The organism is Pseudomonas sp. 2FG (genome assembly GCF_005502935.1).
In the GTDB taxonomy this organism is placed as follows: Bacteria; Pseudomonadota; Gammaproteobacteria; order Pseudomonadales; family Pseudomonadaceae; genus Aquipseudomonas.
Genome location: NZ_SCMP01000002.1, coordinates 1 through 56447, shown reverse-complemented (window position 1 = coordinate 56447; position 56447 = coordinate 1). Strand labels below are relative to the sequence as shown.

Here is a 56447-nt window from a genome sequence, read left to right as displayed (position 1 = left end):
CCCGGTTATCGCGCCGCCGGGCAGGCCTTCGCGCTGGCCGGCGCGCGGCTGCACGGGATCGCGGTCGATCGGGACGGCCTGGACTGCGCGCAACTGGCGGCGCTCGAGGATTGCCGGCTGGCCTATGTGACGCCTTCGCATCAGTACCCGACCGGCGTCACCCTGTCCCTGGCGCGGCGTCTGGAGTTGCTGGAATGGGCCGAGCGCGAGCAGGCCTGGATAGTCGAAGACGATTACGACGGCGAATACCGTTATCGCGGTACGCCGTTGTCGCCCTTGGCCGCGCTCGATCGGCAGGGCCGGGTGCTCTATGTCGGGACCTTCTCGAAGATCGCTTTTCCCGGGCTGCGCCTGGGCTATCTGGTGGTGCCGCCAGCCTTGGCCGATGCCTTCGCGCAGCTGCGCGCGCTAGGCGTGCGGCATTCGGAAATCGGCACCCAGGCGGTGATGGCCGAGTTCATCGCCGCCGGGCATTTCCAGCGGCATATCCGCCGCATGCGCCGGGCTGCGCGCGCGCGCCGCGATGCGCTGTTGCGCGGTTGGCCGGAACCCATCGCCGGTTGTCAGCCGCTGCCGGCGGTGGATGCCGGCCTGCATCTGAGCGTGCGGGTGGCGAGCCGGGCGCGCGAGCGCGAGCTGATCGCGCGGGCGGCGGCGGTCGGGGTCGAGCTGAATGGCTTGAGCGATTACTGGCTGGCGGATTCGCCGGGCACTGAGGACCAGCGGGCCGGGCTGGTGCTGGGTTTCGCCGGGGTCGCCGAGCCGCAGATCGCCCAGGCCCTGCGCGCGTTGCGCAAGGCCTGGGCGGATTGACTGCCGGCTCTTAGCAGAGTTCGGGGTTCTTGGTGCAGCTGCCGTAGCCCTCGGCTTTCATCTGGTCCAGGGCTCTTTGCAGGCGCTCGACCACCTCGTCCGGGGTGTCCTTGTTCAGCGCCAGGTAGAGTTTGGAGGAGTCGAAGCTCAGCACGGTTTCCAGCCCGCTCACGCCTTCCTGCTTGGCGTAATAACGCCAGACCGGGTCCGAGGTGGCCCACAGGTCGATCTTGCCGCCGAGCAGTTTGCGGATGTTTTCCTGGTCGCGCAGGGCGTTTTGCGGTTTGAAGCCCAGGCGTTCGAGGTGCTGGCTGACCGCCGCGCTCTGGTAGGCGCCGATGCGATAGGCCTTGGCCTGCTCCAGGTTGTCCAGCTGCGGGCCGCCGTCCTTGAGGCCGACCAGCACGCTTTGATACTGGGCGATGGGCCCGACCCACTTGAACAAGGGCTTGCGCGCCTCGCTCAGGGAGGTGGAGAACAGGCCGTGATTGGGGCTGTGCATCGCCTGCTGGTAGATGCGGTCCCAGGGGAAGCGCAGGGTCAGGCTGTAGTCGATGGCGGCGCGCTTGAACATCTCACGCACTATGTCGGCGCTGACGCCCTGAATATTCGGGTCGCGGGCGAAGTTCTTGCCGTTGTTCGCCATATTGAAGGGCGGGAAGTTCTCGGTGAGCAGCACCATCCGGTAACCCGGCGGCAACTCGGCCTGGCTGAAGGGGCTGAACAGCCAGCAACACAACAATGCAGCTGAAAGATAATGGCGCATGGTCTGGCACTCCTGTGAAACGGAGAGTCCCGCGCTTGCCAGTTGGCCGCGCGGGGCCTATGACACAACGAACGCCGCCCGGGCCAAGGCCCAGGCGGCGATAAGTCAACGCTGTTGCAGGGCGTTGACCGGCGGCTGGCTGGCCGCGCTTGGCCAGGCTGCCAGCGGCGCCAGGGGTGCCTCCGGCCAGGCGGCCGGGTCCAGGTCCAGATCGGCGAACTGGCGGGCGTCGAACACCGGGGTCTCCACGCCGGCCTTGCGCTGCTGGTCGTAGTCGCGCATCAGGCGCAGGCCAACCTTGAGCAGCAGGGCCAGGGCGATCAGGTTGACGAAGGCCAGCAATGTCATGGTGATGTCGGCGAAGGCGAACACGGTGCCGAGGTTCTGCATCGAACCCCAGCAGATCAGCGCCAGCACCAGGCCGCGGTAGCTCAGCAGGGCGACACGGCTGCGGCCGATGAGGAACTGCAGGGCGTTCTCGCCGAGGTAGTAGTTGTAGAGGATGCAGGTGAAGACGAACAGGCTCAGCGCCACGCTGACGAAGATCCGCCCCCAGTCACCGACCACCGCGGCCAGGGAGTTCTGCGTGAGGGTGATGCCGTCACCTTCGAAGCCCGGGGTGTAGAAGCCCGACAGCAGGATCAGCAGGGCGGTGCAGGTGCAGATCACGAAGGTGTCGAGGAACACGCTGAAGGCCTGGACCACGCCCTGGGCCACCGGATGCTTGACCGCGGCGACGGCGGCCACATTCGGTGCGCTACCCAGGCCGGCTTCGTTGGCGAACACACCGCGCTTCACGCCCATCACGATGGCGCTGCCGAGCAGGCCGGCGAAGGCCGGTTCCAGGCCGAAGGCGCTCTTCACTATGGTCACCAGCATGCCCGGCACCAGCTCGATCTGAGTGGCGATCACGTACAGGGTCACGCCGATATAGACCAGGGTCTTGACCGGCACCAGCAGGTCGGAGACCGAAGCGATGCGCTTGATCCCGCCGATAAACACCAGGCCCAGCAGCACGGCCAGGCCGATGCCGGTGTACTCGACCGGGAAGCCGAAGGCGTTCTCCAGCGAGTGGGTCACGGTGAAGGATTGCAGGCCGTTGAAGGCGAAGCCGTAGGTCACCAGCAGCAGCACGGCGAAGGTCATCGCCATCCAGCGCAGCTTGAGGCCGTGCTGGATGTAGTAGGCCGGGCCGCCGCGGTACAGGCCGTCGCCGTCGGCGCGCTTGTACAGCTGGGCCAGGGAGCATTCGAAGAAGCTGCTGGACATGCCGACCAGGGCGGTCACCCACATCCAGAACACCGCGCCCGGGCCGCCCAGGGTCACGGCGATGCCGACCCCGGCGATATTGCCGGCACCGACGCGGCCGGCCAGGCTGAGCATCAGCGCCTGGAACGAGCTGAGCTGGCCGGCGCTGCCGCGCAGGGAATCCTTGAACACGCTGAACATATGGCCGAAGTGGCGGAACTGGACGAAGCGCGAGCGGATGGTGAAGTAGCTGCCCAGGCCGACGATCAGCACGATCAGCAGCTTGCCGGACAGGAAGTCGTTCAGAACCTCAAGCATGATGTATCCCTCTTTATTGTTATTGCGGGTGCGCCTAGAGCGGGAGCCGGGTTTCTGCGCCAGCAGGCATAAAAAAGGAGATGAGGGTTCGCCTCATCTCCTGAAAGGCGAGGGGAGAGTGATCCCCTTAGCCTGGTGAGCGTGCTCTGCGGTAGAGCCTGTATCTGTAGCTGGACTTAGGCCTTCAACGGCACCAGACGCGGCGCGATCATATTTTCCGGGCGCAGGATGTCGGCCAGGGTGGCCTCGTCCAGCAGCTGCTCCTCGCGCACCAGTTCCAGCACGCCGCGGCCGCTTTCCAGGGCGACTTTGGCGATGCGGGTGGCGTTCTCGTAGCCGATATAGGGGTTCAGCGCGGTGACCAGGCCGATCGAGCTTTCCACCAGTTCACGGCAGCGGGCTTCGTTGGCGCTGATGCCGTCGATGCAGTGCTCGCGCAGCATGTCCATGGCGCGGGTCAGCAGGCGGATCGAGTCGAGGATCTTGTAGGCGATCAGCGGCTCCATCACGTTCAGCTGCAGCTGGCCGCCTTCGGCCGCCATGGTCAGCGCCAGGTCGTTGCCGATCACCTCGAAGGCCACCTGGTTGACCGCTTCCGGGATCACCGGGTTGACCTTGCCGGGCATGATCGAGCTGCCCGGCTGACGCGCCGGCAGGTTGATCTCGTTGATCCCGGTGCGCGGGCCGCTGGACAGCAGGCGCAGGTCGTTGCAGATCTTCGACAGTTTGACCGCGGTGCGCTTGAGCATGCCGGAGAACAGCACGAAGGCACCCATGTCCGAGGTGGCTTCGATCAGGTCGGCCGCCGCCACCACCGGGTGGTTGCTGATGATGGCCAGACGCTCGACCGCCAGCTTCTGATAGCCCGGGTCGGCGTTGATCCCGGTGCCGATCGCCGTGCCGCCCAGGTTGACTTCGGTGAGCAGCAGGGGCGCCAGGCGCTTGAGGTGTTGCAGGTCTTCGCCGAGGGTCACGGCGAAGGCGCGGAATTCCTGACCCAGGGTCATGGGCACGGCGTCCTGCAGCTGGGTGCGGCCCATCTTCAGCACGTGGCCGAACTCCAGGCCCTTGGCGGCGAACGACTGGATCAGCCTGTCCAGGGCGCCCAGCAGGCTGTCATGGCCGAGCAGCAGGCCGACGCGGATGGCGGTCGGGTAGGCGTCGTTGGTCGACTGCGCCATGTTCACGTCGTTGTTCGGGTGCAGGTGCTGGTACTCGCCTTTCTCAAAACCCATGGCTTCCAGGGCGATATTGGCGATCACCTCGTTGGCGTTCATATTGGTCGAGGTGCCGGCGCCGCCCTGGATCATGTCGACCACGAACTGCTCGTGGAACTCGCCCTGGATGATGCGGGCGCAGGCGGTGCTGATCGCGGTGTGCTTGGCGGCGGACAGGTGGCCCAGCTCGCGGTTGGCGTCGGCGGCGGCCTGTTTGACCATCGCCAGGGCGATCACCAGTTTCGGGTAATGCGACAGCGTCACGCCGGACAGGCGGAAGTTATGCACGGCACGCAGGGTCTGAATGCCGTAATAGGCTTCAGCCGGAACTTCGAGGGTGCCAAGCAGGTCTTTTTCGACGCGGAAGGATGCAGCAGCAGACATGATGTAAGTCATCTCAGGGTAGGCACGGACTAGGCCGCGATGCCGATTAGACTAGGCTTGAGCTTTTCATTCGGCCAATGCTGTTAAGCGCTGGCCCATACCGAATCGGCATAATGTCGGTGTGACGCTGCTTTGGTGGCGAGCGTATAGAACTTGAGTCTGTTCACGAGCCAAGCGAGCGAAGGTCAGGCAAGGCAAAAACAGGCAAAGAAGCGCAGTTTACGAGTTGTAAATGAGCATGACTCGCTTCGCTCGCCCCTTCGGGGCCGCGCTAAAGCGCGTTAGCAGCAAGCTGCTTGCTGAGCCTGTTTTGCAGCATCACGCGCGAAGCCCGCAGCGGATCGTGAGCTGACTCTCAGTGATAACGGCCGGGGAGGCCCAAGGTGAACCTCGACATGAAATGGCTGGAGGACTTCAGTGCCCTGGCCGCGACCCATAGTTTTTCCCAGGCGGCCGAGAAGCGCTTCGTCACGCAGCCGGCCTTCAGCCGACGGATTCGCAGCCTGGAAGAAGCCTTGGGGCTGACCCTGGTCAATCGCGCGTGCACGCCGGTGGAGCTGACCGAGGCCGGGCAATTGTTCCTGGTCACCGCGCGCAGCGTGATCGAGCAGCTCGGCGATGTGGTGCGCCACCTGCATCACCTGGAAGGGCAGCAGGGCGAGGTGTTGCAGTTCGCCGCCGCGCATTCGCTGGCGCTGGGCTTCTTCCCGCCGTGGATCGCGCGCTTGCGCAGCGAGGGTCTGAATCTCGCCAGCCGCCTGGTGGCGACCAACGTCGGCGAGGCGGTACACGCGCTGCGCGAAGGTGCCTGTGACCTGATTCTGGCCTTCTACGACCCGGACGCGTCCCTGCAGATGGACCCGGAAATCTTCCCCTCCCTGCACCTCGGGCGCACCGAGATGCTGCCGGTCTGCGCGGTGGCCGCCGATGGCCAGGCCCTGTTCGATCTGGAGAGTGGCCAGAGCGTGCCGCTGCTGGCTTACAGCGCGGGCGCCTTCCTTGGCCGGTCGGTGAATCTGCTGTTGCGCCAGCGGGGGCTGCGTTCGACCACGGTGTACGAGACGGCGATGGCCGATAGCCTGAAGAGCATGGCGTTGCAGGGTTTGGGGGTGGCCTGGGTGCCGCGCCTGAGCATCACCGCCGAGCTGGCCCGCGGCGAACTGGTGGAGTGCGGCGGCCCCCAGTGGCATGTGCCACTGGAGATTCGCCTGTACCGCTGCGCGCTGGTGCGCAAGGCAGCGGTGCGCCTGCTCTGGCGCAAGCTCGAGGGCGGGGCGGGGAGTGCCGAGCCAGTTTAGGCTGGGCTTTACCGACCAGTACCCTTGGCAGACGCCGGAGGCTGCGATCTTCAGCAGAATCTATCCGGGATTGGGCAGCGGAATTGTCCGCCGCTGCGGGCGCCGAACCTTGTGCCATGACAATCTTTTAGCGGTTTGTCGGGTGTCGCGCGGGGTGCTGGACGGACGGTCACAGTGGATACTCGCCAGCCCAGGCTTTGCGGTATACTGCGCGGCCTTTGGCCGGCCTCACACCGGCCCTGGCCTTTCACACAGAAAGCATTCGCACACAAGCCACGCCTGGTCTCCAGCGTGGCTTGTTAGTTTTTGCCGCGCCTGCGGGCGCCCAATGAAGAAGAGGCACGACGATGAGCGCACTGGTTGGCGTGATCATGGGCTCCAAGTCCGATTGGTCCACCCTTAGCCACACCGCCGAAATGCTGGACAAGCTGGGCATTCCCTACGAGGTCAAGGTGGTTTCTGCCCACCGCACCCCGGACCTGCTCTTCCAGTACGCTGAACAGGCGGACGTGCGCGGCATCCAGGTGATCATCGCCGGTGCCGGTGGCGCCGCCCACTTGCCGGGCATGTGCGCCGCCAAGACGCACCTGCCGGTGCTCGGCGTGCCGGTGCAGTCGTCGATGCTCTCGGGTGTCGATTCGCTGCTGTCGATCGTGCAGATGCCCGCGGGCATCCCGGTCGCCACCCTGGCCATAGGCCGAGCCGGCGCGGTCAATGCCGCACTGCTGGCGGCGAGCATCCTCGGCCACCAGCACCCGCAGTTCCATGCCGCGCTGAAGCAGTTCCGCACCGAGCAGACGGACAGCGTGCTGGATAATCCAGACCCGCGTGAGGCCTGAGCAAGATGAAAATTGGTGTAATCGGTGGCGGCCAGCTGGGTCGCATGTTGGCTCTGGCGGGCACTCCGCTGGGGATGAGTTTCGCCTTCCTCGACCCGGCGCCGGATGCCTGCGCGGCGGCCCTCGGCGAACATATCCGCGCCGACTACGGCGACCAGGATCACCTGCGTCAGTTGGCCGACGAAGTGGATCTGGTGACCTTCGAATTCGAGAGCGTACCGGCGGAAACCGTGGCCTTCCTCTCGCAGTTCGTACCGGTCTATCCGAGCGCCGAAGCGCTGCGCATCGCCCGTGACCGCTGGTTCGAAAAGAGCCTGTTCAAGGAGCTCGGCATCCCCACGCCGGAGTTTGCCGACATCCAGTCGCAAGCGGATCTCGACGCCGCCGTCGCCCGCATCGGCCTGCCGGCGGTGCTGAAAACCCGCACCCTCGGCTACGACGGCAAGGGCCAGAAAGTCCTGCGCAAAGCGGCCGATCTGACCGGCGCCTTCGCCGAACTGGGCAGCGTGCCGTGCCTGCTCGAAGGCTTCGTGCCCTTTAGCGGCGAAGTCTCGCTGGTCGCCGTGCGCGCCCGCGATGGCGAAACGCGCTTCTACCCGCTGGTGCACAACACCCACGAGAACGGCATCCTCTGCCTGTCCATCGCCAGCAGTGCGCATCCGTTGCAGGCGCTGGCGGAAGACTATGTCGGCCGGGTGCTGAGCAAGCTCGACTATGTCGGCGTGCTGGCGTTCGAATTCTTCGAAGTCGAGGGTGGCCTCAAGGCCAACGAAATCGCCCCGCGCGTGCACAACTCCGGGCACTGGACCATCGAAGGCGCCGAGTGCAGCCAGTTCGAAAACCATCTGCGCGCCGTCGCCGGCCTGCCGCTGGGCTCGACCGAAAAAGTCGGGGAAAGCGCCATGCTCAACTTCATCGGCGCAGTGCCGGACGTGGCCAAGGTGATCAGCATCGAGGATTGCCACCTGCACCACTACGGCAAGGCCTTCAAGGTCGGGCGCAAAGTCGGGCACGCCACCCTGCGCAGCGCCGACCGCGCCACGCTGGACCGGCAGATCACCGCCGTCGAAACGCTGATCGGCAAGGCCTGAGCCTGAATACACCCTCTCCCGCCAGGGGGAGGGTGCTGGAACGGCGCAGCGCCTGCGCGCTAGTCTTACCCGGTCTTCATCTCGAGCCTTGTCATGCGCCGTTTGATCCTGATGACCCTGTTGCTGCTCGGCGGCCTTGCCCACGCCGAACTGCCGGAAACCGACTGGCTCGAGCTGCTGCCCGAGGCCGACCAGCAAGCCCTCGAGGCCATGCCGGAGATCAGCCACGACACGCCCGAGGCGAATGGCAGCTTCAACGGCAAGGGCGGGCTAAAGCAGGAAAAGGGCTTGCCGGCAGTCATGTACTCGGCCAAGACCGTGCCCGCCCTGAACGGCAAACAGATCCGCCTCGGCGGCTACCCCGTGCCACTGGAAACCGACGGCCAAGGCCGCAGCACCCTGTTCTTCCTCGTCCCTTACCCCGGCGCCTGCATCCACGTCCCGCCACCGCCACCCAACCAACTGGTGCTGGTGCGCTACCCCAAAGGCTTGCAGCTGGACGACCTCTACACCCCGCTCTGGGTGAGCGGCACGCTGAAAGTCGAGCCGGTCAGCAATGACCTGGCCGATGCGGCCTATGCCCTGGACGCGAGCAAGGTGCGGGTGGTGGTGGACGCCGATCTGTAGCCAGCCGCCGACTCGGTTGCGCCGAGGGTCGTAGCTCTGTGTAAAACCCCATCGGCAAAAATCAACTCAGTCGGGGGGCCAAAAACCAACAGGCCCAGCGGCGGACAAGGGTTGGTCCTGTCCGGAGGCGCCTACCAACGCAACGCGAAGGCATTGTCCGCCCCCAACTGGATGCTGCTGCCCAGGCGCGCGCACTCGCGCGCAAGGCTGTCGTGCAGCCATTGACGGTCATCCCCTTCGGCGCGGCAGATGCGCAAGCGCCGCAGGCGGGTAGGGACCAGGTCGAGCGACTGCAGGCGCCCGCCCGGGTCCAACGCGGCAAAGTACATAAGCCCCAGGTCGCCGCGAAAGGCGTTGTGGCCTTCGATGCCTTCGTAATCGTTCAGCAGATCACCGCAGCCATAGAGAATCAGGTGTTCGCGATACACCTCTATGCCCTTGATGTGGTGCGAGGAATGCCCGTGCACCAGATCGACTCCGGCCTCGTCGATCAAGGCATGGGCGAACCGGGTCTGCTCCTGCGGGATATCGAACCCCCAGTTGCCGCCCCAGTGAATGGAGGCGACCACCAGATCCCCCGGGCTTTTGCCCTCGAGAATTCGTTTGGCCACGGGGCGCAAGCTGTGCATCGACAGATCCGCCAGCCACGCGACGCCCGCGCGCCTAGCCGTGGCGGCCCAGTCCGGCGGAATACCGCAGTCGGGCGTGCCGAGACCGAACACCAGCAAACGCCGCCCGCCGGGCAGCGGCAGCACGGCGGGCGCCTCGGCGGCTTGCCGGTCGCGCCCGGCGCCGGCGCTGCACATGCCGTTGCGCGCTAGGGTCTCCAGGGTCTCGGCCAGGCCGGCTGCCCCCCAGTCCAGCACATGGTTGTTGGCCAGCACGCAGCAATCGATGCCGGCTGCACCGATGGCCGGGAAGTTCTCCGGGCTCATGCGGTAATTGATGCCCTTTGGCTCCGGTCGGCCGTGGCGGGACACCGCCGTTTCCAGATTGATGATGCGTGCGTGGGGCTGACGCAGTTCCAGCTCATCCAGCGCAGCGCCCCAGACATAGCCGAAATCGACCGGACGGGGAATCGGGCCATTGAGTCTTTCTGCCAGCCGGACGTAAACGCCGGCATCCTTGACGTAAGCCTCGTAAAGCCGCGGATCGCCAGGGTGCGGCAGTACCGCGTCGATGCCGCGGGCGGTCATGACGTCGCCGGCGAGAAACAGCCTCAGCGTCTCGGTAGCAGCTGGCATGGGCAGCCCTCCCGGATAGCCTGAATAACGCAAACCGCGTAGAGCGGGGCAGCCCCCGATTAGCCCACTTGCGGGCCCCGTCACAAGGATCATCACGCCACAACTATAGCTAGCGCGCCAGCAGCAGCTTCAGTGCATCCAGGGGCAGACTAAAGGGCGGCGAGTGCCGATGCCGGGTTCAGGGGCCGTGGTTCAAGCTTTCGGTGGAAGCTGGAAAGCCGCTGTTCGCCATCGGCGCAGTCTTGTCGAGCGACCTGGCCGGTGGCGCCGTGACGCAGAATTCGTCGGGGTGCGCCAGGCCTTAAGGCTGATTGTCCGATCTTGGCGTTGAATGCCAGTCGTCGCGAGGGGGCTATACTTGTTTCGCATTGCCGGAAGTGTGCAACCTGCTCCACGGCTGCAGATACCGACGGCAAATCTCAGTTAACGGCTGTAAGAGGGGGGTCTACAGCAAACACGAGGTGGGAGGTGTGGCATGAATCGACACTATTACATCAGTGACAATCTCGATGATCTTGAAACCGTTGAAACTGAATTGGAAGCCAACGGCATCAGTACCGAACGTATCCATGTGCTTAGCGAAAAGGATGCGGATGTAGAACAGCATCACCTCCACGACGTGAACTCGTTGATGAAACAAGATGTTGTCCACTCTGGCGAGATTGGTGCGGTGGTCGGCGTGCCACTCGCGGCGCTGGTCCTTGGCGGCGCCTATTGGCTGGGCTGGACCGAATCCGCCGCGGGCTGGGTGCCGTTTATCTTCCTTGCCGTGGTGATACTGGGCTTTTGCATCTGGGAAGGCGGCTTCTTTGGTATCCAGGTGCCAAACGCCCACTTCCGCGCTTTTAAACAGAAGTTAGCGGAAGGCAAGCATCTCTTTTTCGTGGATGTTGAGCCGGACCAGGAAGCGCTATTGGACCGGGTAATCGAACATCATCCAAGACTGACGATCGCCGGCACGGGAGCGGCAGCCCCGCACTGGACAGTGGCCTGGCTGCAGAGATGGCATCAGTTCAAGCGAACGATATAGCGCTATTGCTGAAGGGTTAGCCGGCGGATGCCTAAGGCTGTCCGGAAGTAGCTTGTTGCCCGAAGAAAATTACCCGGCTGAGGAACACGTAGTCCGCCTCGGTGGCCATGAGTCCGACGAGCACCAGTAAACACAAGGGCGGTACCAGTATGGCGTAGACCATGGCCAACCGTTCCCAGGCCATGTGCATGAAGATGGCGACAATTAGACCCGCCTTCAACAACATGAAAGTGACGATCAGGGACCACCGCAGGTAGCCTTGGAAGTGAAAATAGTCGACCAGATACGACATGGTGCTGAGGACGAATAACAGCCCCCAAATCTTAAGATACAAGCTGATGGGATGTTGTTGACCCTGAGCGTGCGCCATCGTCAGTGCTCCTCTTCAGAACCTGCTCACGATCTACTGCGCGCGGCCATGCTGCGTTAAAAATGGCTGACCTTCGCTCGCGACGACCATGAACAGGCTCTTAGACCTACCATAAATAGAAGAAAGCAAAAATAAACACCCACACCAAGTCCACGAAGTGCCAGTAAAGCCCGGCTATCTCGACGATCTGATAGTTTCCGGAGCGCTCATAATCGCCCCGCAATACTTTCAGCGCCACGATGCTGAGGTAAATGACGCCGATCGACACGTGCAGGCCGTGGAAGCCGGTAATCATGAAGAAGCTGGCACCAAATTGCGCCGCCCCCATGGGGTTCGACCAAGGACGCACCCCTTCTGCGATGAGCTTGCTCCATTCAAATGCCTGCATGCCGACGAAGGTCGCGCCAAAGGCTGCGGTCGCCAGCATCAGGGCAGTGGTTTTGGCGCGATCACGGCGGTAGGCGAAATTGACCGCCATGGCCATGGTGCCGCTGCTACTGATCAGCACAAAGGTCATGATGGCGATCAGAATCAGTGGAATTTCGCTGCCGCCGATCGTCAAGGCGAACACTTCACTGGGGTTCGGCCAGGGGGCGGTGGTGGTCATGCGCACCGACATATAGCCGGTTAAAAAGCAGGTGAAGATAAAGGTATCGCTGAGCAGGAATATCCACATCATCGCCTTGCCCCAGGGGACCTGTTTGAAGGCGTCTCTATCCGAGGCCCAGTCGCGGGCGATGCCCTGCCATCCCGGGGCAAGCGTGTCGGCTGAGGTGGGTGTGGAGGATGAACCGGGCTCGCCCGGGGCTGGTGGCTGCGCTGCCATGGCTTCACCTCAGGCCGCAGAATGCCGCGATGGCGGCATAGGTTTCCGGTGTGCTGGTCAGCAGGGCGAAGAGCACCAACCAAAGACCCAGTAGGTAATGCCAATAGATGGCACAGAGCTCTACGCTGGCGCTGAGTTGCGGCAACGGCACGCGGTGCAGGAATTTAGCGACGGTTCTGCTCCAGGCTATCAGGCCGCCCAGCAGGTGTAGCCCATGCAGGCCGGTCAACAGGTAGAAGAAGCTGTTGGCCGGATTGCTGGAGACAAAATAGCCCCAGGCGACAAACTGCTGCCAGACCCAGAGTTGTCCCGCCAGAAAGGCAAGCGCAAATACGCCCCCCAATCCAAAGCCAATGACAGTTGCGCCAAGGTGACCCTGTCGGGCGGCCATCCGTGCCCACTGCAGGGCGAGGCTGCCGAATACCAGCAAGGCCGAATTCAGCCAGAGTTGCCAGGGGTTGGCCAACGGACCCAGAGGCTCTGTCAGGGGTAGCCAGTCGGCCACTTGTGAGCGGGCGATAAAGGCCATCAGGAAGAGAAAGAATAACGAGCTCACTACGACCAGAAACAGGCGCAGGCCTACTTTTGCGGTTTGCGTTCTATTGGCACCCTCGGGGGTCTGGATGCCTTCAGGGTCGAGACTCCAACTGCCCCCGGGGTCGGCGCTGTCGGTGTTTCTCAATAGCTGCCGGTTCATGGTTTTTCGCCCGCTATCTTGGCTTCGGCACTGAGTTGCCGCAGCTGCTCCAACTCCTGGGCGGAGACCGTTTGCGGGACGAAGTCCTGTTCTATTCCCGGCACACTGTAGTCATAGGCCCAGCGATGCACGACCGGCAGCTTCGCTCCCCAGTTGCCGTGTATCGGCGGGGTGTTCGGCGTTTGCCATTCCAGGCTGGCCGCGCCCCAGGGGTTACTGCCGGCGGGCTTGCCTTTAAATAGGCTCCAGAACAGGTTGACCAGGAACAGCAGTTGGGAAACGCCGACACTCAATGCGATCACCGTAATGAAGGCATTCAACTCTTGCGCCGACTGCGGAATGAACTCGTAGCCTTGATAGGCGTAATAGCGGCGGGGCATGCCCAGGAAACCCAGGTAATGCATGGGGAAGTAGATGAGGTAAGTGCCCAGGAAGGTAATCCAGAAATGCAGCTTGCCGAGGGTGTCGTTCAGCATGCGTCCGGTTATTTTCGGGAACCAATGATAAATGGCGCCGAATACCACCAGAATCGGCGCAACGCCCATGACCATATGAAAATGGGCGACGACGAAATAGGTGTCCGATAGCGGAATATCGACTATCACATTGCCGAGAAACAACCCGGTCAGACCGCCGACTAAAAAGGTGACGATAAAGGCCAGCGCAAACAGCATCGGCACGGTCAGGTGGATGTCGCCGCGCCACAGGGTCAGCACCCAGTTGTAGACTTTCAGCGCGGTCGGCACCGCGATGATCAAGGTGGTGGTGGCGAAGAAAAAGCCAAAGTACGGGTTCATGCCGCTGACATACATATGGTGCGCCCAGACCACAAAGCTGAGTACGCCAATCGCAACGATGGCCCACACCATCATGCGGTAACCGAAGATATTCTTGCGTGCATGGGTGCTGATCAAGTCGGAGACCAGACCAAATGCGGGAAGGGCGACGATGTAGACTTCCGGGTGGCCGAAGAACCAGAACAGATGCTGGAACAATATCGGGCTGCCACCCTGGTGATCGAGCTGCTGCCCCAGCGAGATGATCGCCGGCATAAAGAAGCTGGTGCCCAGCAGTTTGTCGAACAGCATCATGACCGCGCTGACGAACAAGGCAGGGAAGGCCAGCAAGGCCAGAATCGAGGCCATGAAGATGCCCCAGACGGAGAGCGGCATGCGAAACAAGGTCATGCCGTGCGTGCGCGCCTGCAATACCGTGGTCACGTAGTTCAGCCCGCCCATGGTGGCGGCGACAATAAAGATCGCCAGTGAGACGAGCATCAGGACGATGCCCCACTCGGCCCCCGGTGTCCCCTGGGTAATGGCCTGTGGCGGATAGAGCGTCCAGCCCGCACCGGAGGGGCCGCCAGGGACAAAGAAGCTGGCGAGCAACACCAGTACCGAGAGCAGATAGAACCAGTAGCTCAGCATGTTGACATAGGGGAAGACCATGTCGCGGGCGCCCACCATCAGTGGGATCAGATAGTTGCCGAAGCCACCCAGAAACAGGGCCGTCAGCAAATAAATGACCATGATCATGCCGTGCATGGTCATCGCCTGATAGTAAGTACTGGCGTCCATGAACTCCAGACTGCCGGGGAAGCCTATCTGCATGCGCATCAGGCCGGACAACACCAGGGCGATAAGACCCACAAATATAGCCGTCAAGGAATATTGAATGGCTATGACCTTGTGGTCCTGACTCCAGATATATTTGGTCAGGAAACTTTTCGGTTCGTGCAGTAATTCTGTTTCGGCTTGCTCCGCATAGGCCATCACGTCATCCTCCTGGTGAAGTTTCGGTGTATTTCTGGCTCCTTACGGCAACTCTCCTGGCCCCACCCTATTCGCATCAACTTTGGCATTCGCTTTGGACTTGATAAAAGCGATCAGCGCATTCAACTCCTCATCGCTCGGGGCAAAGGCCGGCATGGTAGGGGCATAGCCTTTGACTATTGAGGCGCTAGGATTAAGAACGGAATCTTTTATATAGCCCTCATCGACCTCTACCCTCGTACCGTCGGCGAGGGTTTCTGTCTTGCCATACAGGCCCTGCCAACCGGGGCCGACTCCCTGACTGCCATCGATACTGTGGCAGGCCAGACAGCCGAGCGACTCGGCCAATTGCTGTCCCTGTGCCACCGAATCCTCGCTCCCACCCGTCGCTGCGCTGGCAGAAGGTTCATTCTCTTGCGGCGCAGCACTCAGTGATTTAATCAGGGCGACCAGAGCGCCCAGTTCATCTTCATTGAGAGTATAGGGCACCATGACCGGCGGATAACCCCGGACCTGTCTGGCCTTGGGATCGAGGATCGACTCTTTCAGGTAGGCCTCATCGACCAGGACACTGCTGCCATCGGCAAGCGGTTCCATGCGGCCGTACAGCCCCTTCCAGCCCGGACCGAGACTGGCGCCGCCATCCAGGCTATGGCAGGCACGGCAGCCGTAGTTTTCGGCCAACTGCTGGCCTTTTTCCAGCACACTTTCCCGGCTGGGCTTGGCCGCTGTGGTTAAGGTCTGCGCGAAAGTCGGTTGGCTGTTCAGCCATTGAGCAAAAGCGTCCTGCTCCGCAACTATCATATGGCCGCGCATGCTGTAATGCCCTAGGCCACAATACTCAGCGCAGAGGATTTCAAACTTCCCGGTCTTAGTCGGCGTAAACCAAAAGTGGGACACCATACCTGGCACCATATCCATCTTGCTGCGGATTTGCGGTACATAGAAGTTGTGCAACACATCTTTAGAACGCAGTAAAACTTTCACCGGTTGATCGAGCGGCAGGCGAACCTCATTGTTCCTTATAAGCACATCGTCCTGCCCAGCGGGGTCGCTGGGATCAAGGCCAAGGGGATTGGCGGAATCGACAAATTTAACATCCGACCTGCCCAACTTCCCATCCTGGCCGGGAAAACGAAAGGCCCACTGCCACTGCTGGGCAATCACTTCGAGTTCAGAAGCATTTTTCGGAACCCGGACGAAATCACTGTAAACAACCAGGCCAGGCGCCAACATGCCGGCAATACCCAGCGAGGTGATAACCATTAACCACCATTCCAACTTTTTATTTTCCGGCTGGTAGTGCGCCCGGCTGCCTTCCTTGTGACGGTAACGCATCACGGCTACCGCCATAAATACCGTGATGGCGATGAAAAATATTCCGGTAATGATCAGGGTGATGAACAGGGTGGTGTCTATTGACCCCCAATTGGAAGCAGCCGGCGTCACCTGCCAAGGCGCTAGTATGTGGAACAGCACTGATGCAATAACGATTAGAATTAAGATAATTGCTATTGCCATTTTCTCTTCATCCTGTTCCTGTTGCCAACGGACTATGCAAAAGCATCACCGCTAAATCGCGGCGTTAAATTAACTATTAATCCGACTCCAAAGCAGATCAAACAAGTACCACCAATCTTGGTGGCAAGTTCAGTGAAAAGTATAGTGCATAGAAAGAATAAGTGCTTTTTTATGAAAAGCCTGACGGTCTGAGACTACCCAGCCAAAGCCGGATATACGAATGCAACCGCACTGACGCCAGGGTTGGAAGAGTATTACTCAGCGCCGGCAGGGAGAGTCCATATACATTGTTAGCGGCCAACACTATTCATAGTGTGTCCATAAGCGCAGGACTTTTACCAAATGCTCTTTCTCCAGTACCTGGTATACAAGGCGGTGCTGAATGTTGATCCGGCGAGAGTATGCCCCCGCGAGATCGCCAACGAGTTTTTCGTAAGGTGGGGGATTTTGAAAAGGATTAGTCTTTATGAGTTTCAGTAGTTCTTTTGCTTTTTCTTTGAGGCCAGAGGATGCGAGTTTCTGAGCATCCTTCTGTGCCTGCTTGGTGTAGATAATTTGCCAAGTCACCAATCCAGTTCCTTCGAGCAAGCCTCGGCAGGCTCTTCCATACCTTGCTTGATTGATTCACGCATGCCTGGAACAGAGAGGAGATAGAGAGTTTCTTGGATCGCATCCCAATCTTCAGACGAAATCAGCACCGCATTGCCCCTTTTCCCAGAAATAACAATGGGTTGGTGCGATTCAGTGGTTTGATCGATAAGCCGATAGAGATTGGCGCGAGCCTCGCTGGCAGTGAGGGTTTGCATGATGGGAGAACCGTGTCGGATGTAGAGTAGTTAACGTACTATTTTCCGTACGCTACGGCAAGGTCGGCTTTGGCCGCTAACGTTCAGGTTAGGGGGCGGGCTTTAGCCCGTTCCGAGTGAGCGAAGCGAGCGGCTTGAACCGCTAGTGTGCTGTCTCAGAATTATTGTTTCGATGACACCGGCTCGTAGGGTGCGCCGTGCGCACCAGGCACCCGGTGTCAGTGGTGCGCACGGCGCACCCTACACAGGCCAGCCGCAGCCGCTTGAGCAATGATTATTGCGAGACAGCACACTAGTTAGGTGCTTTGCACTCGGTCTTCGTAGTGGTGCCATATACGAAGAATAACGACAGCCTCGGTATGGGCCGCATATCTGATTACGTATTTCCCGAAGATGGCGTCACGAATAGCTTTTGGGTCTGGAGCTAATTCAACAGTGCAGCCCATTGTTGGGAATAGGCGAAGATTTTCGATGCGTGCAATGAGCTCTGTTGCTACACGTGCAGCAGCAAGCGGATCTTTCTCAGCAATGAATGCTCGTAGGCGAACCAAATCCGCCACGGCTTCTTCTGAATAGACCAACCTCATTGGCCCGCCTTCGGTGGCGACAGTTCATTGGAGCCGCCCCAGCTTTGAAGCCAGGTATTTACTGCTTCACCGGACACGACCCTGCCTTGTGCAACTGACTCCATAGCCTGCAGCGTTTCCTGCCACCGGCTCTGCTCCAGCTCCTGGCGTTCAAAAAACTCTCTAAGTGCTTGATTAATAAGCCAGCTCTTGCTTCGGTGGAGCTTCTCGGCCATGGCTCCAAGATTTTCTTCGAGCTCGGGCTGTAGCCGGACGGTTGTGACGCTCATTAGGGTGCCCTCCATACAGTAGAATGCAATGTAATACATGGTATTCGAAGGGGCAAGCGGGCGTTGACGGACGGTGGGCCAAAGCATCTAACGTTTAGATTAAGGGGCGGCGGCACGCCGTCCCAGAGAGCGGAGCGAACGACTTGAACCGCTTGTTAGGTGTGGCCATCTCGATCACGTAATCACTTCTTGCGCACGTAAGGCGAACTTAACTGCTAAGGAATACTCCTTGTTCGAAGCAGCCTCTTGAGCGAGACTCCTGAGAGCAGCTTCTTTTAAGCTCTGATTCTGAGTCCTAAAGCAAGCGTTAATCGCTCGTAGAAGTCCTTCTATACGATCCTTCCGTTGCTCAATAAGCTCAGCTCTGTTTAAGGCGACATCTGTAATTGTCAGTTCCCCTCGCTCAGAACCATTGCGAGGGAATACAATCCAGCCATGAAAAGTTAAATGCTCTTCGGGGTCATCAGAATACGGATCGATATAAGGGGTCTTTTCATCATATTTGTCATGTTTCTTCCCATTGCATATGGCGCACGAATAGCCGAGGTTGGTCCACGTGTATTCTAAATGCGGATACTTGCCGTGTGCCTTTGGCTTAATGTGCTCGACATGCGCATGATCAATATGCGAAATCTTGCTTTCGCAATACATACACTTTTCGTGCGCAGACACTTTGAGCGCCTTTTTGTTCTCGGGAACTTTATAGTTCCCAGCTGCAAGTTCTTTGGGCTTTGGGCACGCGGGGCGAAATAATCTAATCATTTCCAGTCCCTTGAAAGTTTCACAATGGCATCAGGAAAGTAATCGCCTAGCCCGCAAGCAGAGAGCTCTGACCGAATATTTGCAAATTGCGTTTCAGGATTCTGGATGTGCTTGTGTTTAACAAGAACCCTATCGAGTTCAGCTTCAGCCCATATCGGCATTGTCACAGGAACGCCAAGTACATCATTTAGTACTTGCGATGCAGTCTTTGCTTTGTTGATTAAATCAAGCTCTTGGCTAATAACGCGCTTATTATCGTCATATGTAAATGCATAGACCTTTGACTCGCGAGCAGAGCCAACAACAAGTGGGCTATGTGTAGAAACAATAAATTGAACATTTGGAAACGCACTTGCAAGATCTGGAAGAATCCGCCTCTGCATTGATGGGTGCAGGTGATTCTCAATTTCATCAATTAGCACAACCAAGGAGCCAGACTCATCTCGTTGACAGTTATAGATCTGCCACGCCAGATCTATAACTGCGCTAACACCGCCAGACACCGCATCCAGCATGAAATCGCCGGAGTCTGTTTCCAGAATTACCTCATATGATCTAATTGCAATTTTTCTGAAGCCTATAGTGTCTGGAAGAACTTTCTTTAAAACAGACTCGAAGCCAATGAAGTGTTCATGTAGTTCTTTGTCTGCGGCAATAAACTCGTTTCCAGACCCACCAATAGCCCAGCTAAGCAAGGTTTCTTTTATGAAGAAATTTGATGATTGAGAATGACCATTGTTGTGCCTTTGTAGTGAGCTTTGCATCACCAAGCTGTAGGCATCATGCTTAGTCCGCTTTTGAGTTGATATATGAGGGACCTGCTGGTATGAATATATAGGGCGATGCGAAGGAATATTTATTCCGGGAAAACTGATTTGGTTTGTGATCTGAACATGATATTGGGGGCCGTCTTGCTGTGGGATTAGGAGGTCAGACTTTCCTTTGTCGTGCGTGATTTCACCAATCTTTAAATCGGTTACATCTTTCCTGCCAAATAGCCTACTTAGCCATTGAAATTTTCCAGTTTCCTTGTTTTTGGTCGGAGTCGCCAACTCAACCTTTGCCCAACCAAAGTGACGCCCAAGCAAACTTAGAACTGTCGTTTTGCCCGAGCCGTTCGCTCCAGTCAAAATTGTAACTGATGGATGAAAATGGATGCTTACCTCTTCAAACTGCTTCCATGAGTCAATAGTAAGTGATTTGAACTTCATTTTTTCTCCAAAAAATCCAGAAGACTTGCGAGTCGCACCTAACAAGCTTCGAGGTGAGCGACAGTGCTGCGCAGCAGCAGTGTTCGCTCTAGTGAGTAGTTAGCCGACGATTTGCACATGCCCGCGCAGCGGGCAGGTAAATGTTCAAAGCGCTCAAGGCGGAGAAAAACCGAGAAATGGCTATCCCTGGCGAAGCGCAACAGCGATGTTCGCCTTAACGCAGTTAAGCGACAACGAAGTTGTGCTTCGCTAACTAGCATATTTTTCGCTTTTTGGTCACCTTGATTCCGCGACATTTACGTGTCCTTACGCCGATGTTCCATATCGTTGGCTAACTACTATTAGGCGACATGCCATGTCGCGTTTTTTGTCGCGACGGCATGTCGTATAACGTTCCTTGTCGTCCTGTAAGTCCTTGTCTAGCTTAGCGGTGGTCGCGGCAAGCGCGACATCACTCAGGGAGAAACGCGACATGGATGACGGCAAGCCCAGATTGCTGGATCAATTGCGCCAGCAGACTCGACCCAGAAACTATTCCATTCGTATCGAGTATGTCTATGCGCAGTGGGTAAAGGCCGTAATTATCAGTGGCTCAACGGCTCCGCCCACAACGTCACCGCCATGCTCTGTTGTTCGCCGGGGGCGAGTAGCAGGACATCGTCCAGCACATTCGCGGTCTCGATGCAGAGCATGCCTTGCCAGGCGTCAGCGGCGAATTGGCTGAGGCGCTGGGCTTTGTCGCTCCATGGGTTCCACAGCACGGCCGAGCGCGAGCCGCTGGTGTGCAGTTGAATCCGTCGCTGCCAGCCAGGGTCGAGGATGCTGAGTTGGGTCGGGGTATTCAGGTAGATGCGATCCGTCTCGCCGCGAAACTGCAGGGCGCCGCTCTGCTGGCAGGGCAGCCAGCTTTCGAGTGTTTCGATGTAGTGGCTGCCGGCTAAGCCTTCGACGCTGGCTTGGCGGATGTCGCTGACGGCGAAGTAGGTGTGCAGCGCCTGGCACAGGGCGACCGGGGTGTCGCCCAGGTTGTGGCTGGTCAGGCTTAGGCTCAGGCGGTCGTCGAGGCGGATGCTCAGTTGCAGTTCGACCGCATGCGGCCAGCCCGGCAGGCTGTGATGCGCAGGGCTAAAGGTGAAGTCCAGGCGCACGGCGGAATCTTCGGTGTCGATGCCGAGCAACTCCCAGTCCAGCCCGCGCACTGGACCGTGGGCCGGCACGCCGATTCTGCCGCCTTGGTGCATCGCCTGGACGCTGTGCGGGTTGCGCGCCAGGTCGCCAAACCAGGGCCAGCACACCGGCACTCCGCCGCGCACCGATTGGCCCTTCTTGTAGGCCGCTTGTTCGCTGAGCCAGATCAGTGGCGGCTCGCCATGCCGTTGGTAACTCAGCACCTGCGCGCCTTGCTGCGCCACCAGTAGCTCCGCCTGCGCGGTGCGGACCCGCCAGCAGACCAGCTCGTCCAGCTCCACGCGCTCGACTTGTGGGGTGGTTGTTTCACTGTTCATGGCAGGGCTCCGCAGGATGGCTATGGGGAAAGCGTGACACAGTTTCCGGAGATATTCCGACGCCGTAGCGCCGCCGCGACAAGGAATTTTGTTGAGTTGGCAACGCTGAGCGATAGCAGTTGCGAGAGAAAATAAATCTCATTCGTCATTAATCTGACGCTCGTCCGAAAATAGTCAGATAAATGGCGTTTTGCGTTGAGCTTTTGCCCCGCTGACCTAGGCTCAAGCCGTGTGGGGAGGAGGTGCAGTCCATGCGCAAATTACTGATTGGCTCGTCGATACTGGCCTGTCTGGTGGTGTTGGGCGGCTGGTTGACTCGTCCCCAACCCTTGCCGGTCAGGCTGTTGGAGGTAGAGCGTGGGCCGGTGGAAACGCTGGTGGCCAATACCCGCGCGGGTACGCTGAAGTCCTGTCGACGCTCGCACCTGTCCTTCAATGTCGGCGGCCAGGTTGCCGAGTTGCTGATCGGCGAGGGCCAGCGGGTCCAGCCCGGTCAGGTGCTGATGCGCTTGCGCCAGGACGAACAGCAGGCCCGGCTGCAGGAGGCCGAGGCGCGGCTGGAGGCCCAAGGCAACGCCCGCGAACAGCGCTGCCAGCAGGCGCGTCTGGACCAGCGCGACCTCGATCGCCTGCGCCACCTGGCTGACCGCAAGCTGGTTGCCGCCGATCGCCTCGATCAGGCCGAAACCAGGGCTCACTTGGCAAAGTTGATCTGCAGCGCCAGCGCTGTGCTGATCCGCGAGGCCGACGCCAGCTTGCAGTTGCAACGCTCGCTGCTGGATCAGGCGACCCTGCGGGCGCCCTTCGCCGGCATAGTCGCAGAGATCAACGGCGAACTCGGCGAGTTCGTCACCCCTTCGCCGCCGGGTATTCCCACGCCGCCGGCGGTCGATCTGATCGATGACAGCTGCCTGTATGTAGAGGCGCCGATCGATGAGGTGGACGCTGCGCGGGTCCGCCCCGGAACCGCCGTACGGATCAGCCTGGATGCCTTCCGTGGCCAGTATTTCGCCGGTCGTGTCAGCCGCATCGCGCCCTATGTGCGGGACCTGGAGAAGCAGGCGCGCACCGTCGATGTCGAGGTGCGCTTCGACCAGCCGCCGGCCGACCTGGCCCTGCTCACCGGTTATAGCGCCGATGTCGAGATCCTCCTGGAGCAGCGCGCAGATGCTCTGCGCATTCCCACCGAGACGCTGCTGGAGGGGCAGCGCGTGCTGCGCTATGACCCGAGCGCACGGGTGCTGCGCGAGGTGGCAGTGCAAACCGGGCTGAGCAACTGGCGCTGGAGCGAGGTGCTCGCAGGGCTGGACGAGGGCGCGCGGATCGTTGCCAGCCTCGATCAGGAAGGGCTCAAGGATGCCGTGGCAGTGATCCCGGAGGATGCTGCGGAGCCCGAGCAATGATCCGCCTGCGCGGCGGCAGTCGCAGTTTCCAATTGGGCGAGCAGCAGGTGATGGGGCTGGATGGCTTGGATCTGGACGTCGCCGCCGGTGACTATATGGCGGTGATGGGGCCGTCGGGTTCGGGCAAGTCGACCCTGCTGAATATCCTCGGTTTGCTCGATGCGCCGAGTGCCGGCGAGTACTGGCTGCAGGACGAGGCCACGGCGACGCTGAGCGAGGCGCGGCGCGCCCAGTTGCGCAGCCGACTGATCGGCTTCGTGTTCCAGTCCTACCATTTGATCGCGCGGCTGACGGTGCTGGAAAACATCGAGCTGCCGATGGTGCTCGCCGGCATCGACGCGGCGCAGCGGCGCAAGCGCAGCGGCGAATTGGTGGCGCGCCTGGGGCTGGGCGAGCGCATTGCCCACCGCCCGGCCGAACTGTCCGGGGGCCAGCGCCAGCGAGTCGCCATCGCCCGGGCGATGGTCATGCGACCGGCGCTGCTGCTGGCCGACGAGCCTACCGGCAATCTCGACAGCCATGCCGGCGCCGAGGTCTTCAGCCTGCTCGAAGAGCTCAATGCCGAAGGGCTGACCCTGATCGTGGTGACTCACGACGACAGCCTGGGCGCCCGTGCGCAGCGCCAGTTGCACATGCGCGATGGGCAGATCGTCAGTGCTTCGCCGCCGCGGGCGCCGGCCTGATGCGCGCCGCCGATACCCTGGGCTTCTGGCTCGGCGCCTTGCGTGGGCACCGCTCGCGCAGCCTGATGCTGCTCCTGGCCATCGCTATCGGGGTGGTGGCGGTCAATCTGCTTACCGGTCTTGGCGCGGGGGCGCGGGCCTTCGTCCTCAACGAGTTCTCGCTGCTCGGGCGCGACATCCTGATCGTGTTCCCGGGCCGCAAGGAAACCACTGGGCGCATGCCGCCGCTCACCGGCCTGACACCGCACGAGTTGACCCTGCAGGACGTTCAGGCCATCGCCCGGCTGCCGGGCATCCGCCGGGTCGCGCCGCTGCAGGCCGGGCAGATGGAGGTGGTCGTCGGCAACCGCAACCGTGAGGTGCTGACCCTGGGCACCAGCCGGGAGTTCTTCGCCATTCGCCAACTGTGGGTCGTCCAGGGCCAGCCCCTGCCGGTGCTGGACCCGGAGCAGGCCGAGGCCGTCTGCGTGATCGGCGGCAAACTCAGGCGCGAGCTATTCGGTGCGCGACCGGCCCTGGGTGAATGGTTGCGTGCCGGCGACCGGCGCTTCCGGGTGGTCGGTATCCTCGGTGAGCGGGGTGAATCCCTGGGAATGGATTTCGCCGAAATGCTGATCATCCCGGTGGCCAGCGCCCAGGCCTTGTTCAACCGCGAGGGGTTGTTGCGGGTGTTCGTCGAGGTCCATGGGCCGAGCTTTCTGGACCGCAGCAAGCGGCTGATACTCGCCGCGCTCAAGGAGCGCCACGAGGGTAAGGAGGACATCACCCTGATCAGCCAGGACAGCCTGCTCGCCGCCTTCGACGAGATCCTCGCGGTGCTGACCCTGGCGGTGGCCGGGATTGCCGCGATCAGCCTGCTGGTGGCGGGCATCCTGATCATGAACGTGACCTGGATCGCGGTGAGCCAGCGCAGCGCCGAGATCGGCCTGCTCAAGGCCATCGGCGTCACGGCGGCGCAGCTGCGCCTGCTGTTTCTCGGCGAGGCGGCGCTGCTCGCCCTGACGGGGGCGCTGGCGGGGCTGCTGCTGGCCGAAACGGTGCTCTGGCTCGGGCGCCTGGCATTCGAGCTGCCGCTGTATGCACCCTGGTGGGCGCGGGCGAGCGCGCTGTTGCTGGCGCTCGGCACGGCACTGCTGTTCGCCTGGCTGCCGGCCGCGCGGGCCGCGGCGCTGGAGCCGGTGGCGGCGCTACGCCCGCCGGGAGCGCACTGATGCGTTGGCAAGATGGTTTGCGGCTGACCGGCACGGCGCTGACCAGCCGGCCTTTGCGCAGCCTGCTGACCTTGCTTGGGGTGGCGATCGGGATTGCTGCCGTGGCGCTGCTCACGGCCATCGGCGAAGGGGTGCGCGGCTATGTGCTGGAGAATTTCTCGCAGTTCGGTACGCGGATCATCACCGTGCGCCCGGGCAAGACGCAGACCAGCGGCCTCGGTGGCCTGCTCGGCAGCGTGCGGCCGCTGACCATCGGTGATGCCGACGCACTGCGGCGCCTGCCGCATGTCGAGGCGGCGGTGCCGATCATTCAGGGCAGCGGCGATGTCCAGTTCGGTCAACTGAGCCGGCGCAGCGACATTCTCGGTGGCGGTCATCAGCTGCCGCAGGCCTGGCGCATGCAGCTGAGCCTGGGCGAGTTCCTGCCCGCGGCCCGTGACGGTCGTTCGCCGCCCTATGTGGTGCTCGGCCACAAGCTGCGCGTGGAGCTGTTCGGTTCACGCAACCCGCTGGGAGAGCTGATCCGCGTCGGTGGAGTACGTTTCCGGGTGATCGGCGTGATGGAGGAGAAGGGCCAGCTGCTCGGCTTCAACCTCGACGATATCGCCTATATCCCGGTGGATTGGGCCGAAAGCCTGTTCAACCGAACCGGGGTGGTCAAGATCCATCTGGTGTTCGGCGCCGGCACCACGTCGCGGGCGTTGAGCCGGCAGCTTCGCCAGGTGCTCGGCGAACGGCACGGCGAGGAGGACTTCAGCCTGAGCACCCAGGACGACATGCTGCGCAGCTTCAACCGTGTCCTCGGCACTCTGACCCTGGCCATCGGTGCCTTGGGGGGGATTTCCCTGTTGGTCGGCGCCGTCGGCATTCTCACCATCATGACCACCACTGTGGGCGAGCGCACGGCGGAAATCGGTCTGTTGCGGGCGATCGGCGCCAGCCCGCGGCAGGTACTCGGGTTGTTTCTCGCCGAGGCGACGCTGCTGTCCCTGGCCGGTGGTCTGCTTGGTTTGTTGTTGATGGGCCTGCTGCTCGGGCTGCTGCACCTGGCCATGCCGAGCCTGCCCTTGTCGCTGCAGCCGCAGTTCCTGCTGCTGGCGCTGCTGCTGGCGGCGGCGATCGGCATTCTCGCCGGCCTGGCGCCGGCACTCCGGGCAGCGCGCTTGCATCCGGTGGCGGCTCTGCGCAGTGAGTAGCGGCCCGGCCAATAAGCCTGACGGGCTAGCTGCAGGCCGCGCGGTGGATGGGGAATAGCAAAAACACCGACGCTGTGGCCGGTGCTTCTTATTGCGCGCTGATCGGCGCCGGGCGGGGTTTCAGCGGCGCGGTGGCACCGGGCGGGTGCGGCCGCTGCCGTCGATGGCGACGAAGACGAACACCGCTTCGGTGACCTTGCGCCATTCGCTGGACAGTGGATCGTCGCTCCACACCTCGACCAGCATCTGGATCGAGCTGCGGCCGATCTCCAGGGTCTGGCTATAGAAGGACAATTGCGCGCCTACAGCCACGGGTACCAGAAAGGCCATGCGGTCGATGGCGACGGTGGAGACCCGGCCCCCGGCGACCTTGCTGGCCATGGCCGTCCCGGCGAGATCCATCTGCGAGACCAGCCAGCCGCCATAAATGTCGCCGAAGCCGTTGGTTTCGCGCGGTAACGCGGTGATTTGCAGGGCCAGGTCGCCCTGGGGGGTGGGGTCTTCTTGTTCGAGTTCGATCATGCCTAGGGTGCCTCTGACCCATAACTCTTATTTAGTGGCGCGTGGTGGTCGGGCGACTTCGCAACCCGGCCGCTCTGGTTGAGCTTGTGGCCTGGCGAGCGGCTAATAACGGGCAGTATATCGGGCGTTGCGTCGGGCGACGACCGCCCGGTTCTAGAATTGACCGGTCAGATGTCAGAGGCTGTGTCGGTTCGCGGCAATTTGTTATCGTTCCGCACCTGCCGGGCGGGCCTGCCGCATCGCCGGCTGCTGTCTGCCTTTGAGAAGCCTACCGCCATGTCATCTGTGTCCACTAGCGCTGTGCTGCCGCCATCTTCGCTGACCCGCAGCGACTACAAGACCCTGTCGTTGTCCGCCTTGGGCGGCGCGCTGGAGTTCTACGACTTCATCATCTTCGTGTTCTTCGCCGCCGTCGTCGGCAAACTGTTCTTCCCCGCCGAAATGCCTGAGTGGCTGCGGCAGCTGCAGACCTTCGGGATTTTTGCCGCCGGTTACCTGGCGCGCCCGCTCGGCGGCATTGTGATGGCGCATTTCGGCGATCTGCTGGGGCGCAAGAAGATGTTCACCTTGAGCATCTTTATGATGGCGGTGCCGACGCTGCTGATGGGCCTGCTGCCAACCTACGGGCAGATCGGCATCTGGGCGCCGCTCATGCTGTTGCTGCTGCGGGTGATTCAGGGCGCGGCGATTGGCGGTGAAGTGCCCGGCGCCTGGGTGTTCGTCGCCGAGCACGTGCCGGCGCGGCATGTCGGCTACGCCTGCGGCACCCTGACTTCGGGGCTGACCGCCGGTATCTTGCTGGGCTCGCTGGTGGCGACGCTGATCAACAGCCTCTATAGCGCAGAGGAGGTGTTGGCCTATGGCTGGCGGATTCCATTCTTGCTCGGCGGCGTGTTCGGGCTGTTCGCCGTCTATCTGCGCCGCTGGCTGCACGAGACGCCGGTGTTCGCCGAGTTGCAACAGCGCAAGGCGCTGGCCGCGGAAGTGCCGCTGAAGACCGTGGTGCGCGAGCACCGCGGCGCGATCCTGTTGTCGATGCTGCTGACCTGGGTGCTGTCGGCCGGGATCATAGTGGTGATCCTGATGACCCCGACCCTGTTGCAGACCCTGTACGGCTTCGACGCCGCCACCGCACTGCAGGCCAATAGCCTGGCCATCGTCTGCCTCGGCGTGGGTTGCGTCGCGGCGGGCGCCCTGGCCGACCGTTTCGGCGCCGGGCGGGTCTTTATGCTCGGCAGCCTGTTGCTGCTGGCGAGTTCCTGGACCTTCTATACCCGCCTCGGCGCGCATCCGGACTGGCTGCTCCCGCTCTATGGGCTGACCGGTTTGTGTGTCGGCATGATCGGCGCGGTGCCCTATGTGATGGTTAACGCCTTCCCGGCGGTGGTGCGCTTTTCCGGCTTGTCGTTCTCCTACAACCTGGCTTACGCCCTCTTCGGTGGGTTGACGCCGGTGCTGGTGACCCTGCTGCTCAAGGCCGACCCCCTGGCCCCGGCCTATTACGTTGCCGCGCTGTGCGGGCTGGGGTTGTTGATTGGCCTGTATCTCGTGCGCAAGGTGCGCTGAACAGGCTGTCAAACCCAGAATTTACCGACCAAAGGCCCGCCAATTGCGGGTCTTATTTTTATGCCGGCCTTTAATCTAATTGTCACATTCGGTTCATAGAGTGTTCATACGGCCTACAGATACTTGGGCCCGATCCATCACACCCCTATCCTGCTAGGAGTAAGGCATGAAACTGAAGCGTTTGATGGCGGCCCTGACTTTTGTCGCCGCTGGCGTCGCCACCGCAAGCGCGGTTGCCGCTGTTGACCCGGCTATTCCGGCCTACACCAAGACCACCGGCGTTTCCGGCAACCTGTCCAGCGTCGGCTCCGACACCCTGGCTAACCTGATGACTCTGTGGGCCGAGGAGTACAAGCGTCTGTACCCGAACGTCAACATCCAGATCCAGGCTGCTGGCTCCTCCACCGCACCGCCGGCGCTGACCGAGGGCACCGCCAACCTGGGCCCGATGAGCCGCAAGATGAAGGACGTCGAGTTGCAGGCGTTCGAAGAGAAGTACGGCTACAAGCCGACTGCCGTCCCGGTTGCGGTCGACGCCCTGGCCGTGTTCGTGCACAAGGACAACCCGATCAAGAGCCTGGACATGGCCCAGGTGGACGGCATCTTCTCCGCCACCCGCCTGTGTGGCGGCGGCAACGTCAAGACCTGGGGCGACCTGGGTCTGACCGGCGACCTGGCGAAGAAGCCGGTTCAGCTGTTCGGGCGTAACTCGGTATCCGGCACCTATGGCTACTTCAAAGAAGAGGCCCTGTGCAAAGGCGACTTCAAGGGCAACGTCAACGAGCAGCCGGGTTCCGCCTCGGTGGTGCAGTCGATCAGCCAGTCGTTGAACGGCATCGGCTACTCCGGCATCGGCTACAAGACCGCCAGCGTCAAGGCCGTCGCGCTGTCGAAGAAAGGCGGCGAAGCCTATGAGGCCACCGAAGAGAACGCCCTGAACGGCAAGTACCCGTTGTCGCGCTTCCTGTTCGTTTACGTCAACAAGGCACCGAACAAGCCGCTGGCTCCGCTGGAAGCCGAGTTCGTGAAGTTGGTGCTGTCGCAAGCCGGTCAGCAAGTCGTGGTCAAAGACGGCTACATCCCGGTGCCGGCCAAAGTGGTTGAGAAGACGCTGAAAGAACTGGGTCTGTAATATGCCCAGGTGCGGAGGCGGCTTACCGGCTGCCTCGGCATGAATCTCAAGCGAGGTTGGGTGACCCCTGGCCTCGCATTGCGCAGGCCCGCTACTAGTGTTACTGGTCGGCGGGTTTTTTGCGTCACTGCGTTGTCATGTTTCTGTCATACAGAGCCGCTAGGGTGTGCGCATGAACGATTTGGCCAACTCCACCATGACTGCTAATCCCCCTCCGGTGCGGATTGATTTCAATACGCCCGAACTCAAGCGCAAGCGCCGCCTGCGTGCGCTTAAAGATCGCCTGACCCGTTGGTACGTGCTGATCGGCGGCCTCGCCGTGCTCGGCGCGATCACGCTGATTTTCTTCTACCTCGCTTTGGTGGTGCTGCCACTGTTCCAGGGTGCCGAGCTGACGGCCAAGAAAGTGCAGAGCCCAGCCTGGTTGCAGGACGCCGGCAAGCCGCTGCTGCTCACCATCGAAGAGCAAAACCAGGTCGCCATGCGGGTGTCCGCCAAGGGCGAGGTGCTGTTCTTTGCCGCGAAAACCGGTGCAGAACTCAAACGCGTCAGCTTGCCGCTACCGGCCGGTAGCCAAGTGGTCTCGCTGGGCCAGGACCAGCCAGGCACTAACTTGGTCGTGCTGGGCTTGTCGAATGGTCAGGCATTGGCGTTCAAGCACGTTTACAAAGTGACCTACCCGGACAACCAGAAAACCATCAGTCCGCAGATCGATTACCCCTACGGCCAGGCGCCGCTGAGCCTGGACCCGCAGGGCCGGGCGCTGGAGCATGTCAGCCTCGGCGTGAATGACGACACCCTGTTGTTGGTCGGCTCCACCGGTACTGAACTGCACCTGCTGTCGCTGGTGCAGGAAGAGAACATGCTCACCGGCGAGACCACGCTGGCGGAAGAACGCATCGTCCTGCCGCAGATCGCCGAGCCGATCAAGGCGCTGTACATCGACCCGCGTCAGCAGTGGCTGTATGTCCTCAATGGCCGGGCGCAGGCGGATGTCTACAGCCTGCAGCAGCGTTCGTTGAACGGCCGCTACAAGCTGTTGGACGATGCCGACACCGAAGTCACCGCCAGCACTCAGTTGCTCGGTGGCATTTCGTTGATCATCGGTAACTCCAAAGGCGGCATCGCCCAGTGGTTCATGGCCCGTGATCCGGATGGCGAGCCGCGTTTCAAGCACATTCGCGACTTCCAGCAGGGCACTGCGCCGATCATCCAGATCAATGCCGAAGAACGCCGCAAAGGCTTCGTCGCGCTGGACGCCAGCGGCAAGCTGGGGGTGTTCCACAGCACCGCCCAGCGCACCTTGTTGATCGAGCCGGTCGTCGACGGCGCTGGCATGTTGGCCCTGTCGCCACGGGCCAACCGGGTGTTGGTCGAGGCCGGCAACAGCTTGCACCCGCTGACCTTGAGCAACCCGCACCCGGAAGTCTCCTTCAGTGCGCTGTGGGGCAAGGTCTGGTACGAGAGTTACGACGAACCCAAGTACATCTGGCAATCGACGGCCGCCAACACCGAGTTCGAGCCCAAGCTGAGCTTGGCGCCGCTGACCTACGGCACGCTTAAAGCGGCCTTCTACGCCATGCTCCTGGCCGCACCGCTGGCGATTGCCGCGGCGATCTACACCGCCTATTTCATGGCGCCGCGCATGCGCCGTAAGGTCAAGCCGGTGATCGAGCTGATGGAAGCGATGCCGACGGTGATTCTCGGCTTCTTCGCCGGCCTGTTCCTGGCGCCCTATGTCGAAGGCCATCTGCCGGGGATCTTCAGCCTGCTGTTGCTGACCCCCATCGGCATATTGCTGGCCGGTTGGCTGTGGAGTCGGCTGCCGGAGTCGATCCGCCTGCGAGTCCCTGAAGGTTGGGAAGCCTTGACCCTGATTCCGGTGGTGCTGCTGGTCGGCGCGCTGGCGCTGGGCATGAGCCCGCACATGGAAAACTGGTTCTTCGCCGGCGACATGCGCCTGTGGATTTCCAATGACCTGGGCATCACCTATGACCAGCGCAACGCCCTGATCGTCGGCCTGGCGATGGGTTTTGCGGTGATCCCGAACATCTATTCGATTGCCGAAGACGCCGTGTTCAGTGTGCCGCGCAGCCTGACCCTGGGCTCCCTGGCGCTCGGTGCGACGCCGTGGCAGACCATGACGCGAGTGGTGATCCTGACCGCCAGCCCGGGGATCTTCTCGGCCTTGATGATCGGCATGGGCCGCGCCGTCGGCGAGACCATGATAGTGCTGATGGCCACCGGCAACACCCCGGTCATGGAGATGAACCTGTTCGAAGGCATGCGCACCCTGGCCGCGAACGTGGCGGTGGAAATGCCCGAGTCCGAAGTAGGCGGCAGCCATTACCGCGTGCTGTTCCTCTCCGCGCTGGTGTTGCTGATGTTCACCTTCGTGATGAACACCCTGGCCGAACTGATCCGTCAGCGCCTGCGCAAGAAATACGCAGCGCTCTAAGAAGGTAGAACTCCGTGAAACAGAATTCTCTAAAAAACTGGATCAAGAGCGGTTCACCGGGTGTCTGGCTGAGCGGTGGTGCGGTATCGATCGCGGTGATCATGACCCTGGGCTTGTTGCTGGTGATCGCCGTGCGCGGCCTCGGCCATTTCTGGCCGGCGGACCTGCTGCAGGCGCGTTATGAAGTGCCGGGGCAGGCGGTGCATAGCCTGATCGGCGAGCTGGTGCAGGCCGAAGAAGTACCGCGCGCCCGCCTGCAAGGGGCCGGCCTGCCGGTGCCGGAGCAGGGCCCGGAGTTCATGACCCGCGAGCTGATCAAGGTCGGCAACCGCGATCTGTACGGCAGCGACTTCACCTGGGTGGTCGGCGAGTGGCTGGTGGGGCAGACCCAGCCGGCCGAGCTGATGACCCTGGAGCGCCGCGAGTGGGGCAACTTCTACGGCTACCTGGTCAGCGTCAAGGAACAGGGCAAGGTCATTGCCGAAGGCGAGGCCGGCTGGCCGACGCTGCAGGAGCGCATTGCCCGCGTCGTCGGTCTGGCCAAGGAACTCAGTCAGCTCGAGAAGAAAGACATCGGCGCGATCAACCATGAGCTCGAACGCCTGCGGCTGAAGAGCCGCAAGCTGGAGCTCGATGGCAAGTTGGATGCGGCTGCGCAGGCCGATATTGCCGCAGAGGTCGCCGAATTCGATGCGCAATACAAGGCGCTGGAAGGCAAGCTGCTCGAGTTGCACCAGGCGGTCGATCGCGACAGCATCGTGGTCCGAGAGGCCGATGGCAAAGAGCTGGAAATCAGCCTGGGCAAGATCGTTCACGCCTACCAGCCGAACGCCATGGGGGTGTTCACCAAGCTCGGCATGTACTTCGGCAAGCTGTGGGAGTTCCTCAGCGACGACCCGCGTGAAGCCAACACCGAAGGCGGCATCTTCCCGGCGATTTTCGGCACCGTGATGATGACCCTGATCATGGCGGTGATGGTCACCCCGTTCGGCGTGCTGGCGGCGGTCTACCTGCGTGAATATGCGCGCCAGGGCCCGCTGACCCGGGTGATCCGCATCGCGGTAAACAACCTCGCCGGGGTGCCGGCGATCGTCTACGGCGTGTTCGGCCTGGGCTTCTTCGTCTATGTGCTGGGCGGCTCGATCGATCAGCTGTTCTTCCCGGAAGCCTTGCCGGCGCCGACCTTCGGTACTCCGGGGCTGCTGTGGGCCTCGCTGACCCTGGCGATTCTCGCCGTACCGGTGGTGATAGTCGCCACCGAAGAAGGTCTGGCGCGGATTCCGCGGGCGGTGCGCGAAGGCTCCCTGGCGCTCGGTGCAACCAAGGCCGAGACCCTGTGGAAGGTGGTGCTGCCGATGGCCAGCCCGGCGATGATGACCGGCATGATCCTGGCCGTGGCACGTGCCGCCGGTGAAGTCGCACCCTTGATGCTGGTCGGGGTGGTCAAGCTGGCGCCGTCGTTGCCGGTGGATGGCAACTACCCGTACCTGCACCTGGATCAGAAGATCATGCACCTGGGTTTCCATATCTACGACGTCGGCTTCCAGAGCCCCAACGTCGAGGCCGCGCGGCCGTTGGTGTACGCCACCGCGCTGTTGCTGGTGCTGGTGATCGCCGGGCTGAACCTGTCGGCCGTGGCCATCCGTAACCACCTGCGCGAGAAGTACAAGGCGCTGGATCACTGATTGCTTTAAGCCCCCTCTCGCCACTGGCGAGAGGGGATGGCTCAACGAACGAATTGTTAGCGTATGGAGTTTCCCATGCAGCATGAAGCCCAGCCCCACGGCATCAACATCTCTGCCCTCGGCCGTGACAAACAGAATCTGCAACTGGCCGAAGAAGCCGTGACCCTGGAAGTGCCTGGCTTGAGCCTGTTCTACGGCGACAAGCAGGCGCTCTACGACGTCAAGATGAATATCCCCAAGCAGCGCGTCACCGCCTTTATCGGCCCGTCCGGTTGCGGCAAGTCGACCCTGCTGCGCTGCTTCAACCGCATGAACGACCTGGTCGACGGCTGCCGGGTGGACGGCGCGATCAATCTGGATGGCAGCAACATCTATCGCAAAGGCGAGGATGTGGCCGAACTGCGTCGGCGCGTCGGCATGGTGTTCCAGAAGCCCAACCCGTTCCCCAAGAGCATCTACGAGAACGTCGCCTACGGCCTGCGCATCCAGGGCATCAACCAGAAGCGCGTGCTCGATGAAGCGGTCGAGTGGGCCCTCAAAGGCGGGGCGCTGTGGGACGAGGTCAAAGACCGCCTGCACGAGTCGGCGCTCGGCCTCTCCGGTGGTCAGCAGCAACGTCTGGTGATCGCCCGCACCATCGCCGTCTCGCCGGAAGTGCTGCTGCTGGACGAACCCTGCTCGGCGCTCGACCCGATCTCGACGCTGAAAGTCGAAGAGCTGATCTACGAGCTGAAATCCAAGTACACCATCGTCATCGTCACCCACAACATGCAGCAGGCGGCGCGGGTTTCCGATTACACGGCGTTTATGTACATGGGCAAACTGATCGAGTTCGGTGATACCGATACGCTGTTCACCAACCCGGCGAAGAAGCAGACCGAGGACTACATCACAGGTCGCTACGGCTAGTAGCGCCGATTCTGTAGGGTGCGCTGTGCGCACCATTGAATCGGTGCGCACGGCGCACCCTACTTGAAGCTTTCGCGGAGCGGAAAATGATCAGCAAAGACAGCCTTACTCATCACATCTCCCAGCAGTTCAACGCCGAGCTGGAAGAAGTGCGCAGTCACCTCCTGGCCATGGGCGGCCTGGTGGAGAAGCAGGTCAACGACGCGGTGACCGCGCTGATCGACGCCGACTCCGGGCTGGCCCAGCAGGTGCGCGAGGTCGATGACCAGATCAACCAGATGGAGCGCAACATAGACGAAGAATGCATCCGCATCCTCGCCCGCCGTCAGCCGGCGGCATCCGACCTGCGCCTGATCATCAGCATCTCCAAGTCGGTGATCGACCTCGAGCGCATCGGCGACGAAGCGACCAAGATCGCCAAGCGCGCCATCCTCCTGTGCGAGGAAGGCGAAGCGCCGCGTGGCTACGTCGAGGTGCGGCATATCGGCGAGCAGGTGCGCAAGATGGTTCAGGAAGCGCTGGATGCCTTCGCCCGCTTCGATGCCGACCTGGCGCTGTCGGTGGCGCAGTACGACAAGACCGTCGACCGCGAGTACAAGACCGCCCTGCGCGAGTTGGTGACCTACATGATGGAAGACCCGCGGGCGATTTCCCGCGTGCTTAACATCATCTGGGCCCTGCGTTCGCTGGAGCGCATCGGTGACCACGCCCGCAATATCGCCGAACTGGTGATCTACCTGGTGCGCGGCACCGACGTGCGCCACCTGGGCCTGGCGCGGATGAAGGAAGAAGTGCAGGGCAGCGCCGATAAAACCGAAGGCCACTGAGTCCTCGCGTTCCAGCCTTGGGCGCGGTTACGCCGTCCGGCACAGGGCCGGGCGGCGCTGTCCTGAGCACTTGACGGGTTGCACCCAGCCTCTGCGCGCTTCGTCACAGCCCGACCGCCGGTAGCTCGCCTGCGGCCAGGCGCGCTGCTAGTCTTGCTGGCACCCATAATCATAAGAACTCTGCAGTTATGCTAGGGCGCCTCTTCCTTCTCTGTGGTCTGCTCGCCGCGGCCAATCCGGCTGCGGCCTTGACCATCTACAAATACACCGATGCCAATGGCGTGGTCACCTACACCGACAAGGCCGCGGCCGGCGCGCAAGTGTTCGTCTTTCGCGAGCGGATGGTCGAGCGTCTGGATCTGCAGGTGAAGCTGGAAACCAAGAAGCACGCGGCCGGCGAAACCTTGCTGGTGCGCAATGACCTGTATGCGCCAGTTGAGGTGGAGCTGAGGTTGTCGGGTGTGGAAAACGCCGCGGGCGCCCCGGACGAGCCAATCCGTTGGGTGCTACCGGCGCGTAGCAAGATTCGCCTGGCGACGCTGGCCCCACGCGATCCGAACAAGCCACTGCGCTACACGCCAAAACTGCGTACAGCCCTTGGCGATCCGCGTTTGCAACCGTTGCTCTACGACTATCCATTGCCCTGGCGAGGTGGGCCGTTTCGTATGACCCAAGGGGCGAATGGCAAGTACAGCCACTTCACCCCGAAGGGCCGTTACGCCATCGACATCGCCATGCCGGAAGGCACGCCCATAGTCTCGGCGCGGGCGGGGGTGGTGGTGAAAACCGAGAACGCTCAACACGGCCGTGGCAACAACCCTTCCGGCAACTACGTGCGCATCCTGCATGACGACGGCACCATGGGCGTCTACCTGCACCTGATGCGCGGCTCGGTGCTGGTCGGCGAAGGTCAGCGCGTCGACCTCGGCACACCACTGGCGCGCTCCGGCAATACCGGCAACAGCAGCGGCCCGCACCTGCACTTCGTGGTGCAGCGCAACGTCGGCCTGGCGCTGGAGTCGATTCCCTTCGACTTCGCGCAGCCGGTCAACAGCCTGCCGAACTTCGCTGTCGGCGGCGAATAAACACTTTCGTCGACAACGCGCTGACGGTGACGCCGATTCTGCGAGCGCTGCCGTCTTCGCGAAATTATCTAATGTGTCGCGCCTGAAGCTAAAAAACCTATAGCCAAAGCCTCCTGCCATGCGGGCTCCGCGCTTTCCGTGCGGGCAGCTTTTTCCTAGCCAGCGAGTACAAAAATCATAATTTCGCGAATCCCTGGCTCCGAACAGAATGCGGCCAACACCCACAGATAGCCGCAGCAGTAGCACAACAATGTTCGGAGTCAGAGGAGGCAAGCCATGACCGACCTGAATCAAACCGCCTTGCAGAAGTACACAGGCGTGACAGTTGAAACAACAGAAATCGACACGCTTGTGGTTGGCGCCGGTCAGGCCGGCGTGGCCATCAGCGAACACCTGAGCAAACTCGGGGTGCCCCACCTGGTCCTGGAGCGCAATCGGATCGCCGAAGCCTGGCGCACGGGACGCTGGGATTCGCTGGTGGCCAATGGCCCGGCCTGGCACGATCGTTTTCCGGGTCTGGCGTTCGACGATCTCGAGCCCGACGCCTTTGCCCCGAAAGAGCGGGTTGCGGCTTATTTCGAGGCCTATGCCAAGAAATTCAAAGCGCCCATCCGCACCGGTGTGGAAGTGAAGAAGGTGGTGCGCAATGCCGACCGGCCGGGCTTCACCATCGAAACCTCCGAGGGCGTGATCCTGGCCAACCGCGTGGTCTCCGCCACCGGGCCGTTCCAGCGTCCGATCATCCCGCCGGTCGCGCCGAAAGATGACAAGCTCACCCAGATCCACTCGGCCCAGTATCGCAATCCGCAGCAGCTGCCCGAGGGGGCCGTGCTGGTGGTGGGCGCCGGGTCCTCGGGGGTGCAGATCGCCGACGAGCTGCAGCGTGCCGGCAGGAAGGTCTACCTCTCGGTCGGGCCGCACGACCGTCCGCCGCGCGCCTATCGCAACCGTGACTTCTGCTGGTGGCTGGGCGTGCTCGGCGAATGGGATGCGGAAGCCGCCCAGCCGGGCAAGGAGCATGTCACCATCGCCGTCAGCGGCGCCCGTGGCGGCCATACGGTCGACTTCCGCGGCCTGGCCCATCAGGGCATGACGCTGGTCGGCTTGACCAAGTCCTTCGACGACGGCGTGGTGACCTTCCAGGCGGACCTGGCCGACAATCTGGCGCGCGGTGACGAGAACTATCTGGCGCTGCTGGATGCGGCCGATGCCTATATCGCCCGCAATGGTCTCGACCTGCCGGAGGAGCCCGAAGCCCGCCATAGCTTCCCGGATCCGGACTGCGTGACCCAGCCGGTTCTCGAGCTGGATCTGGCCGAGGCCGGCATCAGCTCGATCGTCTGGGCCACCGGCTATGCGGTCGATTTCAGCTGGCTGCAGGTCGACGCCTTCGACGCCAAGGGCAAGCCGCAGCATCAGCGCGGCGTGTCGAGCGAGCCCGGAGTCTATTTCCTGGGCCTGCCGTGGCTGTCGCGCCGTGGCTCCACCTTTATCTGGGGCGTTTGGCACGATGCCAAGCACATTGCCGGCCATATCGCCACGCAGCGCACCTACCTCGCCTATCGCGATGCCGCGCAACGCCAGGCAGAAGACTGAGCGCAAGAAGAGTCCCGCTGGCACATGCCCCGATGTGCCAGCTCAAACAGTCAGATTAATGGAAGCACGTTGATGCCTACTCATACCCGTATCCGCATGTTCAACACCAAGGACACCTATCCGAACCAGAGCCTCGACAACGACCTGTGCCAGGCCGTGCGTGCCGGTAACACCGTGTACGTGCGCGGCCAGATCGGCACCGATTTCGAGGGCAACCTGGTCGGCCTGGGCGACCCGCGTGCCCAGGCCGAGCAGGCCATGAAGAACGTCAAGCAACTGCTGGAAGAGGCCGGCAGCGACCTGTCGCACATCGTCAAGACCACCACCTACCTGATCGACCCGCGCTACCGCGAGCCGGTCTACCAGGAAGTCGGCAAGTGGCTGAAGGGCGTGTTCCCCATCTCCACCGGCCTGGTGATCAGCGGCCTCGGCCAGCCGCAGTGGTTGATGGAGATCGACGTGATCGCGGTGATCCCCGAGGAGGACGCATGACCTTTTCCATCGTCGGTCGTTGCGCCGAGACCGGTCAGCTCGGCATCGCGATCAGCTCGTCGAGCATTGCCGTCGGCGCCCGCTGCCCTTGGCTGCGCGCCGGAGTCGGCGCGGTGGCGACGCAGAACATCACCCTGCCGGCCCTCGGCCCGGAAATTCTCGACCTGCTGGAGGCCGGCGAAAGCGCCGGCGCAGCGCTGGACAAAGCGCTGACGCGGCACGGCTTCAGCCAGTATCGGCAGGTCGCGGTGATCGATCGGCACGGCGCCACGGCGCTGTTCACCGGCAGCGAAGCGCTCGGTGTGCATAACGCCCTGGCCGGCGAGCAGTGCGTGGCCGCCGGCAACCTGTTGGCCAATCAGGCGGTGATCGCGGCGATGGTGACGGCCTTCGAGGGCGGCGCGGGCGAAGCCTTGGCGGATCGCCTGCTCGCTGCCATGCAGGCGGCGATGGCGGCCGGTGGCGAAGCCGGGCCGGTGCATTCGGCGGCGCTGTCGGTGGTCGGCGACCTGCTCTGGCCAATAGTCGACCTGCGGGTGGACTGGGTCGAGGAAGACCCGATAGGCCGGCTCGGGCAGCTTTGGGAGGCTTACCGGCCGCAGATGCAGGATTACGTCACCCGTGCGCTGGACCCGACCCAGGCGCCGAGCTACGGCGTGCCTGGCGATGAGTGAGTCGCGCAGCCGTGAACTGCTGGAACGGCTGATCGCCTTCAACACCGTCAGCCGCGAATCCAATCTGGCGCTGATCGAATTTATCCGCGACTACCTCGCGGGTCTGGGTGTGGTCAGCGAACTGTTGTTCAACGCAGAAAAAACCAAGGCCAATCTGTACGCCACGATTGGACCTACGGATCGCGGCGGGATTGCCTTGTCCGGGCACACCGACGTGGTGCCGGTGGATGGCCAGGCCTGGACGGTCGATCCGTTCAAGTTGAGCGAGCGGGACGGCCGCCTCTATGGTCGCGGCACGGCGGATATGAAGGGCTACCTGGCCTGCGTGCTGGCGGCGGTGCCGCGCTTGCTCGCGCGGCCGCTGCGCCTGCCGGTGCATCTGGCGTTCTCCTATGACGAGGAGGTCGGCTGCCTCGGCGTGCGTTCGCTGCTGGAGGCACTGGAGCGGCGCGCGCACCAGCCGATCGCCTGCATCATCGGCGAGCCGACCGAGATGCGCCCGGTGCTCGGGCACAAGGGCAAGCTCGCCATGCGCTGCTGTGTGCAGGGCGCTGCCTGCCATTCGGCCTATGCGCCGCAGGGGGTGAATGCCATCGAGTACGCCGCTCGGCTGATCGGCCGGCTCGGCCAGATCGGCGCCGAGCTGGCCCGGCCGGCCTTGCACGACCCGCGCTTCGATCCGCCCTACTCGACGGTGCAGACCGGCGTGATCGGCGGTGGTCGGGCGCTGAACATAGTCCCCGCCGAATGCCAGTTCGACTTCGAGGTGCGTGCCCTGCCGGACTTCGATGCGCAACAGGTCGCCGAGCAACTGCAGGATTACGCCACGACCGAACTGCTGCCGCAGATGCAGGAAGTGCAGGCCGATACCCGCATCAGCTTTGAGCCCTTGAGTGCCTACCCTGGCTTGGCCACCGAGCCGCACAGCTTCGCTGCGGAGTTGATTGCACTGCTCAGCGGTTCGCGCGAGTTCGGCACCGTGGCCTTCGGAACCGAAGGTGGACTGTTCGCTCAGGCGGGTATTCCAACTGTGGTCTGCGGCCCTGGCAGCATGGAGCAGGGGCACAAGCCGGACGAGTTTGTCAGCCTCGCCCAGCTGCGCGAGTGCGACGCGCTGCTGGAGCGGTTGGCGGACTGGTTGCAGCAAGCCGGCTGATTTCAGCCGGTTGGTTCGGCTTCCTTGGCCGGCGCCAACTGCTCCTTGCAGTAGTCGACGAACAGTTGCGCCGGCTTGGTCAGCGGCGCGCGTTTCAGCCAGGCGGCCACCAGCCCGGAGGTGGTTACCGGCTCTTCAATCTCCAGCATCACCACCTTCTGCCCGTCGTAGGTGCATTCCGCGTGCGGGCGGGTGACCAGCACCGAGAAGCCGAAACCTTGGCCGACCATGCCGCGGACCATCTCGATCGAGGGCGAGCTGAAGGCGATATGCGGGCTCAGGCCGAGCTCTTCGAACAGGCTGACGAAGTAGGTGCGGCTCGGTTGCACGTCGAGCAGGATCAGCGGTTCCAGCGCCAGGTCGCGCAGCGACACCTGCGCCTGGAGGCTGAAACGGTGGCCAGCCGGCAGCAGCGCGTAGGGGCGCTGTGGCGGCATCAGCGGTTCGGTTTCGATGGTCGAGTCGAGGTCGTGCTGGTAGAGGATTGCCAGGTCGAAACGCCCGGCGGTCAGACCCTGTACCAGCTCCTGCTGCTCCCCATCGCGCAGGCGGATTTCCACTCCGGGATAGAGCGCGTTGAAGCCGGCGATCAGCCGTGGCAGGTAGAGCGGCGCGACGGTCTCGAAGCAGCCGATGTCGATCTGTCCGGCGACCACATCGAGGTCGGCCAGGGCGTTCTGCTCGAACTCCTTGGCCATGCGCAGCAGTTCCTGGGCCTTGCGGTAGAAGCGCGCGCCACCCGGGGTCAGCGACACGCCCTGGGCATGGTGGCGGATGAGCAACTGCAGGCCGAAACTCTCTTCCAGTCCCTTGATCGCGGTGGAGATCGACGGCTGGGCGATATACAGCTTGCGCGAGGCCTCGGCCACGCTGCCGCACTCGACTGTGGTGACGAAATACTTCAGTTGCCGTAGGGAATAGGAAGCCACAAGCAAGACCTCTCCGACGGCGCATCGACCTCGGGCGGGGCCATGCTCGTCTCGTTGTTCTGGGGGGGCGGCGGGTGCCGGACCGCACTGCACAATAACCCAGCACGGCGCACTTTGTTGGGGCGGGGCTAACGAGCTTTTTCGTATACCCCGAACACATATTTAATAATTTTCCTAAGGCGCGCCTTCGGCCACCATCAACCGCATCCAAAACCACCATGACCGGCCATAACCGGTCGCAGGCTAGGGAGCTCAAGGGTGTTCGAACTCAATGATTGGCAACAACGTGCGCGTAGCCAGCGCTTCATCGACCGGGCCCTGATCGGCGGCCGGCAGGTCGCCGCCGAGTCTGGTGCGACCTTCGCGGCGATTAACCCGGCCACCAACCAACTGCTGGCGAATGTCGCCGCCTGCGGCGCCGTTGAGGTCGACTCCGCCGTGCGGGTCGCGCGTCAGGCTTTCGACAGCGGCCCCTGGGCGCGGATGGCGCCGGGGGAGCGCAAGCGCGTGCTGCTGCGCCTGGCCGAGTTGATCCTGGCCAACCGCGAGGAGCTGGCCCTGCTCGACTCGCTGAACATGGGCAAGCCGGTGATGGATGCTTACAACATCGACGTGCCGGGCGCCGCCGGGGTGTTTCGCTGGTATGCGGAAAGCCTCGACAAACTCTACGACCAAGTCGCCCCCAGCGCGCCAAACGTCCTGGCCACCATCACCCGCGTGCCGCTCGGGGTGGTCGCGGCGGTGGTGCCGTGGAATTTTCCGCTGGATATGGCGGCCTGGAAGCTCGCCCCGGCCTTGGCCGCCGGCAACTCGGTGGTCCTCAAGCCAGCCGAGCAGTCGCCGTTTTCCGCCCTGCGCCTGGCCGAACTGGCGCTGGAGGCGGGGCTGCCGGAGGGCGTGCTGAGCGTGCTGCCGGGCCTCGGCGAGAGTGCCGGCAAGGCGCTCGGCCTGCACCCGGATGTCGACTGCCTGGTGTTCACCGGCTCGACCCAGGTGGGCAAATACTTCATGCAGTACTCGGCGCAGTCCAACCTTAAACAGGTCTGGCTGGAGTGCGGCGGTAAGAGCCCGAGCCTGATCTTCGGCGATTGCCAGGACCTCGACCTGGCGGCGGAGAAGGCCGCCTTTGCGATTTTCTTCAATCAGGGCGAAGTCTGTTCGGCCAACTCGCGGCTGCTGGTGCAGCGCTCGATCCACGACGAGTTCGTCGAGCGCCTGATCGTCAAGGCGCGCCACTGGCAGCCGGGTGACCCCCTGAATCCACAGAGCCGCGCCGGTGCCATGGTCGACGCCCGGCAGGCCGATAGCGTGATGGGCTTCATCGACAGCGCCCGCGCCAGTGCTGCGACCTTGGTCTGCGGTGGCCGGCGCCTGAGCTTCAACGGCTCAAACAACTTTATCGAGCCGACCATCTTCACTGGCGTACGGGCCGAGATGCCCCTGGCCCGTGAAGAGGTGTTCGGCCCGGTGCTGGCGGTGACCGCCTTCGACGACGAAGACCAGGCCGTGCGCCTGGCCAACGACAGTGTCTACGGCCTGGCCGCCTCGCTGTGGAGCGACGACCTCAACCGCGCCCATCGCGTGGCCAGGCGCCTGAACGCCGGCACGGTTTCGGTCAATACGGTGGACGCTCTGGATGTGACTGTGCCCTTCGGTGGCGGCAAGCAGTCCGGCTTCGGCCGCGATCTGTCGCTGCACTCATTTGATAAATACACCCAGCTGAAGACCACCTGGTTTCAGCTGCGCTAAGCGTAGAAATTGGAGACTTGGCTATGACTGCCCCAATCAAAACCCAACGCGAAACCCGTGACTACCAGGCATTGGACGCCGCCCACCACATCCACGCGTTTCTCGACCAGAAGGCGCTGAACGCCGAAGGCCCGCGGGTGATGGTCAAAGGTGAGCGCCTGCACCTGTGGGACAACGACGGCCAGCGTTATCTGGACGGCATGTCCGGCCTCTGGTGCACCAACCTCGGTTATGGCCGTAGCGACCTGACTGCCGCGGCAACTCGCCAGCTGGAACAGCTGCCGTACTACAACATGTTCTTCCACACCACCCACCCGGCGGTGATCGAGCTGTCCGAGCTGTTGTTCAGTCTGTTGCCCGGTCACTACAGCCACGCGATCTACACCAACTCCGGTTCCGAAGCCAACGAGGCGCTGATCCGCACCGTGCGCCGCTACTGGCAGATTCTCGGCCAGCCGCAGAAGAAGGTCATGATCGGCCGCTGGAACGGTTACCACGGCTCGACTCTGGCCGCGACCGCGCTCGGCGGGATGAAGTTCATGCACGAGATGGGCGGCCTGATCCCCGACGTCGCGCACATCGACGAACCCTACTGGTACGGCCACGAGGGCGACCTGACGCCGGCCGAATTCGGCCTGCGGGCGGCCCGTCAGCTGGAAGAGAAGATCCTCGAACTGGGCGCGGAGAACGTCGCCGGCTTCATCGCCGAGCCGTTCCAGGGCGCCGGCGGCATGATCTTCCCGCCGGAAAGCTACTGGCCGGAGATCCAGCGCATCTGCCGCCAGTACGACGTGCTGCTGTGCGCCGATGAGGTGATCGGCGGTTTCGGCCGCACCGGCGAATGGTTCGCCCACGAGTATTTCGGCTTCGAGCCGGACACCCTGTCGATCGCCAAGGGCCTGACCTCCGGTTACATCCCGATGGGCGGGCTGATCCTGTCCAAGCGCATGGCCGAGGTGCTGGTCGAGCAGGGCGGCGTGTTCGCCCACGGCCTGACCTACTCCGGCCACCCGGTGGCCGCGGCAGTGGCCACCGCCAACCTCAAGGCGCTGCGCGACGAGGGCGTGGTCACTCGGGTCAAGCAGGAGACCGGTCCGTACCTGCAGAACTGCCTGCGTGAAGTGTTCGGCCAGCACCCGTTGGTCGGCGAAATCCAGGGCGCCGGGATGGTCGCCGCCCTGCAGTTCGCCGAGGACAAGGCCACGCGCAAGCGCTTCGCCAACGAGGCGGACATCACCTGGCGCTGCCGCACCCATGGCTTCGAAGAAGGCCTGATCATCCGCGCCACCCTCGGCCGGATGATCATGGCGCCGGCCCTGGTGGCCAGTCACAGCGAACTCGATGAACTGATCGAGAAGACCAAGCGCGCGGTGGACCGCACCGCGCAGGAGCTGGGGCGGCTGTAAGAGCCTGTTTACGATCGTCGCGAGCGAAGGTCAGGCAAGGAAAAAATGGCTGAGGACGCGGAGTTTACGAGTTGTAAATGAGCAGTCCGAAGCCATTTTTAACGCAGCATGACCGAGCGCAGCAGATCGTAAACAGGTTCTAAGCCAACCCCGGCATTCCATGCCCTGTACTACCTATCACGCCGGCCCGTAGCGGCCGGCGCGACGGAACCCTTTTGGCCTTCGGCCAATGCTGCCCCGCAATCCAACAACTAAGCCAATAGGCTGTGGGAGTGTTCCATGTTCAAGTCCTTGCTCAAGCGTTCCTCGCTGTCCCTTGCCTCCACCGCACTGGCCGTAGGCGTCGCCACTGGCGCCCAGGCCGGCACCCTGTCCATCGGCCATACCACCTGGGTCGGCTACGGCACCCTCTACCTGGCCCGCGACTTGGGCTACTTCAAGGAGCAGGGTCTCGACCTGCAGCTGACCACCATGGAGGAGTCCTCGATGTACATGGCCGCCCAGGCCTCCGGCAAACTCTCCGGCTCGGCGTCGACCATCGATGAAATCCTCAAATACCGTCCACAGTTCTGCTTCAAAGCGGTGGCCGCGCTGGACGACAGCTACGGCGGCGACGGCGTGCTGGTGGGCAAGGAGGTCAACAGCCTGAGTGAACTGAAGGGCAAGGCGGTCGCGGTCAACGAGGGTTCGGTCTCGCAGTTCTGGCTGGCCTATCTGCTCAAGCAAAACGGCATGTCCATGAGCGATCTGGAGGTTCAGAACATGACCGCCGACGACGCCGCCACCGCCTTTATCGCCGGGCGCATTCCGGCCGCGGTGACCTGGGAGCCGCACCTGTCGATGGTGCGCCAGAAAGGCCAGGGCAAGGTGCTGATCGACAGCACCCAGACGCCCGGGATCATCGTCGATGTGGTCGCGCTCAACTGCGACGTCATCGAGAAGCAGCCGGAAGACGTCAAGGCGCTGGTCAACGGCCTGTACAAGGCGGTGCAGTACACCAAGGAGCATCCGCAGGAGGCCTACGCCATCATGGCCAAGGGCGTCGGCGGCTATCTGGCTGACCCGGTGGAAATGGCCAGTGCCGCCAAGGGCGTGCGCTTCTATGACCAGGCCATGAGCGAAAAACTGCTCGGCACCCCCGGCACGCCCAGTGACATCGCCGAGCTGATCACACTGGCCAACCAGACTTGGAGCTCACTGCAAGGTAAACCCTTTGCCGTCAGCTACGACGAGCTGGTCGATCCGACATTCGTCAGCCCATAAGCGGAGGCAATCATGGTCAATTCAAAATCCTGGCTTAATCGCTGCCTGACGCCCAAGGTCGACTTGCCGGCCAAGCTGCTGCTCGGCGCCAGCACGGTTTGTTGGCTGCTGGTAATCGGCCTGTGGGCCGGGCTCTCCTATGGCGGCGTGGTGCCGACCATGTTCCTGCCCACCCCGGGCGCGGTGCTGGAGGCGGCCGGGCGACTGGGTAGCGATGGCACCCTGGCGCAGCACGTCTGGGCCAGCGTCGAGGTGGTGATGATCGGTTTCATCGTCTCATCCCTGGTGGCGGTGCCGCTGGGGCTGCTGATGGGCAGCTTCCGCATCGTCCAGGCGTTCCTCGAACCGCTGGTGAACTTCATCCGCTACCTGCCGGTGACCTCCTTCGTGCCGCTGTTCATCCTCTGGATCGGCATCGGTCTGGAGCAGCGGGTGACGGTGATCATCTTCGGCGTGTTCTTCCAGCAACTGGTGATGATCGCCGACGTCTCCAAGGGCGTGTCCAAGGATCTGATCAATGCCTCCTACACCCTCGGCTCCAATCGCCGCGATGTGCTCTTCCACGTGCTCGGTCCGGCGTCGCTGCCGGGCGTGCTGGATACCCTGCGGGTGACCATGGGTTGGGCCTGGACCTACCTGGTGGTGGCCGAACTGGTCGCGGCGTCCAGCGGCCTCGGTTACATCAGCTTGAAGGCCATGCGTGGCTTCCAGGTCGATGTGATTTTCCTCGCCATCGCCATCATCGGCCTGCTGGGCCTGATGACCGATCAACTGTTCCGATTCCTTCGACTCAAGGTGGCCTCATGGGCGCAGTAGCAGCGGTGCAACGTGACAATGCGGTTTCGTTAGCCGCGCAAACTGTGGCGCCGGCATGCTTGCGCGTCGAAGCGGTCAGCCTGCAGTACCAGACCCCCAGCGGCTCGACCTTCACCGCGTTGGACAAGGTCTCCTTCGAGGTGCCGGATCAGCAGTTCGCGGTGCTGGTCGGCCCCTCCGGTTGCGGCAAGTCGAGCCTGCTGTATCTCACCGCCGGCCTGGCGGAACCGACTGCGGGCAGCATCCATGTCGGCGGCCAGCAGGTCGAGGGGCCGGGCGTCGACCGCGGCATGGTGTTCCAGGGCTACACCCTGTTCCCCTGGCTGACGGTACGGCAGAACATCGAGTTCGGTCTCAAGCGCCGCGGTATGCCGGCCAGGCAGCGCGCCGAGATAGTCGACTTCTACCTCAACGAAGTCGGCCTCGCGCAGTTCGCCGACAACTACCCCAAGCAGCTCTCCGGCGGCATGATGCAGCGCGTGGCGATCGCCCGCGCGCTGGCCAACGACCCGCAGATCCTGCTGATGGACGAACCCTTCGGCGCGCTGGATAGCCAGACCCGTCTGCAGATGCAGCAACTATTGTTGCGGGTCTGGGGTAACAGCAAGAAGACCGTGCTGTTCGTCACTCACGACATCGACGAGGCGATCCTGCTCGGCGACCGCGTCTATGTGATGGGTGCCCGTCCGGGGCGGATCAAGAAGATCCTCGACGTGCCGATCGAGCGGCCGCGCACGCTGGACATGGTCATGGAGCGCTCGTTCATCGAGATGAAGCGCGAGATCTTCGGCCTGCTGCACGACGAGCTGGAAGAGGCGCACTGACAGGGCGCTCGCCGCCTTCCTGGTTCTCCCCGCGCAGGCGGGGGAGCCAGGGGGCGTTGCTCGCCGGCCTGCCGCACTCAAGCGTCAGGCATGGCCTGCAGGTGCCCGCCATACATCGGCAACGCCAGTCGCCCGGCATAGCGTTGCAGCTGCTGCCAGGGCCGGCTGACCCCGGCGCTGCCATGCTGGCGGACGCGCGCGACCTGCTCAAGATCGAGGCAATCGACGAGGATCTCCTCGCCGGCGCCGGCCTTCTGCCGCACCAGGCCTTCTGGGTCGACGATCAGGCTTTCGCCGACTCCCAGCGGGCTGGCGGCGTTCAGGTTGACCACATACAGCTGATTGCAGAAGGCATTGGCGCGGGCGCAGACGCACTCCATCTCGCGGTCACGGGTGCCGGTCAGCGTCGGCACCAGGATCACCTCGGCACCGAGCCAGGCCAGTTGCCGCGCCACTTCGGGGAAGCTGTTGTCATAGCAGATGGCCAATCCGACACGGCCGATGCCGGGCAAGTCGCAGACCACGAATTGGTCGCCCGGGGTGCTGGTTTCGTACGGCTGCCAGGGGAAAATCTTGCGGTAGCGCGCGGCAATCTCACCGGCCGGCGAGATCAGCAGGGCGGTGTTGTAGATCTGCCCATCGTCCGCGCGCTCGAACAGGCTGCCCGGTTGCAGCCACAACCCCAGCTCACGGGCCAGGCCGCACAGGCGCTGGACCTGCGGGCCATCCAGCGGTTCGGCGACGTGTTCCATCCAACCCGCCTCAGCTTGCAGCAGCGGGGCGCTGCCGCTCAATACCAGTTCCGGCAGCATCAGCAGCTGGACCTGGGGGAACAGCTGCCGCACCTGGTGGGCCTGGCTGGCGAAACGTGCCCAGCTGGCGTCGACGTCATGGCTGACCGACGCGGTTTGCAGGGCGGCGATATGCAGGTGACGCATGTTCCATTACTCCTTGGTCAAATCGTGGCCGCGCGGCTGCCAGCCGGCCTTGCGCAGGGCTTCCAGCAGGGTGTCGCGGTCCAGTCCCTGGACCCGATGGCCATTGCCCTCGACGGTATTGGCTGCCAGCAGCGCATTGATGATGGCTTCCTCCACGGCCTCCGCGGCAGCGAGGAACAGATCACCGATATGGTCGTTGTTGACCATGCGCAGGCCGTCGCAGGTGAAGGCGCCCTTGCGCTCGTAGGCGGTTGCCTCCAGCTGCTGGTTGCCGGTGGAGAAGGCGACGAAGATGTCACCGCTGCAGTCCTCGGTACCGCCACCGGTGCGGGCGATGCCGATGCTGGCGCGCTGGGCCAGGCGCGTGCACTGGTGCGGCAGCAGCGGTGCATCGGTGGCCAGGCAGACCACTATCGAGCCCATGCCCGGATGCGGCAGATCGGCGCGCAGGAACGGCGAGGTGGCCTTTTCCATATAGCGCCCCACCGGGTAACCATCCACGCGCAGCTCGTGGCGCGTGCCGTGGTTAGCCTGGACGATGGCGCCCACGGTCCAGCCGCCCTGGGCCGCGCTCAGACGCCGCGAGGCGGTGCCGATGCCGCCCTTGTACTCGTGGCAGATCATGCCGCTACCGCCGCCGACCGCGCCTTCGGCCACCGGGCCACCGACGGCGCGGCCCAGGGCTTCGGCCACATGCTCGGCGCGCACATGGAAGCCGTTGATGTCATTCAGCAGACCGTCGAAGGTCTCCAGCACCACCGGCATATTCCAGTACAGGCGCCCGTCAGCGGGCTGATCCTGGCGGTCCAGGGCGATCAGGGCGTCGCGCACCACACCAATGCTGTGGGTGTTGGTAAAGGCGATCGGGCTGGTCAGCAGGCCGGCCTCGCGAATCCACTCCAGGCCGGTGGCGTCGCCGTTGCCGTTGAGGATATGCACGCCGGCGAAGCAGGGCTGCTGGGTGGTGGAACCCGCACGCGGCTCGATCAGGGTGACGCCGGTGTTGATGTCGCGGCCGTTGGCGCTACGCCCCCGGATATTGCTGTGACCGACGCGCACGCCGGGTACATCGGTGATGGCATTGAGCGGGCCGGGTTGCAGTTGGCCGAATTGGATGTGCAGATCGCGGGCACGTGGTTTCATGGTTTTTCTCATGGCAGGTGGATACAGAAAGGATTGGGGTTAGGCTCACTGACCGCTCTTCACCTTGCTCCAGACGCGGGTGCGGATGCGCTCGGTCTTCTTCGGCAGCGGCTCCAGGGTGAACAACCTGGCCATGGTCTCTGCCGGCGGGTAGACGGCCGGGTTGTTGCGCGTCGTGGCACTGACCAGCGGCGTGGCGCTGCGGTTGCCGTTGGGGTAGCGCAGGTGGTCGGTGATCGGCGCGATGACTTCCGGGCGCATCAGGTAGTCGATAAAAGCCAGGCCCTGGGTCGGGTGGGGCGCCTGCTTGAGCAGCACCAGGGTGTCGAACCACACCGGAGCGCCTTCCTTCGGCAGGCTGTACTCGATGCGCACGCCGTTGCCGGCCTGCTCGGCGTTGGCCTTGGCGTCCAGCATGCCGCCGGCCCAGCCCACCGCCACGCAGATGTCGCCGTTGGACAGGTCGGTGATGAACTTGGACGAGTTGAAGTAGGCGATGTGCGGCCGCAGCTTGAGCAGCAGCGCCTCGGCCTTCTGGTAGTCGTCCGGGTTTTTGCTGTTGGGCGGCAGCCCCAGGTAATGCAAGGCGATGGGCAGTATCTCGGACGGCGAGTCGAGCAGGGCCACGCCGCACTGGCTGAGTTTGGCCAGGTTCTCCTCCTTGAACAGCAGGTCCCAGGAATCCACCGGCGCCTGCTCGCCGAGCACGGCGCGGACCTTGTCGACGTTGTAGCCGATGCCGTTGGTGCCCCACATGTACGGCACGGCATAGCGGTTGCCCGGGTCGTTGCTGGCCAGCTTGGCCAGCAGCGCGGGGTCCATGTGCTTGAGGTTCGGCAGCTTGGCGGGGTCCAGGGGCTCGAGGACGCCGGCCTTGATCAGCGTCGGCAGGCTGAAGTTGCTGGCCACCACCACGTCGTAACCGCTGCCGCCGGTGAGCAGCTTGCTCTCCAGGACTTCGGCGCTGTCGAAGGTGTCGTAGATGGGCATGATGCCCGTGTCACGCTTGAAGTCTTTCAGGGTTGTGGGGCCGATATAGTCGTACCAGTTGTACACATGCACGCTGGGGGCGTCGGCGGCTGCCATTGCCAGCCCGCAGGAGAGGCATGCGCCGAGGCCGAGGTTGAGGCGCGAAGTGCGGGAAAGCATCATGGGGTCACTCCTGTCACGGGGTTGGATGTTGTTCTTGTAGCGAACAGACTAGAGCGGTGTCGGCGCGTCACCAATTCCCATCAAGGGTTACTCGAAAGGGGTAGGCTGTGGATGCCTTACTGAAAGAACTGCCAATACATCAGGGACTCGCAGAGTTGTTCGAGCAGCTCGGCACGCCGCGCTTCTGGCGTAGCCTGGTGGCGACCCTGCGGTTATTGGTGCCGGTGGACAACGCGCTGCTGGCGCTGATGCCGCGCGAACGAGCACCGCAGGTGCTGGAGGTCCTCGAATTCACTCGCCTGGGCGAGGCCGAGCAGTTTGCCGATTACTGCTCCGGCATGTACCTGCTCGACCCCTTCTACCTGGCCGCCACTAGTGGCATCAGCGACGGCCTGTATCGGCTGGAGGCGCTGGCGCCCGACCAGTTCCGCCAGAGCGAGTATTACCTGAGCTATTTTCGGCAGGTGGTGGGCCGCGATGAGTTGCAATTCATGCTCAACCTCGGCGAGGGTGTGGTGCTGGGATTGTCGCTGGGTAGCCATACGGCCTTTCGCAACGAGCAGGTCGGCGCCTTGCTGTGCGTGCGCGACTGGGTGCTGGCGGCCATGCGCAAGCACCTCGCGCTGGCTCGCATCGAGGCGCCGATGGCTGCGGCGGCGCCGACCGACTTCGCCGCGGCCTTTGGCCAGTTCGCCGCGCGCCTCTCCGAACGCGAGAGCGAAACGGCGCGGCTGATCCTTCAGGGGTTTTCCAGCAAGGCCATCGCCCAACGGCTGGGCATTTCGCCGGAGACCGTGAAGGTGCACCGGCGCAACCTGTATCACAAGCTTGGGGTCGGCAGTCACGCCGAGCTGTTCGCGTTGTTTTTGCAGCAGGGCAGCGCGTCGGCCAGGGCGGTCAACCTCAATCCAGCTTGAGCACCTTGGCCAGGATGATCTTCGGGCCTTTCATCTTCTTGACGATGATCCGCAGGCCGTCGACCTCGAGCACCTCTTCCTCTTCCGGCACGCGTTTGAGCGTTTCGTAGATCAGCCCGGCGAGGGTTTCCGCGTCGATATGGTCGAGGTCGACGCCGAGCAGGCGCTCGACCTTGAACAGCGGCGTGTCACCACGCACCAGCAGCTTGCCCGGCTGGTAGGCGAGGACGCCGCGTTCGGCCTTACGGTGTTCGTCCTGAATGTCGCCGACCAGTGCTTCCAGCACGTCTTCCATGGTCAGGTAACCGATGACCTTGCCGTCGGCTTCCTCGACCAGGGCGAAGTGCGCGCCACCCTTGCGGAACTGCTCCAGCAGGCTGGACAGCGGCATGTGCCGGCTCACTCGCTCCAGCGGGTGCATCAGCTCGCCGAGTTTGAGTGCCGAGGGCAGCATTTCCAGCAGCGACAGGTGCAGCAGCAGATCCTTGATATGCAGGACGCCGACAAAGTCGCCGGCGGCCTCGTCGTACACCGGGTAGCGGCTGTATTTGTGCCGGCGGAACAGGCTGAAGACCTGATCCAGTGTCGCGTTCAGCTCCAGGTAGACCAGGTCTTCACGGGAGTTGGCCCAGTCGACCACCTCCAGTTCGCCCAACTCCACCGCCGAGGCCAGCACGCGCATGTCTTGATCGCTGGGGTCGCTGGCGCGGCTGGAATGCAGGATCAGCTTGAGCTCGTCGCGGCTGTAGTGGTGCTCATGGTGCGGCCCCGGTTCGCCCTGACCGGCGATGCGCAGCACGGTGTTGGCGCTGGCGTTGAGGATCCAGATCGCCGGGTACATGGCCCAGTAGAACAGGTACAGCGGCGCGGCCGTCCACAGCGAAAGCACCTCGGGCTGGCGGATTGCCCAGGACTTGGGGGCCAGCTCGCCGACCACTATGTGCAGGTAGGAAATGATGAAGAAGGCAGTGAAGAAGGCGAAGCCATGCACCACCTTCGGCGAGCCTACGCCGAGGCTTTCGAACAGCGGCTGGAGTAGGTGGGCGAAGGCCGGCTCACCGACCCAGCCCAGGCCCAGCGAGGCCAGGGTGATACCCAACTGGCAGGCCGACAGGTAGGCATCCAGCTGATTGTGTACGGTGCGCAGGATTTGCCCGCGCCAACCGCTCTTTCTGGCGATGGCCTCGACCCGGGTGGCGCGCAGCTTGACGATGGCGAACTCGGCGGCGACGAAGAAGCCGTTGAGCAGCACCAGCAGCAGGGCGAAGAGGATGAGACCAAAGTCGGCGAAATAGGTGGCGGCGTTGAAACTAGGGGAAGGGTCCATAAGGGTGTTTCAAGGATTCCGGGTAATCAGGTGATGGCGTCGCGAAGTCGGGCGCCAGTCGAGCAGCCTAGCGGCTAGCGCACGACTTGCCCAGTCCCCTGCTGTTCAACGGCCTCAGCGCTTGACCGCTTGGATGGGCGGGAAGTGGCAGGTGAAGGTGCTGCCCTTGCCCAGCACGCTGCTGATATCCAGGCGGGCGCGGTGACGCAGCAGCACGTGTTTGGCGATGGCCAGCCCGAGCCCGGTGCCGCCGGTATTCGAGGCGCGGCTGGAGTCGACCCGGTAGAAACGCTCGGTCAGCCGTGGCAGGTGTTTGGCTTCGATGCCCGGGCCGTTGTCCTGCACGCTGAGGTGCGCGCCCAGCTCGTCGCCCCACCAGCGGATGCGGATTTCGCCCTCATCCGGGGTGTATTTCACCGCGTTGAAGATCAGGTTGGAGAAGGCGCTGCGCAGCTCCACCTCGCTGCCTTTGAGCCTGAGGCCGGCGTCGGCCTCCAGGCTGATGCGGTGATGGCGCTCGTTCGACAGGGCTTGCGCGTCGCCCTTGATCGACAGCAGCAGCAAGTCGACTGCCACCGGTTGGTTGTCCGAGGGGTAATCGGTGGCTTCCAGTTTGGCCAGCAGCAGCAGGTCATTCAGCAGGTTCTGCATCCGCCCGCCTTGCTGCTGCATCTGCTGCAGGGCGCGCAGCCAGCGTGGATTGATGTCGTCGACATTATCCAGCAGGGTTTCCAGATAGCCGGAGATCACCGTCAGCGGGGTGCGCAGCTCATGGGAGACGTTGGCGACGAAGTCTTTGCGCATCTGCTCCAGCTGGTGCAGGCGGGTGATATCGCGGACCAGCATCAGATGCTCGTGGTTGCCGTACTGGGTGATGTGGAATTCCAGGCGCAGGCGGTCGTTGATCGGCGAGGGCAGCTCTAGCGGTTCGCTGTGGTTGTTCTGCTCGAAGTAGTCCTTGAACGCCGGATGGCGCACCAGGTTGGTCACCGGCTGGCCGCTGTCCTGCGGGGTCTTCAGGCCGAGCAGGGTCTCCGCGGCGCGGTTCCACCACTCCAGGTTGCCGTCGCTATCGAGCATGATCACCGCGTCGGTCAGCGCCGCGGTGGATTCCTGCACCCGATCGATCACCGCTTGCAGGCGCCCGCGCACCCGTTGGTCGCGACGTTGCAGGTGGTAGATGCTGTCGAAGACTTCGCCCCACAGGCCGTAGCCATCCGGCGGCGGCTCATCCGCCTGGTGCTGCTTCAGCCAGCTGTGCAGGCGCAGCAGCTGGGCCAGGGTCCAGCCGAGATAGGCGGCGAGGCCGACCACCAGGCTCCAGGCATATTCGCCGCTGAGCAGGCCGACCAGCAGGCAGCCGGCCAGGAGCAGTAACAGGCGGCGGATAACGGCGCCACGCCAGTCTTGATTCACGTTGCAGCCGTCCTGGCGCTAACTTTTGGTGGAGAAACGATAGCCGGTGCCGCGTACGGTTTGTACCAAATTCTCATACACCTCACCGAGCGCCTTGCGCAGGCGGCGGATATGCACGTCGACGGTGCGCTCCTCGACATACACGTTGCCGCCCCAGACCTGGTCGAGCAATTGGCCGCGGGTATACGCCCTTTCTTGATGGGTCATAAAGAACTGCAGCAGGCGATATTCGGTGGGCCCCATCTCGGCCGGTTTGCCGTCGATGGTCACCCGGTGGCTGATCGGGTCGAGCAGCAGGCCGCCGACTTCGATCGGCGCCTCGCCATCGCTGGGCCCGGCACGGCGCAGCACCGCCTTGAGGCGGGCGACCAGTTCGCGCGGCGAGAACGGCTTGGTGATGTAGTCGTCGGCACCGACTTCCAGGCCCTGGATCTTGTTGTCCTCTTCGCCCTTGGCGGTGAGCATGATGATCGGGATGCCACCGGTCAGCTCGTCGCGCTTGAGCCGCCGCGCCAGTTCGATGCCGGAGGTGCCGGGCAGCATCCAGTCGAGCAGGATCAGATCGGGTTTGCGGTCGACGATGATGGCATGGGCCTGCTGGGTGTTTTCCGCCTCCAGGCATTCATAGCCGGCCATTTCCAGAGCGACCGCGATCATTTCGCGGATCGGCGCTTCGTCGTCAACGATCAGGATGTTCTTGCCAACCATGGGTCAGGCCTCGGGTCGTTCAGCTGTCTTGCGCCGCATTAGATAACGGAATTATTGCAGCGGTGTGACAGGTCGATGTTAGCGGCTTTGCCTGCGCCTGGCTCGGCTATGCTCAAGGAGGTGTCCGGCCGCGGCCGCAACTGACTGCATGGCCGCCTCAGCCCACTTAGAGGAGATACCTGATGAGAACTTTCCCCACCTCGATGGCGCTGCTCGCGGGCGCCGCATTGGCGTTGTCGGGACTCGCCTACGCGGCAGAGCCGGCGATGGAGAAGGACGGCATGTTGGTCGACAGCCAAGGCATGACGCTTTACACCTATGACAAAGACACCGCGAACAAGTCCAACTGCTACGACCAATGCGCGACGAACTGGCCACCGCTGATGGCGGCCGCTGGGGCGAAGGACGATGACGATTGGAGCGTGGTCAAGCGCGACGATGGCACGCTGCAATGGGCCTATTACGGCAAACCGCTGTACACCTTTGTTCAGGACAAGAAGCCCGGTGAGATGGTCGGTGACGGCAAGGGGGGTGTCTGGCACGTGGCGAAGCCGGAATGACATCGATCACGCAGCCGGCCGCGCCCAAGCACGGCAGGTTGCGTGATACCTAGCGCCAGGCGTAGTCGGCGACTATGCCGAGGAAGATCGCCAGCCCGGCCCAGTGGTTGTGGAGAAAAGCCGCCAGGCAGACCTGCGGTTCACGCGTGCGGGTGCGGTAAAATTGCCAGGCGAAGCACAGCGCCGCCACGCCTAGCCCGAGGTGGAAATACCCGCCCAGCTCGAAACGCGCCCCGGCCAGCAGCAGGCAGAGCAGGGCCAGCCCCTGCAATGTGGCGATGATCGGGCGGTCGGCGTCACCGAACAGGATGGCGGTGGACTTCACCCCGATCCTCAGGTCGTCGTCGCGGTCGGCCATCGCGTAGTAGGTGTCGTAGGCCACCGTCCACAGCAGGTTGGCGAGATACAGCAGCCAGGCGGCGGCCGGCAGCGTGCCGGTCTCGGCGGTAAAGGCCATGGGCATCCCCCAGGAAAATGCCGCGCCGAGCACCACCTGCGGGTAGAAGGTGTAGCGTTTCATAAAGGGGTAACAGGCGGCCAGCGCCAGCCCGCCGAAGGACAGCCAGACCGTCGTGGCATTGGTGCAGAGCACCAGCGCGAAGCTCAGCACCAGCAGCACGGCGAATAGCACCAGCGCTTCGCGGGGCGCGATCTTGCCGCTGGCCAGCGGGCGTTCGCGGGTCCGTTTGACGTGACCGTCGAAGTTGCGGTCGGCGTAGTCGTTGATCACACAACCGGCGGCGCGCATCAGGATCACACCCAGCACGAAGATCAGCAGATTGCTCAGTGACGGCACGCCTTTGGCCGCCACCCAGAGCGCCCAGAGGGTTGGCCACAGCAGCAGGTAGATGCCGATGGGTTTTTCCAGGCGCATCAGTTGGACGAAATCCCAGGCGCGGGGATGCAGGCGATTGAGCGATTGCAGCAGGCGGGTGTACATCGAGCGCGTCTCCGGGCGAGTTGCGCGGATTATACGGTGTGGATTTGTGCCTGTTGCCACAAGCTCGGCAGAAAGACTTCCGCCACCAGCACCGCCAAGCCGCCCCGGCTGAAGCTGGAGCGGCGAGCCCACAGGCGCTCGGTGCGGACTGCCGCGGGCAGCCAGGCGGCGGGGTAACGGCTGACCTCGATGGCGCCACGGGCGAAGGCGCGGTCGCTGAACAGCAATTCGCCGAGAGAGCGGCTACCCAGCTCCCGCAACGCCAGCCCGGAGCCTTCCAGGCTGCTGCGCGCCGCCACGCTGCGGGCGAAGACCCAGGGTTGCTCGTGACCGCGCAAATACACTTCGCGCACCCAGCCCTGGCTGCCAGCCGGCACCTGCAGTGCGGCACATTCGTCGTTGCGTAGGGTCTGCCAGCCTTCCGCCAGCGGGCTGACGCTGAACGCGTCGGCGGAGAGGGCCATCAGCCGCCGGGTCAGCGAGCCTTGATCGAACAACCAAGCACGCAACCCAGCCGCGGGCGCGGGATGCAGCTGCGTGGCGGTCAGCCAGCGGGGCGGGTG

The 56447-nt window shown here is 62.9% G+C and carries 54 protein-coding genes (1 of these 54 running past the window's edge); 28 read left to right on the top strand and 26 right to left on the bottom strand.

Translation table 11 applies throughout. From position 1 onward, the window contains the following. Nucleotides 1-813: the 3' portion of a PLP-dependent aminotransferase family protein gene (locus FFS13_RS02100; protein ID WP_137817474.1), read on the top strand. 669 nt of this gene lie to the left of the window's left edge; only the last 813 of its 1482 coding nucleotides appear in the window; its start codon lies off the left edge, out of view; the stop codon is at nt 811-813. A 10-nt stretch (nt 814-823) separates the two neighbouring features. On the opposite strand, the gene FFS13_RS02095 is transcribed toward FFS13_RS02100, so the two are convergent. The 3 genes from FFS13_RS02095 to aspA form a co-directional block, all read right to left on the bottom strand. Continuing rightward, nucleotides 824-1579, bottom strand: a complete 756-nt coding sequence (locus FFS13_RS02095; RefSeq protein WP_137817473.1) for an ABC transporter substrate-binding protein — start codon at nt 1577-1579, stop codon at nt 824-826. A gap of 105 nt (nt 1580-1684) precedes the next feature. After that, complete coding sequence (locus FFS13_RS02090) at nt 1685-3145, bottom strand: sodium:alanine symporter family protein (protein ID WP_137817472.1); 1461 nt, start codon at nt 3143-3145, stop codon at nt 1685-1687. Between the two features lie 176 nt (nt 3146-3321). Then, nucleotides 3322-4746 carry an aspartate ammonia-lyase gene (aspA, locus tag FFS13_RS02085; protein WP_137817471.1) on the bottom strand — a complete coding sequence of 475 codons (1425 nt, stop codon included), beginning with the start codon at nt 4744-4746 and terminating at the stop codon, nt 3322-3324. Between the two features lie 383 nt (nt 4747-5129). Here aspA and FFS13_RS02080 point away from each other — a divergent pair, with 383 nt between their 5' ends. From FFS13_RS02080 to FFS13_RS02065, 4 genes are all read left to right on the top strand, one after another. Continuing rightward, a complete protein-coding gene (locus FFS13_RS02080; protein WP_137817470.1) occupies nt 5130-6044 on the top strand; it encodes a LysR substrate-binding domain-containing protein in 915 nt (304 codons plus the stop codon). Nucleotides 6045-6391: 347 nt separating this feature from the next. Further along, nucleotides 6392-6883, top strand: a complete 492-nt coding sequence (gene purE, locus FFS13_RS02075; protein WP_137817469.1) for a 5-(carboxyamino)imidazole ribonucleotide mutase — start codon at nt 6392-6394, stop codon at nt 6881-6883. A gap of 5 nt (nt 6884-6888) precedes the next feature. Next, nucleotides 6889-7974, top strand: a complete 1086-nt coding sequence (locus FFS13_RS02070; protein WP_137817468.1) for a 5-(carboxyamino)imidazole ribonucleotide synthase — start codon at nt 6889-6891, stop codon at nt 7972-7974. A 93-nt stretch (nt 7975-8067) separates the two neighbouring features. Beyond that, a complete protein-coding gene (locus FFS13_RS02065) occupies nt 8068-8601 on the top strand; it encodes a DUF3299 domain-containing protein (protein ID WP_137817467.1) in 534 nt (177 codons plus the stop codon). Between the two features lie 131 nt (nt 8602-8732). Here FFS13_RS02065 and FFS13_RS02060 read toward each other — a convergent pair whose 3' ends face one another. Further along, nucleotides 8733-9845, bottom strand: a complete 1113-nt coding sequence (locus FFS13_RS02060) for a CapA family protein (protein WP_137817466.1) — start codon at nt 9843-9845, stop codon at nt 8733-8735. A gap of 475 nt (nt 9846-10320) precedes the next feature. Here FFS13_RS02060 and FFS13_RS02055 point away from each other — a divergent pair, with 475 nt between their 5' ends. Continuing rightward, nucleotides 10321-10875, top strand: a complete 555-nt coding sequence (locus tag FFS13_RS02055; protein WP_137817465.1) for a magnesium transporter — start codon at nt 10321-10323, stop codon at nt 10873-10875. A gap of 31 nt (nt 10876-10906) precedes the next feature. Here the strand turns inward: FFS13_RS02055 and FFS13_RS02050 are convergent, their stop codons facing one another. The 12 genes from FFS13_RS02050 to FFS13_RS01985 form a co-directional block, all read right to left on the bottom strand. Then, nucleotides 10907-11245: a cytochrome C oxidase subunit IV family protein gene (locus FFS13_RS02050; RefSeq protein WP_137817464.1), complete on the bottom strand. Its 339-nt coding sequence runs from the start codon at nt 11243-11245 to the stop codon at nt 10907-10909. Nucleotides 11246-11351: 106 nt separating this feature from the next. Next, complete coding sequence (locus FFS13_RS02045) at nt 11352-12071, bottom strand: heme-copper oxidase subunit III family protein (protein WP_137817463.1); 720 nt, start codon at nt 12069-12071, stop codon at nt 11352-11354. 4 nt (nt 12072-12075) lie between these two features. After that, nucleotides 12076-12768 carry a cytochrome c oxidase subunit 3 gene (locus tag FFS13_RS02040; protein WP_137817462.1) on the bottom strand — a complete coding sequence of 231 codons (693 nt, stop codon included), beginning with the start codon at nt 12766-12768 and terminating at the stop codon, nt 12076-12078. After that, nucleotides 12765-14540 (bottom strand): cytochrome c oxidase subunit I, encoded by a 1776-nt coding sequence (gene ctaD, locus FFS13_RS02035; RefSeq protein ID WP_137817719.1) that lies wholly within the window; start codon nt 14538-14540, stop codon nt 12765-12767. Before ctaD ends, FFS13_RS02040 begins: the two co-directional genes overlap by 4 nt. A gap of 42 nt (nt 14541-14582) precedes the next feature. Further along, complete coding sequence (locus FFS13_RS02030) at nt 14583-16061, bottom strand: c-type cytochrome (RefSeq protein WP_137817461.1); 1479 nt, start codon at nt 16059-16061, stop codon at nt 14583-14585. A gap of 303 nt (nt 16062-16364) precedes the next feature. Beyond that, nucleotides 16365-16628 (bottom strand): Txe/YoeB family addiction module toxin, encoded by a 264-nt coding sequence (locus FFS13_RS02025; RefSeq protein WP_137817460.1) that lies wholly within the window; start codon nt 16626-16628, stop codon nt 16365-16367. After that, nucleotides 16625-16867 (bottom strand): type II toxin-antitoxin system Phd/YefM family antitoxin, encoded by a 243-nt coding sequence (locus FFS13_RS02020; protein WP_137817459.1) that lies wholly within the window; start codon nt 16865-16867, stop codon nt 16625-16627. The genes FFS13_RS02025 and FFS13_RS02020 overlap by 4 nt, the downstream gene beginning before the upstream one ends. Before the next feature lie 296 nt (nt 16868-17163). Beyond that, nucleotides 17164-17454 carry a type II toxin-antitoxin system RelE/ParE family toxin gene (locus FFS13_RS02015; protein WP_137817458.1) on the bottom strand — a complete coding sequence of 97 codons (291 nt, stop codon included), beginning with the start codon at nt 17452-17454 and terminating at the stop codon, nt 17164-17166. Next, entirely contained in the window at nt 17451-17723 is a 273-nt protein-coding gene (locus FFS13_RS02010; RefSeq protein WP_137817457.1) for a CopG family ribbon-helix-helix protein, read from the bottom strand. The genes FFS13_RS02015 and FFS13_RS02010 overlap by 4 nt, the downstream gene beginning before the upstream one ends. A 174-nt stretch (nt 17724-17897) precedes the next feature. Beyond that, entirely contained in the window at nt 17898-18485 is a 588-nt protein-coding gene (locus FFS13_RS02005; protein ID WP_137817456.1) for an HNH endonuclease, read from the bottom strand. After that, complete coding sequence (locus FFS13_RS02000) at nt 18482-19696, bottom strand: AAA family ATPase (RefSeq protein ID WP_137817455.1); 1215 nt, start codon at nt 19694-19696, stop codon at nt 18482-18484. The genes FFS13_RS02005 and FFS13_RS02000 overlap by 4 nt, the downstream gene beginning before the upstream one ends. 584 nt (nt 19697-20280) lie before the next feature. Beyond that, nucleotides 20281-21201 carry a D-hexose-6-phosphate mutarotase gene (locus FFS13_RS01985; protein WP_137817454.1) on the bottom strand — a complete coding sequence of 307 codons (921 nt, stop codon included), beginning with the start codon at nt 21199-21201 and terminating at the stop codon, nt 20281-20283. Between the two features lie 251 nt (nt 21202-21452). Between FFS13_RS01985 and FFS13_RS01980 the strand changes: the two genes are divergently transcribed. The 4 genes from FFS13_RS01980 to FFS13_RS01965 are packed head-to-tail and all read left to right on the top strand — an operon-like array spanning nt 21453 to nt 25694. Continuing rightward, nucleotides 21453-22604 (top strand): efflux RND transporter periplasmic adaptor subunit, encoded by a 1152-nt coding sequence (locus FFS13_RS01980; protein WP_137817453.1) that lies wholly within the window; start codon nt 21453-21455, stop codon nt 22602-22604. After that, complete coding sequence (locus FFS13_RS01975) at nt 22601-23287, top strand: ABC transporter ATP-binding protein (protein ID WP_137817452.1); 687 nt, start codon at nt 22601-22603, stop codon at nt 23285-23287. The genes FFS13_RS01980 and FFS13_RS01975 overlap by 4 nt, the downstream gene beginning before the upstream one ends. Next, complete coding sequence (locus FFS13_RS01970) at nt 23287-24498, top strand: ABC transporter permease (protein WP_137817451.1); 1212 nt, start codon at nt 23287-23289, stop codon at nt 24496-24498. Before FFS13_RS01975 ends, FFS13_RS01970 begins: the two co-directional genes overlap by 1 nt. Then, a complete protein-coding gene (locus tag FFS13_RS01965) occupies nt 24498-25694 on the top strand; it encodes an ABC transporter permease (protein ID WP_137817450.1) in 1197 nt (398 codons plus the stop codon). Before FFS13_RS01970 ends, FFS13_RS01965 begins: the two co-directional genes overlap by 1 nt. Before the next feature lie 120 nt (nt 25695-25814). On the opposite strand, the gene FFS13_RS01960 is transcribed toward FFS13_RS01965, so the two are convergent. Then, the gene (locus tag FFS13_RS01960) at nt 25815-26216 is read right to left on the bottom strand and encodes an acyl-CoA thioesterase (RefSeq protein WP_119953150.1); all 402 of its coding nucleotides are present in this window, start codon (nt 26214-26216) and stop codon (nt 25815-25817) included. A 276-nt stretch (nt 26217-26492) separates the two neighbouring features. Here FFS13_RS01960 and FFS13_RS01955 point away from each other — a divergent pair, with 276 nt between their 5' ends. The 11 genes from FFS13_RS01955 (at nt 26493) to argE (ending at nt 39796) form a co-directional block, all read left to right on the top strand. Further along, nucleotides 26493-27782: an MFS transporter gene (locus FFS13_RS01955; RefSeq protein WP_137817449.1), complete on the top strand. Its 1290-nt coding sequence runs from the start codon at nt 26493-26495 to the stop codon at nt 27780-27782. A gap of 166 nt (nt 27783-27948) precedes the next feature. Continuing rightward, nucleotides 27949-28914: a phosphate ABC transporter substrate-binding protein PstS family protein gene (locus FFS13_RS01950; protein WP_137817448.1), complete on the top strand. Its 966-nt coding sequence runs from the start codon at nt 27949-27951 to the stop codon at nt 28912-28914. Nucleotides 28915-29338: 424 nt separating this feature from the next. Beyond that, on the top strand, nt 29339-31372 hold the full coding sequence (locus tag FFS13_RS01945; RefSeq protein WP_171006407.1) for an ABC transporter permease subunit: 2034 nt from the start codon (nt 29339-29341) through the stop codon (nt 31370-31372). A gap of 14 nt (nt 31373-31386) precedes the next feature. Then, the gene (gene pstA / locus FFS13_RS01940; protein WP_137817446.1) at nt 31387-33057 is read left to right on the top strand and encodes a phosphate ABC transporter permease PstA; all 1671 of its coding nucleotides are present in this window, start codon (nt 31387-31389) and stop codon (nt 33055-33057) included. Between the two features lie 75 nt (nt 33058-33132). After that, nucleotides 33133-33966 carry a phosphate ABC transporter ATP-binding protein PstB gene (pstB, locus tag FFS13_RS01935; RefSeq protein WP_137817445.1) on the top strand — a complete coding sequence of 278 codons (834 nt, stop codon included), beginning with the start codon at nt 33133-33135 and terminating at the stop codon, nt 33964-33966. Nucleotides 33967-34052: 86 nt separating this feature from the next. Further along, nucleotides 34053-34793, top strand: a complete 741-nt coding sequence (gene phoU, locus FFS13_RS01930) for a phosphate signaling complex protein PhoU (RefSeq protein ID WP_137817444.1) — start codon at nt 34053-34055, stop codon at nt 34791-34793. A 188-nt stretch (nt 34794-34981) separates the two neighbouring features. Continuing rightward, the gene (locus FFS13_RS01925; RefSeq protein WP_137817443.1) at nt 34982-35878 is read left to right on the top strand and encodes a peptidoglycan DD-metalloendopeptidase family protein; all 897 of its coding nucleotides are present in this window, start codon (nt 34982-34984) and stop codon (nt 35876-35878) included. Nucleotides 35879-36154: 276 nt separating this feature from the next. Continuing rightward, nucleotides 36155-37474: an NAD(P)/FAD-dependent oxidoreductase gene (locus FFS13_RS01920; RefSeq protein ID WP_137817442.1), complete on the top strand. Its 1320-nt coding sequence runs from the start codon at nt 36155-36157 to the stop codon at nt 37472-37474. 72 nt (nt 37475-37546) lie between these two features. Then, nucleotides 37547-37966: a RidA family protein gene (locus FFS13_RS01915; protein ID WP_137817441.1), complete on the top strand. Its 420-nt coding sequence runs from the start codon at nt 37547-37549 to the stop codon at nt 37964-37966. Continuing rightward, entirely contained in the window at nt 37963-38640 is a 678-nt protein-coding gene (locus FFS13_RS01910) for a DUF1028 domain-containing protein (protein WP_137817440.1), read from the top strand. The genes FFS13_RS01915 and FFS13_RS01910 overlap by 4 nt, the downstream gene beginning before the upstream one ends. After that, nucleotides 38633-39796: an acetylornithine deacetylase gene (argE, locus tag FFS13_RS01905; RefSeq protein WP_137817439.1), complete on the top strand. Its 1164-nt coding sequence runs from the start codon at nt 38633-38635 to the stop codon at nt 39794-39796. The genes FFS13_RS01910 and argE overlap by 8 nt, the downstream gene beginning before the upstream one ends. Nucleotides 39797-39798: 2 nt before the next feature. Here argE and FFS13_RS01900 read toward each other — a convergent pair whose 3' ends face one another. Beyond that, complete coding sequence (locus tag FFS13_RS01900; RefSeq protein WP_137817438.1) at nt 39799-40725, bottom strand: LysR family transcriptional regulator; 927 nt, start codon at nt 40723-40725, stop codon at nt 39799-39801. Between the two features lie 258 nt (nt 40726-40983). On the opposite strand from FFS13_RS01900, the gene FFS13_RS01895 reads away from it, so the two are divergent. The 5 genes from FFS13_RS01895 (at nt 40984) to FFS13_RS01875 (ending at nt 46783) form a co-directional block, all read left to right on the top strand. Further along, complete coding sequence (locus FFS13_RS01895; RefSeq protein ID WP_137817437.1) at nt 40984-42474, top strand: aldehyde dehydrogenase; 1491 nt, start codon at nt 40984-40986, stop codon at nt 42472-42474. Between the two features lie 23 nt (nt 42475-42497). Next, on the top strand, nt 42498-43880 hold the full coding sequence (locus FFS13_RS01890; protein WP_137817436.1) for an aspartate aminotransferase family protein: 1383 nt from the start codon (nt 42498-42500) through the stop codon (nt 43878-43880). 279 nt (nt 43881-44159) lie between these two features. Then, nucleotides 44160-45143, top strand: a complete 984-nt coding sequence (locus FFS13_RS01885; protein ID WP_137817435.1) for an ABC transporter substrate-binding protein — start codon at nt 44160-44162, stop codon at nt 45141-45143. Nucleotides 45144-45155: 12 nt separating this feature from the next. Continuing rightward, the gene (locus tag FFS13_RS01880) at nt 45156-45959 is read left to right on the top strand and encodes an ABC transporter permease (RefSeq protein ID WP_137817434.1); all 804 of its coding nucleotides are present in this window, start codon (nt 45156-45158) and stop codon (nt 45957-45959) included. After that, on the top strand, nt 45947-46783 hold the full coding sequence (locus tag FFS13_RS01875) for an ABC transporter ATP-binding protein (protein ID WP_137817433.1): 837 nt from the start codon (nt 45947-45949) through the stop codon (nt 46781-46783). Before FFS13_RS01880 ends, FFS13_RS01875 begins: the two co-directional genes overlap by 13 nt. Nucleotides 46784-46860: 77 nt before the next feature. On the opposite strand, the gene FFS13_RS01870 is transcribed toward FFS13_RS01875, so the two are convergent. From FFS13_RS01870 to FFS13_RS01860, 3 genes are read right to left on the bottom strand one after another with little or no spacing between them, the layout of a single operon-like run. Further along, nucleotides 46861-47721, bottom strand: coding sequence for a carbon-nitrogen hydrolase family protein (locus FFS13_RS01870; RefSeq protein ID WP_137817432.1), 861 nt, complete (start codon nt 47719-47721; stop codon nt 46861-46863). Between the two features lie 6 nt (nt 47722-47727). Next, entirely contained in the window at nt 47728-48864 is a 1137-nt protein-coding gene (locus tag FFS13_RS01865; RefSeq protein WP_137817431.1) for a P1 family peptidase, read from the bottom strand. 45 nt (nt 48865-48909) lie between these two features. Beyond that, nucleotides 48910-50013: a polyamine ABC transporter substrate-binding protein gene (locus FFS13_RS01860; RefSeq protein WP_137817718.1), complete on the bottom strand. Its 1104-nt coding sequence runs from the start codon at nt 50011-50013 to the stop codon at nt 48910-48912. A 110-nt stretch (nt 50014-50123) separates the two neighbouring features. On the opposite strand from FFS13_RS01860, the gene FFS13_RS01855 reads away from it, so the two are divergent. Continuing rightward, on the top strand, nt 50124-50933 hold the full coding sequence (locus FFS13_RS01855; protein WP_137817430.1) for a helix-turn-helix transcriptional regulator: 810 nt from the start codon (nt 50124-50126) through the stop codon (nt 50931-50933). On the opposite strand, the gene FFS13_RS01850 is transcribed toward FFS13_RS01855, so the two are convergent. From FFS13_RS01850 to phoB, 3 genes are all read right to left on the bottom strand, one after another. Continuing rightward, nucleotides 50920-52260 carry a hemolysin family protein gene (locus FFS13_RS01850; RefSeq protein ID WP_137817429.1) on the bottom strand — a complete coding sequence of 447 codons (1341 nt, stop codon included), beginning with the start codon at nt 52258-52260 and terminating at the stop codon, nt 50920-50922. The genes FFS13_RS01855 and FFS13_RS01850 overlap by 14 nt on opposite strands. Nucleotides 52261-52374: 114 nt before the next feature. After that, nucleotides 52375-53676: a phosphate regulon sensor histidine kinase PhoR gene (gene phoR, locus FFS13_RS01845; RefSeq protein ID WP_137817428.1), complete on the bottom strand. Its 1302-nt coding sequence runs from the start codon at nt 53674-53676 to the stop codon at nt 52375-52377. Nucleotides 53677-53694: 18 nt separating this feature from the next. Next, on the bottom strand, nt 53695-54384 hold the full coding sequence (gene phoB, locus FFS13_RS01840; protein ID WP_119953176.1) for a phosphate regulon transcriptional regulator PhoB: 690 nt from the start codon (nt 54382-54384) through the stop codon (nt 53695-53697). A 182-nt stretch (nt 54385-54566) separates the two neighbouring features. On the opposite strand from phoB, the gene FFS13_RS01835 reads away from it, so the two are divergent. Further along, nucleotides 54567-54944, top strand: coding sequence for a hypothetical protein (locus FFS13_RS01835; protein WP_137817427.1), 378 nt, complete (start codon nt 54567-54569; stop codon nt 54942-54944). Between the two features lie 49 nt (nt 54945-54993). On the opposite strand, the gene ubiA is transcribed toward FFS13_RS01835, so the two are convergent. Together ubiA and FFS13_RS01825 are read right to left on the bottom strand one after the other, a co-directional pair. Further along, the gene (gene ubiA / locus FFS13_RS01830) at nt 54994-55884 is read right to left on the bottom strand and encodes a 4-hydroxybenzoate octaprenyltransferase (protein WP_137817426.1); all 891 of its coding nucleotides are present in this window, start codon (nt 55882-55884) and stop codon (nt 54994-54996) included. Nucleotides 55885-55913: 29 nt separating this feature from the next. Next, a partial coding sequence (locus FFS13_RS01825; RefSeq protein ID WP_137817425.1) for a chorismate lyase occupies nt 55914-56447 on the bottom strand: 534 nt, incomplete at its 5' end.

Bases quoted from the DNA above. Each gene is read 5' to 3' on its own strand.
- FFS13_RS01955 (WP_137817449.1), top strand. From the start codon at position 26,493: ATGTCATCTGTGTCCACTAGCGCTGTGCTGCCGCCATCTTCGCTGACC.
- aspA (WP_137817471.1), bottom strand. From the start codon at position 4,746: ATGTCTGCTGCTGCATCCTTCCGCGTCGAAAAAGACCTGCTTGGCACC.
- FFS13_RS02005 (WP_137817456.1), bottom strand. From the start codon at position 18,485: ATGATTAGATTATTTCGCCCCGCGTGCCCAAAGCCCAAAGAACTTGCA.
- FFS13_RS01875 (WP_137817433.1), top strand. From the start codon at position 45,947: ATGGGCGCAGTAGCAGCGGTGCAACGTGACAATGCGGTTTCGTTAGCC.
- FFS13_RS01985 (WP_137817454.1), bottom strand. From the start codon at position 21,201: ATGAACAGTGAAACAACCACCCCACAAGTCGAGCGCGTGGAGCTGGAC.
- FFS13_RS02040 (WP_137817462.1), bottom strand. From the start codon at position 12,768: ATGAACCGGCAGCTATTGAGAAACACCGACAGCGCCGACCCCGGGGGC.
- purE (WP_137817469.1), top strand. From the start codon at position 6,392: ATGAGCGCACTGGTTGGCGTGATCATGGGCTCCAAGTCCGATTGGTCC.
- FFS13_RS01950 (WP_137817448.1), top strand. From the start codon at position 27,949: ATGAAACTGAAGCGTTTGATGGCGGCCCTGACTTTTGTCGCCGCTGGC.
- FFS13_RS01925 (WP_137817443.1), top strand. From the start codon at position 34,982: ATGCTAGGGCGCCTCTTCCTTCTCTGTGGTCTGCTCGCCGCGGCCAAT.
- FFS13_RS01960 (WP_119953150.1), bottom strand. From the start codon at position 26,216: ATGATCGAACTCGAACAAGAAGACCCCACCCCCCAGGGCGACCTGGCC.
- FFS13_RS02090 (WP_137817472.1), bottom strand. From the start codon at position 3,145: ATGCTTGAGGTTCTGAACGACTTCCTGTCCGGCAAGCTGCTGATCGTG.
- FFS13_RS02065 (WP_137817467.1), top strand. From the start codon at position 8,068: ATGCGCCGTTTGATCCTGATGACCCTGTTGCTGCTCGGCGGCCTTGCC.
- argE (WP_137817439.1), top strand. From the start codon at position 38,633: ATGAGTGAGTCGCGCAGCCGTGAACTGCTGGAACGGCTGATCGCCTTC.
- FFS13_RS01835 (WP_137817427.1), top strand. From the start codon at position 54,567: ATGAGAACTTTCCCCACCTCGATGGCGCTGCTCGCGGGCGCCGCATTG.
- FFS13_RS01915 (WP_137817441.1), top strand. From the start codon at position 37,547: ATGCCTACTCATACCCGTATCCGCATGTTCAACACCAAGGACACCTAT.
- FFS13_RS02050 (WP_137817464.1), bottom strand. From the start codon at position 11,245: ATGGCGCACGCTCAGGGTCAACAACATCCCATCAGCTTGTATCTTAAG.
- phoU (WP_137817444.1), top strand. From the start codon at position 34,053: ATGATCAGCAAAGACAGCCTTACTCATCACATCTCCCAGCAGTTCAAC.
- FFS13_RS01970 (WP_137817451.1), top strand. From the start codon at position 23,287: ATGCGCGCCGCCGATACCCTGGGCTTCTGGCTCGGCGCCTTGCGTGGG.
- FFS13_RS02095 (WP_137817473.1), bottom strand. From the start codon at position 1,579: ATGCGCCATTATCTTTCAGCTGCATTGTTGTGTTGCTGGCTGTTCAGC.
- pstB (WP_137817445.1), top strand. From the start codon at position 33,133: ATGCAGCATGAAGCCCAGCCCCACGGCATCAACATCTCTGCCCTCGGC.
- FFS13_RS01850 (WP_137817429.1), bottom strand. From the start codon at position 52,260: ATGGACCCTTCCCCTAGTTTCAACGCCGCCACCTATTTCGCCGACTTT.
- FFS13_RS01965 (WP_137817450.1), top strand. From the start codon at position 24,498: ATGCGTTGGCAAGATGGTTTGCGGCTGACCGGCACGGCGCTGACCAGC.
- FFS13_RS01910 (WP_137817440.1), top strand. From the start codon at position 37,963: ATGACCTTTTCCATCGTCGGTCGTTGCGCCGAGACCGGTCAGCTCGGC.
- FFS13_RS02000 (WP_137817455.1), bottom strand. From the start codon at position 19,696: ATGAAGTTCAAATCACTTACTATTGACTCATGGAAGCAGTTTGAAGAG.
- FFS13_RS01860 (WP_137817718.1), bottom strand. From the start codon at position 50,013: ATGCTTTCCCGCACTTCGCGCCTCAACCTCGGCCTCGGCGCATGCCTC.
- FFS13_RS01880 (WP_137817434.1), top strand. From the start codon at position 45,156: ATGGTCAATTCAAAATCCTGGCTTAATCGCTGCCTGACGCCCAAGGTC.
- FFS13_RS01920 (WP_137817442.1), top strand. From the start codon at position 36,155: ATGACCGACCTGAATCAAACCGCCTTGCAGAAGTACACAGGCGTGACA.
- FFS13_RS01870 (WP_137817432.1), bottom strand. From the start codon at position 47,721: ATGCGTCACCTGCATATCGCCGCCCTGCAAACCGCGTCGGTCAGCCAT.
- FFS13_RS02045 (WP_137817463.1), bottom strand. From the start codon at position 12,071: ATGGCAGCGCAGCCACCAGCCCCGGGCGAGCCCGGTTCATCCTCCACA.
- ubiA (WP_137817426.1), bottom strand. From the start codon at position 55,884: ATGTACACCCGCCTGCTGCAATCGCTCAATCGCCTGCATCCCCGCGCC.
- FFS13_RS02030 (WP_137817461.1), bottom strand. From the start codon at position 16,061: ATGGCAATAGCAATTATCTTAATTCTAATCGTTATTGCATCAGTGCTG.
- FFS13_RS01980 (WP_137817453.1), top strand. From the start codon at position 21,453: ATGCGCAAATTACTGATTGGCTCGTCGATACTGGCCTGTCTGGTGGTG.
- FFS13_RS02020 (WP_137817459.1), bottom strand. From the start codon at position 16,867: ATGCAAACCCTCACTGCCAGCGAGGCTCGCGCCAATCTCTATCGGCTT.
- FFS13_RS01885 (WP_137817435.1), top strand. From the start codon at position 44,160: ATGTTCAAGTCCTTGCTCAAGCGTTCCTCGCTGTCCCTTGCCTCCACC.
- FFS13_RS02060 (WP_137817466.1), bottom strand. From the start codon at position 9,845: ATGCCAGCTGCTACCGAGACGCTGAGGCTGTTTCTCGCCGGCGACGTC.
- FFS13_RS02055 (WP_137817465.1), top strand. From the start codon at position 10,321: ATGAATCGACACTATTACATCAGTGACAATCTCGATGATCTTGAAACC.
- ctaD (WP_137817719.1), bottom strand. From the start codon at position 14,540: ATGGCCTATGCGGAGCAAGCCGAAACAGAATTACTGCACGAACCGAAA.
- FFS13_RS01975 (WP_137817452.1), top strand. From the start codon at position 22,601: ATGATCCGCCTGCGCGGCGGCAGTCGCAGTTTCCAATTGGGCGAGCAG.
- phoB (WP_119953176.1), bottom strand. From the start codon at position 54,384: ATGGTTGGCAAGAACATCCTGATCGTTGACGACGAAGCGCCGATCCGC.
- FFS13_RS01865 (WP_137817431.1), bottom strand. From the start codon at position 48,864: ATGAAACCACGTGCCCGCGATCTGCACATCCAATTCGGCCAACTGCAA.
- FFS13_RS02070 (WP_137817468.1), top strand. From the start codon at position 6,889: ATGAAAATTGGTGTAATCGGTGGCGGCCAGCTGGGTCGCATGTTGGCT.
- FFS13_RS02015 (WP_137817458.1), bottom strand. From the start codon at position 17,454: ATGAGGTTGGTCTATTCAGAAGAAGCCGTGGCGGATTTGGTTCGCCTA.
- FFS13_RS02010 (WP_137817457.1), bottom strand. From the start codon at position 17,723: ATGAGCGTCACAACCGTCCGGCTACAGCCCGAGCTCGAAGAAAATCTT.
- FFS13_RS01890 (WP_137817436.1), top strand. From the start codon at position 42,498: ATGACTGCCCCAATCAAAACCCAACGCGAAACCCGTGACTACCAGGCA.